Annotated in this window: 37 protein-coding genes and 1 tRNA gene; 21 read left to right on the top strand and 17 right to left on the bottom strand. The window is 71.8% G+C overall.

Annotated elements, in window-relative coordinates; all coding sequences use genetic code 11:
• From ABZ215_RS29860 to folP, 3 genes are all read left to right on the top strand, one after another.
• Window positions 1-557, top strand: a 557-nt coding sequence (locus ABZ215_RS29860; protein WP_354953327.1) for a cyclodeaminase/cyclohydrolase family protein, incomplete at its 5' end; no start/stop codon positions are given.
• Window positions 554-1,393 carry a bifunctional 5,10-methylenetetrahydrofolate dehydrogenase/5,10-methenyltetrahydrofolate cyclohydrolase gene (locus ABZ215_RS29855; protein ID WP_354953325.1) on the top strand — a complete coding sequence of 280 codons (840 nt, stop codon included), beginning with the start codon at window positions 554-556 and terminating at the stop codon, window positions 1,391-1,393. The genes ABZ215_RS29860 and ABZ215_RS29855, both read left to right, overlap by 4 nt.
• A 7-nt stretch (window positions 1,394-1,400) precedes the next feature.
• Window positions 1,401-2,240 carry a dihydropteroate synthase gene (folP, locus tag ABZ215_RS29850; RefSeq protein ID WP_354953323.1) on the top strand — a complete coding sequence of 280 codons (840 nt, stop codon included), beginning with the start codon at window positions 1,401-1,403 and terminating at the stop codon, window positions 2,238-2,240.
• A gap of 5 nt (window positions 2,241-2,245) precedes the next feature.
• Here the strand turns inward: folP and ABZ215_RS29845 are convergent, their stop codons facing one another.
• Window positions 2,246-2,920 carry a GntR family transcriptional regulator gene (locus ABZ215_RS29845; RefSeq protein ID WP_027935247.1) on the bottom strand — a complete coding sequence of 225 codons (675 nt, stop codon included), beginning with the start codon at window positions 2,918-2,920 and terminating at the stop codon, window positions 2,246-2,248.
• A gap of 61 nt (window positions 2,921-2,981) precedes the next feature.
• Here ABZ215_RS29845 and ABZ215_RS29840 point away from each other — a divergent pair, with 61 nt between their 5' ends.
• Together ABZ215_RS29840 and purU are read left to right on the top strand one after the other, a co-directional pair.
• Window positions 2,982-4,355 (top strand): L-serine ammonia-lyase, encoded by a 1,374-nt coding sequence (locus ABZ215_RS29840; RefSeq protein WP_354953321.1) that lies wholly within the window; start codon window positions 2,982-2,984, stop codon window positions 4,353-4,355.
• Window positions 4,356-4,365: 10 nt separating this feature from the next.
• Window positions 4,366-5,214, top strand: a complete 849-nt coding sequence (gene purU, locus ABZ215_RS29835; RefSeq protein ID WP_237336930.1) for a formyltetrahydrofolate deformylase — start codon at window positions 4,366-4,368, stop codon at window positions 5,212-5,214.
• Window positions 5,215-5,577: 363 nt separating this feature from the next.
• On the opposite strand, the gene ABZ215_RS29830 is transcribed toward purU, so the two are convergent.
• Window positions 5,578-6,366, bottom strand: coding sequence for an IclR family transcriptional regulator (locus ABZ215_RS29830; protein ID WP_237336929.1), 789 nt, complete (start codon window positions 6,364-6,366; stop codon window positions 5,578-5,580).
• A 120-nt stretch (window positions 6,367-6,486) separates the two neighbouring features.
• Here ABZ215_RS29830 and ABZ215_RS29825 point away from each other — a divergent pair, with 120 nt between their 5' ends.
• Window positions 6,487-6,807: a bifunctional 3-phenylpropionate/cinnamic acid dioxygenase ferredoxin subunit gene (locus ABZ215_RS29825; RefSeq protein WP_020419952.1), complete on the top strand. Its 321-nt coding sequence runs from the start codon at window positions 6,487-6,489 to the stop codon at window positions 6,805-6,807.
• A complete protein-coding gene (locus tag ABZ215_RS29820) occupies window positions 6,807-7,970 on the top strand; it encodes an FAD-dependent oxidoreductase (protein ID WP_354953319.1) in 1,164 nt (387 codons plus the stop codon). Before ABZ215_RS29825 ends, ABZ215_RS29820 begins: the two co-directional genes overlap by 1 nt.
• 621 nt (window positions 7,971-8,591) lie before the next feature.
• Here ABZ215_RS29820 and ABZ215_RS29815 read toward each other — a convergent pair.
• Window positions 8,592-9,170: a TetR family transcriptional regulator gene (locus ABZ215_RS29815; protein ID WP_354953317.1), complete on the bottom strand. Its 579-nt coding sequence runs from the start codon at window positions 9,168-9,170 to the stop codon at window positions 8,592-8,594.
• Between the two features lie 158 nt (window positions 9,171-9,328).
• On the opposite strand from ABZ215_RS29815, the gene ABZ215_RS29810 reads away from it, so the two are divergent.
• Genes ABZ215_RS29810 through betA form a run of 3 tightly spaced genes read left to right on the top strand, consistent with a single transcriptional unit; the run spans window position 9,329 to window position 14,034 of the window.
• The gene (locus ABZ215_RS29810; RefSeq protein WP_354953315.1) at window positions 9,329-10,798 is read left to right on the top strand and encodes an aldehyde dehydrogenase family protein; all 1,470 of its coding nucleotides are present in this window, start codon (window positions 9,329-9,331) and stop codon (window positions 10,796-10,798) included.
• Window positions 10,799-10,843: 45 nt separating this feature from the next.
• Window positions 10,844-12,364, top strand: a complete 1,521-nt coding sequence (locus ABZ215_RS29805; protein ID WP_020419958.1) for an amino acid permease — start codon at window positions 10,844-10,846, stop codon at window positions 12,362-12,364.
• An 11-nt stretch (window positions 12,365-12,375) separates the two neighbouring features.
• On the top strand, window positions 12,376-14,034 hold the full coding sequence (gene betA, locus ABZ215_RS29800; RefSeq protein ID WP_354953313.1) for a choline dehydrogenase: 1,659 nt from the start codon (window positions 12,376-12,378) through the stop codon (window positions 14,032-14,034).
• Here the strand turns inward: betA and ABZ215_RS29795 are convergent.
• The gene (locus ABZ215_RS29795) at window positions 14,013-15,032 is read right to left on the bottom strand and encodes a saccharopine dehydrogenase NADP-binding domain-containing protein (protein ID WP_354953311.1); all 1,020 of its coding nucleotides are present in this window, start codon (window positions 15,030-15,032) and stop codon (window positions 14,013-14,015) included. The two genes, betA and ABZ215_RS29795, sit on opposite strands and share 22 nt — an antisense overlap.
• Before the next feature lie 102 nt (window positions 15,033-15,134).
• Between ABZ215_RS29795 and ABZ215_RS29790 the strand changes: the two genes are divergently transcribed.
• A complete protein-coding gene (locus tag ABZ215_RS29790) occupies window positions 15,135-16,070 on the top strand; it encodes a helix-turn-helix domain-containing protein (protein WP_354709950.1) in 936 nt (311 codons plus the stop codon).
• Here ABZ215_RS29790 and ABZ215_RS29785 read toward each other — a convergent pair.
• The gene (locus ABZ215_RS29785; RefSeq protein ID WP_354953309.1) at window positions 16,046-17,431 is read right to left on the bottom strand and encodes an MFS transporter; all 1,386 of its coding nucleotides are present in this window, start codon (window positions 17,429-17,431) and stop codon (window positions 16,046-16,048) included. The two genes, ABZ215_RS29790 and ABZ215_RS29785, sit on opposite strands and share 25 nt — an antisense overlap.
• Before the next feature lie 39 nt (window positions 17,432-17,470).
• Here ABZ215_RS29785 and ABZ215_RS29780 point away from each other — a divergent pair, with 39 nt between their 5' ends.
• On the top strand, window positions 17,471-17,821 hold the full coding sequence (locus ABZ215_RS29780) for a helix-turn-helix transcriptional regulator (RefSeq protein WP_020419963.1): 351 nt from the start codon (window positions 17,471-17,473) through the stop codon (window positions 17,819-17,821).
• Here the strand turns inward: ABZ215_RS29780 and ABZ215_RS29775 are convergent.
• On the bottom strand, window positions 17,803-18,453 hold the full coding sequence (locus ABZ215_RS29775; protein ID WP_354709952.1) for a TetR/AcrR family transcriptional regulator: 651 nt from the start codon (window positions 18,451-18,453) through the stop codon (window positions 17,803-17,805). The two genes, ABZ215_RS29780 and ABZ215_RS29775, sit on opposite strands and share 19 nt — an antisense overlap.
• Window positions 18,454-18,520: 67 nt before the next feature.
• Here ABZ215_RS29775 and ABZ215_RS29770 point away from each other — a divergent pair, with 67 nt between their 5' ends.
• Window positions 18,521-19,591, top strand: a complete 1,071-nt coding sequence (locus ABZ215_RS29770) for a pyridoxamine 5'-phosphate oxidase family protein (RefSeq protein ID WP_354953307.1) — start codon at window positions 18,521-18,523, stop codon at window positions 19,589-19,591.
• A 6-nt stretch (window positions 19,592-19,597) separates the two neighbouring features.
• Here the strand turns inward: ABZ215_RS29770 and ABZ215_RS29765 are convergent, their stop codons facing one another.
• Window positions 19,598-20,761, bottom strand: coding sequence for a phospholipase D-like domain-containing protein (locus ABZ215_RS29765; RefSeq protein WP_354953305.1), 1,164 nt, complete (start codon window positions 20,759-20,761; stop codon window positions 19,598-19,600).
• Between the two features lie 226 nt (window positions 20,762-20,987).
• On the opposite strand from ABZ215_RS29765, the gene ABZ215_RS29760 reads away from it, so the two are divergent.
• The 5 genes from ABZ215_RS29760 (at window position 20,988) to ABZ215_RS29740 (ending at window position 29,926) form a co-directional block, all read left to right on the top strand.
• Window positions 20,988-22,520: a TIGR02677 family protein gene (locus tag ABZ215_RS29760; RefSeq protein ID WP_354953303.1), complete on the top strand. Its 1,533-nt coding sequence runs from the start codon at window positions 20,988-20,990 to the stop codon at window positions 22,518-22,520.
• Entirely contained in the window at window positions 22,517-23,743 is a 1,227-nt protein-coding gene (locus ABZ215_RS29755) for a TIGR02678 family protein (RefSeq protein ID WP_354953301.1), read from the top strand. Before ABZ215_RS29760 ends, ABZ215_RS29755 begins: the two co-directional genes overlap by 4 nt.
• The gene (locus tag ABZ215_RS29750; protein WP_354953299.1) at window positions 23,740-27,765 is read left to right on the top strand and encodes a TIGR02680 family protein; all 4,026 of its coding nucleotides are present in this window, start codon (window positions 23,740-23,742) and stop codon (window positions 27,763-27,765) included. Before ABZ215_RS29755 ends, ABZ215_RS29750 begins: the two co-directional genes overlap by 4 nt.
• The gene (locus tag ABZ215_RS29745) at window positions 27,762-28,979 is read left to right on the top strand and encodes a TIGR02679 family protein (protein ID WP_354953297.1); all 1,218 of its coding nucleotides are present in this window, start codon (window positions 27,762-27,764) and stop codon (window positions 28,977-28,979) included. Before ABZ215_RS29750 ends, ABZ215_RS29745 begins: the two co-directional genes overlap by 4 nt.
• A 470-nt stretch (window positions 28,980-29,449) precedes the next feature.
• Window positions 29,450-29,926 (top strand): tyrosine-type recombinase/integrase, encoded by a 477-nt coding sequence (locus tag ABZ215_RS29740; protein ID WP_354953295.1) that lies wholly within the window; start codon window positions 29,450-29,452, stop codon window positions 29,924-29,926.
• Window positions 29,927-30,041: 115 nt separating this feature from the next.
• Here the strand turns inward: ABZ215_RS29740 and ABZ215_RS29735 are convergent.
• Together ABZ215_RS29735 and ABZ215_RS29730 are read right to left on the bottom strand one after the other, a co-directional pair.
• A tRNA-Pro gene (locus ABZ215_RS29735) sits at window positions 30,042-30,115 on the bottom strand.
• Window positions 30,116-30,472: 357 nt separating this feature from the next.
• Window positions 30,473-31,165 (bottom strand): DJ-1/PfpI family protein, encoded by a 693-nt coding sequence (locus tag ABZ215_RS29730; protein ID WP_354953293.1) that lies wholly within the window; start codon window positions 31,163-31,165, stop codon window positions 30,473-30,475.
• A gap of 90 nt (window positions 31,166-31,255) precedes the next feature.
• Here ABZ215_RS29730 and ABZ215_RS29725 point away from each other — a divergent pair, with 90 nt between their 5' ends.
• On the top strand, window positions 31,256-32,221 hold the full coding sequence (locus ABZ215_RS29725) for a helix-turn-helix domain-containing protein (protein WP_354953291.1): 966 nt from the start codon (window positions 31,256-31,258) through the stop codon (window positions 32,219-32,221).
• Between the two features lie 275 nt (window positions 32,222-32,496).
• Here the strand turns inward: ABZ215_RS29725 and ABZ215_RS29720 are convergent, their stop codons facing one another.
• A complete protein-coding gene (locus tag ABZ215_RS29720; protein WP_354953289.1) occupies window positions 32,497-32,799 on the bottom strand; it encodes an NAD(P)-binding protein in 303 nt (100 codons plus the stop codon).
• 7 nt (window positions 32,800-32,806) lie between these two features.
• Complete coding sequence (locus ABZ215_RS29715; RefSeq protein WP_354953287.1) at window positions 32,807-32,953, bottom strand: hypothetical protein; 147 nt, start codon at window positions 32,951-32,953, stop codon at window positions 32,807-32,809.
• A gap of 74 nt (window positions 32,954-33,027) precedes the next feature.
• On the opposite strand from ABZ215_RS29715, the gene ABZ215_RS29710 reads away from it, so the two are divergent.
• Window positions 33,028-33,981, top strand: coding sequence for a zinc-binding dehydrogenase (locus tag ABZ215_RS29710; protein ID WP_354953285.1), 954 nt, complete (start codon window positions 33,028-33,030; stop codon window positions 33,979-33,981).
• A gap of 71 nt (window positions 33,982-34,052) precedes the next feature.
• Window positions 34,053-35,288, top strand: coding sequence for a glycosyltransferase family 87 protein (locus tag ABZ215_RS29705; protein WP_354953282.1), 1,236 nt, complete (start codon window positions 34,053-34,055; stop codon window positions 35,286-35,288).
• On the opposite strand, the gene ABZ215_RS29700 is transcribed toward ABZ215_RS29705, so the two are convergent.
• The 6 genes from ABZ215_RS29700 to ABZ215_RS29675 all read right to left on the bottom strand — a co-directional run.
• Window positions 35,248-36,510, bottom strand: coding sequence for a glutamine synthetase (locus ABZ215_RS29700; RefSeq protein WP_354953329.1), 1,263 nt, complete (start codon window positions 36,508-36,510; stop codon window positions 35,248-35,250). The genes ABZ215_RS29705 and ABZ215_RS29700 overlap by 41 nt on opposite strands.
• 59 nt (window positions 36,511-36,569) lie before the next feature.
• The gene (locus ABZ215_RS29695; protein ID WP_354953280.1) at window positions 36,570-38,330 is read right to left on the bottom strand and encodes an IucA/IucC family protein; all 1,761 of its coding nucleotides are present in this window, start codon (window positions 38,328-38,330) and stop codon (window positions 36,570-36,572) included.
• Window positions 38,327-39,607 (bottom strand): SidA/IucD/PvdA family monooxygenase, encoded by a 1,281-nt coding sequence (locus ABZ215_RS29690; protein WP_354953278.1) that lies wholly within the window; start codon window positions 39,605-39,607, stop codon window positions 38,327-38,329. Before ABZ215_RS29690 ends, ABZ215_RS29695 begins: the two co-directional genes overlap by 4 nt.
• Window positions 39,604-41,022 carry an aminotransferase class V-fold PLP-dependent enzyme gene (locus tag ABZ215_RS29685; protein ID WP_354953276.1) on the bottom strand — a complete coding sequence of 473 codons (1,419 nt, stop codon included), beginning with the start codon at window positions 41,020-41,022 and terminating at the stop codon, window positions 39,604-39,606. Before ABZ215_RS29685 ends, ABZ215_RS29690 begins: the two co-directional genes overlap by 4 nt.
• 147 nt (window positions 41,023-41,169) lie before the next feature.
• Complete coding sequence (locus ABZ215_RS29680) at window positions 41,170-42,120, bottom strand: LLM class F420-dependent oxidoreductase (RefSeq protein ID WP_020419977.1); 951 nt, start codon at window positions 42,118-42,120, stop codon at window positions 41,170-41,172.
• A partial coding sequence (locus tag ABZ215_RS29675) for a S9 family peptidase (RefSeq protein ID WP_354953274.1) occupies window positions 42,117-42,784 on the bottom strand: 668 nt, incomplete at its 5' end. The genes ABZ215_RS29675 and ABZ215_RS29680, both read right to left, overlap by 4 nt.

Genomic DNA, 42,784 nt, shown 5'->3' with positions numbered 1-42,784 from the left:
GCGGCGCCACCGCCGCGCTGCACGCCGCCCAGGGCGCGGCGCTGGTCGCGATGGTGGCCCGGTACAGCGACGGCGAGAAGTACCGGCAGGACGCCGACGCGATCACGCAGATCCGGGCCAACGCCGACGACCTGCGCACCCTCGCGCTGGCGCTGGCCGAGAAGGACGCCGCCGCGTTCCAGGCCGTCACCCGCGCCTACGCCCTCCCGAAATCCACCGAGCGCGAGAAGGTGGCCCGGTCGCGGGCGATCGGCGCGGCACTGGTGGAGGCCGGCCGGGTCCCGGCCCGCGTCATCGCGGTCGCCAAGCAGATCGTCAACCTCACCGAACGGCTGCAGCCGATCGGCAACCGCAACGTGATCAGCGACGTCGCCGCGGCGGCCGACGCGGCGCGGGCGGCGCTGTCCACGGCCAGGGTGAACGTCGAGATCAACCTGTCCGGCATCGGCGAGGGCCCGGCCCGCGACGAGCTGACCGCGGCGATCGCCACCGTGGACCAGGCGATCGCCCGCGCCGACGACGTGACCACCGCCGTGCGGAAGCAGATCACGCGATGACCGCCGTCCTCAGTGGAACCGAGCTGGGCAGGCAGATCCGGGACGGGGTCTCGGCTGACGCCGCGGCCCTGTCCGAGCGGGGCGTGCACCCCCGCCTGGCCGTCGTGGTCGCCACCGACGACGAGTCCAGCGCCTGGTACGTGCGCTCGATCGCGAAGACCGCGGCCCGCAGCGGTGTGCAGTGCGACGTCGTGGACCTCGGCGCGGCCGCCACCCCGGCCGGCATCACCGCCGAGCTGGAGCGGCTGAGCGCCGATCCGGCGGTGCACGGGATCATCCTGCAGACCCCGCTGCCCGGCGGCGCCCGGCTGGAGGAGCTGGCCACCGCGATCGACCCGGCCAAGGACGTGGACGGCGCCAACCCGCTGTCGCTCGGCCGTCTCACCGCCGGCCTGCCCGCGCACCCGCCGGCGACGGCCGCGGCGGTGCTGGCGCTGCTCGACCACTACGAGGTGCCCCTGGCCGGGCGCCGCGCCGTGGTGGTCGGGCGCTCCACCGTGGTCGGCAAGCCCGCGGCGCAGCTGCTGCTGGCCAGGGACGCGACCGTGACGATCTGCCACCGCCACACCGCGGACCTCGCCGCGTCCACCCGGGAGGCCGACGTCCTCGTGGTGGCCGTCGGCCGGGCCGGGCTGATCACCGCCGAGCACGCCGCCCCGCACGCGGTGGTCGTCGACGTGGGCACCAACCCCACCCCGGACGGCGGCCTCGCCGGTGACGCCGACGCGCGGTCGCTGTCCGGGCGGGTCGCGGCGCTGACACCCGTGCCGGGCGGGGTCGGCCCGGTGACCACCGCGCTGCTGCTCCGGCACACCATCACCGCCGCGTCCCGTTAGGACAGTCATGACCGGGAACCCCCTCGCCGTCCGGACACCGGTGCCGGAGCTGCTGACCGAGCCACGCACCCTGGTCTGCGGCATCGTGAACGTGACGCCGGATTCGTTCTCCGACGGCGGTCTCTTCCACTCCCACGCGGCCGCGGTCGAGCACGGGGAACGGCTGGCGGCCGAGGGAGCCGACCTGCTCGACGTGGGCGGCGAGTCCACCCGGCCCGGCGCCCGTCCGCCCACCCTGGACGAGGAGCTGGACCGGGTGGTGCCGGTGATCGCCCGGCTGGCCCGCGTGGTGGACGTGCCGATCTCGGTCGACACGTCCCGCCCCGAGGTGATGCGTGCCGCGGTGGACGCCGGGGCCGCGATGATCAACGACGTGCGCGCGCTGCGGCACCCCGGCGCCCTGCGGGCCGCGGCCGGGCTCGGGGTGCCGGTGTGCCTGACCCACATGCTCCGGCCCCCGCACCTGATGCAGCGCGATCCGCGCTACACCGACGTGGTCGCCGAGGTGCGGGACTTCCTGCGCGCCCGCATCAAGACCTGCCTGGCGGCCGGCATCCCGGCGGAGCACCTGATCGCCGATCCGGGGTTCGGCTTCGGCAAGACGCTGGAGCACAACCTGGCCCTGCTCGGCGCGCTGCCGGAGTTCCGCGCGCTCGGGGTGCCGCTCATGGTGGGACTGTCCCGCAAGGCGATGCTCGGCCGGCTCACCGGCCGTCCGGTCGGGCAGCGCACGGTCGCGTCGGTGACCGCCGCGGTCCTGGCCGCGCAGCGCGGCGCGAAGATCGTGCGGGTGCACGACGTCGCCGCCACGCGCGACGGCCTCGCGGTCCTGGAGGCGCTGCCGTGAACCGGTCAGATGATCGCGCGGATCGCCTTCTCGAAGCCGGTGACGTGCACGAGGGCCAGCTCGGCCGCGGTGTCCGCGTCACCGTCGGCGATCGCGCGCAGCAGGGCGGTGTGCTCGCCGACGTGCCGGTCGAAGTGCGGCATCCGGTCCAGGAACAGGCAGAAGATGCGGGTCGCCAGGTTGTCGTAGCGGACCAGCGTGTCCTCCAGGTGCGGGTTGCCCGCCGCACGGTAGATCGCGCGGTGCACCCGCAGGTCGCAGCGCATCAGCTCGGTGCGTTCGAGCGCCCGCACGTCCAGGTCGGCGACCTCGTCGGCGAGTTCGGCGAGCTCGGACTTCACGCCCGGTCCGGCGGTCTCGGCGGCGCGCCGGGCGGCGAGGGGTTCCAGCTGGACGCGGATCTCCGAGATGTAGGCCAGGTCGGTGATGTCGACGCCGGTGGCGAACGTGCCGCGCCGCGGGTAGGACACGACCAGCCGGTCGACCTCCAGGCGTTTGAGCGCCTCCCGCACCGGCGTGCGGCCGAGCCCGAGCGACGCGGACAGCGCGGTGTCGTCGATCGGCGCCATCGGCGGGATGTCCAGCATGATCAGCCGGTCCTGGATGGCCGTGTAGGCGCGCTCGGCCAGGGAGACCGGCGGCCCCTCGAGTTCCTGCTGTCGAACGGTCACGAACGCCATCCTCTCCACTGAAAACCACGATCCGCCACTCTGGTATATCAACCCTACATCAGGAGGGACCATGACGGTCTCCGTCTTCGACCTCTTCAAGGTCGGCATCGGTCCGTCCAGTTCGCACACGGTCGGCCCGATGCGGGCCGCGTGCCTGTTCGCCTCCCGCCTGGCGGACACCGGGCTCCTGCCGCGCACGGCGGGGCTGCGCTGCGAGCTGTTCGGCTCGCTCGGCGCGACCGGGCACGGGCACGGCAGCGTCAAGGCCGTCGTGCTGGGGCTGACCGGGGAGCAGCCGCACCTGGTCGACCCGGTCGCCGCCGAGCCCGCGGTGACCGCGGCCCGGGCGGACGGCGCGATCTCGCTGCTCGGCAAGCACCGGATCGCCTTCGCCGTCGACGAGGACATCGTGCTGCACCGCCGGAAGCGGCTGGACTTCCACAGCAATGGCATGGTGTTCACCGCCTTCGACGACGACGGCGAAGTGCTCGACCGGCGCGAGTACTACTCGGTCGGCGGCGGGTTCGTGCTCGACCAGGACGAAACCGGCCGCCGGGCGCTCGTGCCCGATCCCACCCCGGTGCGCTACCCGTTCACCACCGCCGACGGGCTGCTCGCCCACACGCGCGAAACGGGCCTGCGCATCAGCGACCTGATGCTGGCCAACGAATTGTCCTGGCGCGGCGAGGCGGAGATCCGCGCCGGGCTGCTGCGGATCTGGTCGGTGATGCGCGAGTGCGTGCACCGCGGCACGCACACCGGCGGCGTGCTGCCGGGCGGGCTGAAGGTGCGCCGGCGCGCCAACGACCTGCGGGAACGGCTGGAACGCGACTCGGGTGAGCCGGACGCGCTGCACGCCATGGAGTGGGTCACGCTGTTCGCGCTCGCGGTGAACGAGGAGAACGCTGCGGGCGGGCGGGTGGTCACCGCGCCGACCAACGGCGCGGCCGGGATCGTGCCCGCGGTGCTGCACTACGCGGAGAAGTTCCTGCCCGCCTTCGACGACGACGCGGCCGTGCGGTTCCTGCTCACCGCCGGGGCGATCGGGTCGCTGTTCAAGGAGAACGCCTCGATCTCCGGCGCCGAGGTCGGCTGCCAGGGCGAGGTCGGGTCCGCGTGCTCGATGGCCGCGGCCGGGCTGGCGGAGATCATCGGCGGGACCCCGGAGCAGGTGGAGAACGCGGCCGAGATCGGCATCGAGCACAACCTCGGCCTGACCTGCGATCCGGTCGGCGGGCTCGTGCAGATCCCGTGCATCGAGCGCAACGCGATCGCCTCGGTCAAGGCGATCACCGCCGCCCGGATGGCGGTACGCGGCGACGGCCGCCACCACGTGTCGCTGGACAAGGCCATCAAGACGATGCGCGAGACCGGCGCCGACATGAAGGACAAGTACAAGGAGACCGCCCGCGGCGGGCTGGCTCTCAACATCGTGGAATGCTGAGGAGACACCGATGACGCGCTCGTTCACGCTCACCCTGGACTGCCCGAACCGGACCGGGATCGTCCACGCCGTCAGCGCCTACCTCGTCGAGCACGGCGGCAACATCGAGGAGTACCAGCAGTTCGACGACCCGGTGCGCAAGCGGCTGTTCCTGCGCACCAAGGTCACCACCGACGCGGACGTGGACCTCGGCGAGCTGTCCCGCGGTTTCGAACCGGTCGCCGCGGACTTCGCCATGTCGTACGCGTTCCACCCGGACCGCAACGCGCGTGTCCTGGTCATGGTGTCCAAGCAGGGCCACTGCCTCAACGACCTGATCTTCCGCTGGCGAGCGGGCAGTCTGGGCGCCGACATCGTCGCGGTGGTGTCCAATCACGACGATCTGCGCCCGATGGCGGAGGCAGCCGGGCTGCCGTTCCTGCACATCCCGGTGACCCCGGAGACCAAGCCCCAGGCCGAGGCGCGGCTGCTGGAGGTGGTGGAGGAGTACGAGGCGGAGCTGGTCGTGCTCGCCCGGTACATGCAGGTGCTGTCCGACCAGCTGTGCAAGGCGCTGCACGGCCGGGCGATCAACATCCACCACTCGTTCCTGCCCGGGTTCAAGGGCGCGAAGCCCTACCACCAGGCCTACGACCGGGGAGTGAAGCTCGTCGGCGCGACGGCGCACTACGTGACGCCCGACCTGGACGAGGGGCCGATCATCGAGCAGGAGGTCATCCGCATCGACCACACCTATGATCCGCGCGCACTGCAAACGGTAGGCCGCGACGCGGAGGCGCTGGCGCTCTCCCGGGCGGTCCGCTGGCACTGCGAACGCCGCGTCCTGCTCAACGGCAACAGCACCGTGGTCTTCCCCTGACCCGCGGTGCCTGTGGACCCCTCCGTGCAGTGTGGACGCACCGTACTGCTCAACGGCAACAGCATCCCCTGCCGCGCGCCCGCGGCCCGGCTGCTCCGTGCGGAGTGGACACCTGGCCCACGGCGCCGCACACGCGGAACCGCGGCGCCGGGCCACACGTTGCCCCGAACACTCCGCCGACGCATGGTCAACCCCGGCGCCCGCGGACCGACCGGGCCGTGCGTTGTGGGCGCCGCTCTTGTCGCGAACAGCCGCCCGCGTCGCCGAGGCGCCGGCGCTGTCCCGAGCGGTCCGCGGGCACGTGGTCATCCCCCGCCGCCGGCTGCACCGCGCTCACCGCTTCCTGCCGCGGCGGACCAACCGTCAGCGCGGGCCGAGGTAGCCGACGCGGAAGCTGATCTCCTCGGCGCCCGCGACGATCTTCTCGGCGATGTCCGGATAGGACGACGGCTCCATCCGGTACGCCGGCCCGGAGACCGACAGCGCCGCGATCACGTCCCCGTTCGCAGCGCGGATCGGGGCGGCCACCGCGTTCAGCCCGACCTCCAGCTCCTCCACGGTGCACGCCCAGCCGCGCTCGCGGACCTGCTCCAGCTCCTCGGCGAGCTTGGTCCGGTCGGTGCGCGTGTTCGGCGTGAACGCGGGCAGCTCGGCCAGCGCGGACTCCCGGTCGTCGTCGCCGGCCCAGGCCAGCAGGACCTTCCCGCTGGAGGTGGCGTGCAGCGGGGTGCGCTGGCCGATCCAGTTCCGCGCGGTCACCGCCGCCGAGCCGTAGACCTGCATGATGTTGGTCGCCTGCCCCTGGTCCACGACGGCGACGTTCACAGTCTCGTCGAGTTCCGCGGCGAGCCGCTCGCACACCGCGCGGCTCTCCCGGGACAGGTCCAGCCGGGCCGTGGTGGCGCCGGCCAGGCGCACGATGCCGAACCCGAGGCGGTACTTGCCGCGCTCGCTGACCTGTTCCACCAGCTGCCACGCCTCGAGCGCGCCGACGAGGCGGAACGCGGTGGATTTGTGCACGTCCAGTTCCTGGGCGATCTCGGTGACCCCGGCCTCGCCGCGTCTGGCGAGGATGTCCAGGATGGCGATCGCCCGGTCCACCGACTGGACCTGACTCGCGGACCCGTTCGTAGAGCGCTCGTTGTTCCGCATACCGCAACTCTACTCACATGACACAATTTCCCACTTCCGGGCCTTGACCGCTCCCCCCACGCTGCCGCACTCTGTTGCGGATAGCACGTGTAGTTGTGCATTACACAACGGAGCCGCCTCATGATTCCCGTCTGCGCTCTCCAGGACCTCCCCGTCGGCGAAGCCGTCCGCATCGAAGCCGAAGTGCCGATCGCGGTGTTCAACGTCGACGGCACGCTGTACGCGATCGACGACACCTGCACCCACCAGGACGCCTCACTGGCCGACGGCTGGCTGGACGGCTGCGCGGTGGAGTGCCCCCTGCACGCCGCCTGCTTCGACCTGCGCACCGGCATGCCGAGCGGGCCCCCGGCCAAGAAGCCGGTGCGCACGCACGAGGTCGTCGTGGTCGACGGGCAGATCTACGTCAACGTCAACGCGCCGCAGCGGATGGGGGTCTGATGCGCGTGATCGCCATCGCCGGCGCGTCGCTGGCCGGCCTGTCCACGGCGCGCGCGCTGCGGGAGGCCGGCTTCGACGGGCGGGTGGTCGTCGTCGGCGACGAGCCGCACCGGCCCTACGACCGGCCGCCGCTGTCGAAGGAGTTCCTCGCCGGCACGATGTCCGCCGCCGACCTGGCGCTGGAGAGCGACGACGAGGACCTGGACGTGGACTGGCGCCTGGGCGCGCGGGCCGTGGCACTGGACCCGGCACTGCGGACCATCGTGCTCGGCTCGGACGAGCGGATCACCTGCGACGGCGTGGTCCTGGCGACCGGCGCGCGGGCCCGCCGCCTGCCGGGCGAGCCCCTCGCCGGTGTGCACACGCTGCGCACCCTGGACGACGCGATCGCGCTGCGAGCCGAACTGGTCCCCGGCGCACGGCTGGTGGTGATCGGCGCCGGGTTCATCGGGGCCGAGGTCGCCTCGACCGCCCGCGGGCTCGGCCTGGCGGTCACGGTGGTCGAGCAGCAGGCCGTGCCGCTCGCCGGACCGCTCGGCGTCGAGCTGGGCGGCGTGTGCGCGGCGCTGCACGGCGAGCACGGGGTCGAGCTGATCACCGGCGTCGGCGTGGCGGGGCTGACCGGCGCGGAACGGGTGCGGTCGGTGCACCTGACCGACGGCCGCGAGCTGCCTGCCGACGTCGTGGTGGTGGGGGTCGGCGCGGTGCCGAACACCGAGTGGCTGGCCGGGTCCGGCCTGGACGCGGAGCGGGGCGTGCGCACGGACGCCCGGTGCGCGACCGGCATCCCGTCGGTGGTGGCGGTCGGCGACTGCGCGGTGTCGCACAACCCGTTCGCCGGCGCCGAGATCCGGCTCGAACACTGGACCAACGCGCTCGAGCAGCCGGCCACCGCCGCGGCGACCCTGCTCGGGCACGAGCAGCTGCCCAGCCCACGCGCGCCCTACTTCTGGTCCGATCAGTACGGGGCGCGCCTGCAGTTCGCGGGCCACCGCCGCGACGGCGACCGGATGGAGATCGTCGACGGCGACCCGGCAGCGCACCGGTTCACGGCGGTGTTCCGGCGGGGCGACCGCCCGGTGGCGGTGTTCGCGATGAACCAGCCGAAGGTGTTCGGCCGCTGGCGCCGCGAGCTGCGCGCCACCGCTCCCGAACCGGTATGAGCGGGCCGTTCATGCCGCGATGACGGGGCTGTGGTGGGTGGATGAACGGTCCGTTCATGCCTTGGCGGGTGGGTGGGCCGGTGGCGCTTCGGGGCGGCTGGGCATCTCGCGCCCCGATGAACGGTCCGTTCACACGTTCGCGGGTGGGCCAGTCGCGGGTCGATGAATGACCCGTTCATGCCCTCCCGAGTGGGTGGGCCGGTGGCTCCGCGATGAACGGTCCATTCATCCCTTGGGCGTGGGTCAACATGTCCTTGCTTGACGAATGGGCCGTTCATGCCGCCGCGGAGTCTGTGGTGGGTGGATGAACGGTCCGTTCATGCCTTCGGGGCGGCTGGGCATCTCGCGCCCCGATGAACGGTCCGTTCACACGTTCGCGAGTGGGCCAGTCGTGCGTCGATGAATGGACCGTTCATGCCTTCGCGAGCCAGTGGACCGACGGTGCCGCGATGAACGGTCTATTCATCCCTTGGGAGCGAGCCAGCATGGCCTGATGAATGGTCCGTTCATGCCCCGAACGACTGGGCATGTCGCGCCCCGATAAATGGCCCGTTCATCGAGGCGCAGGTGGACCAGTTGCGCATCGATGAACCACCCGTTCATCGCGCGGCCGCTAACCGCTCAGGAAGCAGGACCGCCGATCGCGCGACGAAACAGCGCCTCGATGTCCGAAATAGACGGTGTGCCGTCCGCGATCGCCAACTGCATCAGCAAACCGCAGAACAATCCGGCCAGCAGGCGCCCGGTCAGGGCGTCCGTCCGGGAGCCGAACAGCTCGATCAGCGCGTCGTCCCACGCCGCGCTCACCGGGCGCAACCGGGGGCGGTGCATGGCCGCCACGTAGAGGTCGTACTCGACCACCGTGTGCGGGCCCTCGTCACGCACGTACCGCATCACCAGCTCCGCCAGCGCGGCCGCGAAGTCCGCGTCCGGCGGCACGCTGCGCTCCCACTCCCGCAGGCGGCGGACGTTGTCCTCGGCCGCCTGGCTCAGCGCGACCTCGAGCAGGTCGTCCAGAGTGCGGAAGTGGTACGTGGTCGACCCCAGCGGCACCCCCGCCGCCGCGGCGACCGCCCGGTGGGTCAGCCCGTCGATCCCCCGCTCGGCCACCACGTCGATCGCCGCCCGCGCGATCTTCGTGCGCCGCCCGGGATCGTTGGGACGCTGCCGGCGCGATCCGGCCGCCTGCCCTGACACCACCGCGCACACCCCTCACCTGCGAAGACACCCGGTTAACACGATCGTAGCCGACGAGTATGGACATCCGTACGCACTCTCATGTACAAATGTACGCACTGAAGTGCCGCGCATCACATCTCCCGCGCCGGCGTTGCCCGCTACCGCATCGGAAAGGGCTCATGAAGGACCTGTACATCGACGGGAACTGGACCGAGGGGCGCGACGGGTCCCGCACCGACGTCCGCAACCCCTACGACGCCTCCGTCATCCAGACGGTCGCCCTCGCCGGCCCGGAGGACGTGGACCGGGCCGTCAAAGCCGCACGAGCGGCGTTCCGCCCCGGCTCGCCGTGGCGCCGCACCACCGCGGCCGACCGCGCCGAACTGCTCGGCCGCATCGCCGACCTGCTGATCCGCGACCGCGAGGACATCGCCCGCACCGAAAGCCTCGACACCGGCAAGACCCTCGCCGAAGGGCGCATCGACGTCGACGACGTGGTCGCGGTGTTCCGCTACTACGCCGCGGCGATCGCGCAGGAGGCCGGGCGCGTGGTGGACACCGGGAACCCGGCCGCGATCAGCCGGATCGTGCACGAGCCGGTGGGCGTCTGCGCGCTGATCGCCCCGTGGAACTACCCGCTGCTGCAGATCTCCTGGAAGATCGCCCCCGCGCTGGCGGCGGGCAACACGATGGTGCTCAAGCCGAGCGAGCTCACCCCGCTGACCACCATCCGGCTCGTCGCGCTCGCCGAGGAGGCCGGTGTGCCGCCGGGCGTGGTGAACCTGCTGCTCGGCCCTGGCGCGGTCGGCGCCGCGATGGTCGAGCACCCCGGGGTCGACCTGGTGTCGTTCACCGGCGGGCTCGCGACCGGCGAGAAGATCATGGCCGCCGCGGCGCGCGGCGTCCGCCGGGTGGCGCTGGAACTCGGCGGCAAGAACCCCAACGTGGTCTTCGACGACGCCGATTTCGACACCGCAGTCGACCTCGCCCTCAACGCCGCGTTCGTCCACTCCGGACAGGTCTGCTCGGCGGGCGCCCGGCTGATCGTGCAGAACGGGATCCATGACCGCTTCGTCGGCGAGCTCGCCCGGCGCGCCGAGCGGATCCGGCTCGGCAACGGGCTCGACCCGGACACCGAGTGCGGTCCGCTGATTTCCGAGCAGCACCGTGCGAAGGTGGAGGGCTACATCGCCGGGGCGATCGCCGACGGCGCCACCCTGCGCGCGGGCGGCACGAGGCCCGAGGATCCCGCGCTGCGCAACGGTTTCTTCCTCCGGCCGACGGTGTTCAGCGACTGCACCCGCGACATGGCCGTGGTGCGCGAGGAGGTGTTCGGCCCGGTGGTCACGGTGGAACGGTTCGCCACCGAGGAGGAAGCCGTCGAGCTGGCCAACGACACCGACTACGGCCTCGCCGGCGCCGTGTGGACCTCCGACGCCGGCCGCGCCCAGCGGGTGGCCGGGGCGCTGCGCCACGGCACGGTCTGGATCAATGACTACCACCCGTACCTGCCGCAGGCGGAGTGGGGCGGCTTCGGCAAGTCCGGCGTCGGCCGCGAACTGGGCCCGTCCGGCCTGCACGAGTACCGCGAGACCAAGCACATCTACCACAACATCGATCCCCGGCCGCAGCACTGGTTCAAGGGCTGACCGGGACTCCCCTCTCCACGCCGCAGTACTGAAGAGGAGGCGCGCGTGAGCACCAGCAACGACCACGGACTGTCCGAGTTCGGGTACCGGCAGTCCCTCGACCGCAGCATCGGCAAGTTCGCGAGTTTCGCCGCCGGGGTCAGCTACATCTCCATCCTCACCGGCACGTTCCAGCTGTTCTACTTCGGGTTCGGCACCGGCGGGCCGGCCTACTGGTGGTCCTGGCCGATGGTCTTCGTCGGGCAGATCGCGGTGGCCCTGTGCTTCGCCGAGCTGGCCGCCCGCTACCCGGTCGCCGGTTCGGTCTACAACTGGTCCAAGAGACTCGCCGGGCCCACCACGTCGTGGCTGGCAGGCTGGATGATGTTCACCGCCTCCGTGGTCACCCTGGCCAGCGTGGTGCTGGCCTACCAGGTCACGCTGCCGCAGCTGTGGTCCGGCTTCCAGCTGGTCGGCGACGGCAGCGGCGCCCACGACTTCGGGATCTCCGCGGTGATCTGGGGCGCGGTGCTGATCCTGTTCACCACGCTGGTGAACGCCTTCGGCGTGAAGCTGATGGCGCGCATCAACAGCATCGGCGTGTTCATCGAGCTGATCGCGGCGGTCCTGCTGGTCGTCATCCTCGCGGTGAACGTGGTGCGCGGCCCCGGTGTCTTCGTCGACACGCACGGGCTCGGCGAGGGGCACGTGGGTGGCTACGCCGGCGTGTTCCTGGTGGCCGCGATCGCCTCGGCCTACGTCATGTACGGCTTCGACACGGCGAGCTCACTCGGCGAGGAGACCGTCAACCCGCGGCGCACCGCGCCGGTGGCGATCCTGCGCGCGGTCATCGCGTCGTTCGTGATCGGCGGGCTGATCCTGCTGTTCGCCATCATGGCCGCGCCCGACCTGTCCGATCCGCGGCTGGGCACGTCGTCGGGCGGGCTGCAGCTGATCGTGCTGCAGGTGCTCGGCGGGCCGCTGGGCAAGGTGTTCCTGGGCTGCATCGTCGTCGCCATCACGGTGTGCGCGCTGGCCGTGCACACCGCCGGGATCCGGCTGATGTTCGCGATGGCCCGCGACAACGCCCTGCCGTTCGGGGTGCGGCTGGCGCGGATTAACGCCAAGACCGGCACCCCGGTGGTCCCGGCGATCCTCATCGGCGCGGTCGCGGTGGCGATCCTGCTGGTCAACATCGGGACACCGCAGATCTTCACCGCGGTCACCAGCGTCGCGGTGGTCATGATCTACCTGGCCTACCTGCTGGTGACGGTGCCGATGCTGGTCAAGCGGCTGCGTGGCGGGTGGTCGGGCCGCGACGCCGGCGGCCACTTCTCGCTCGGGCGGCTCGGCCTGCCGGTCAACGTCGTCGCCGTGCTGTGGGGCGCCGGGATGGCCGTGAACCTGGCGTGGCCGCGCGAGCAGATCTACGGCGGCGGGGCGCTGCGCTGGATGGCCCTGATCTTCATCGGGATCGTCGCCGCGATCGGCCTGGCGTGGTTCCGGCTCCGCGGCCGCCACCGCCTTGGCACGCTCCCCGAACACCAGGCCGACCGCGGCGACCGGCTCGTCGACGAGCTTTCCTGAGGAGGACGAACGTGAGCACCGAGAACTACGACTTCATCATCGTCGGCGGCGGCTCGGCCGGGTGCGTGCTGGCCAACCGGCTGTCGGCCGATCCGAAGGTGAAGGTGCTGGTGCTGGAGGCGGGCCGGTCGGACGCCAAGTGGGACGTGTTCGTGCACATGCCCGCCGCGCTGACCTTCCCGATCGGCAGCCGCTTCTACGACTGGGGCTACCGCAGCGAGCCGGAGCCGTTCATGAACCGGCGGCGCATCTACCACGCGCGCGGCAAGATCCTCGGCGGGTCGAGCAGCATCAACGGCATGATCTTCCAGCGGGGCAACCCGATGGACTACGAACGCTGGGCAGCCGACCCCGGCATGTCCGGCTGGGACTACGCGCACTGCCTGCCCTACTTCCAGCGCATGGAGAACTGCCTCGCCGACCCGCCGGACGGGCGCTGGCGCGGGCACGACGGCCCGCTGGAACTGGAGCGCGGACCGGCGTCGAACCCGTTGTTCCAGGCGTTCTTCGAGGCCGCGGAACAGGCCGGGTACCCGCGCACGGACGACGTGAACGGCTACCGGCAGGAGGGGTTCGCGCCCTTCGACCGGAACGTGCGCCGCGGCCGCAGGCTCTCCGCCGCCCGCGCCTACCTGCACCCGGTGCGGCACCGGAAGAACCTGACCGTGCAGACCCGCGCGTTCGTGTCGCAGGTCCTGTTCCGCGGCAACCGCGCCGTCGGGGTGGAGTACTCGACCGGGCGGAGCGCGCCGCGCGAGGTGTACGGCAAGGAGGTCGTGCTGTGCGGCGGGGCGATCAACACGCCGCAACTGCTGCAGCTGTCGGGCGTGGGCAACGCGGCCGAGCTGCGCCGGCTCGGCATCGACGTGGTCCACGACCTGCCCGGTGTGGGTGAGAACCTGCAGGACCACCTCGAGGTGTACATCCAGTACGACTGCAAGGAGCCGGTGTCGATGCAGCCGCACCTGGCGACGTGGAAGCGCCCACTGATCGGCGCGCAGTGGCTGTTCCTGCGGTCCGGTCCGGGTGCCACGAACCACTTCGAGGGCGGCGGTTTCGTGCGCAGCAACGACACCGTGGCCTACCCGAACCTGATGTTCCACTTCCTGCCGATCGCGATCCGCTACGACGGCTCGGTGCCCGCCGGAGGACACGGCTACCAGGTCCACGTGGGACCGATGTACGCCGACACCCGCGGCAGCGTGAAGATCACGTCGACGGACCCGCGGCGGCACCCGGCGCTGCGGTTCAACTACCTGTCCACGGAGAACGACCGGCGCGAGTGGGTGGAGGCCGTGCGGGTGGCCCGCAAGATCCTCAACCAGCCCGCGCTGGACCGCTACAACGGCGGCGAGATCTCCCCCGGCCCCGGCGTCGAGACCGACGAGCAGATCCTGGACTGGGTGGCGAAGGACGCGGAGACCGCACTGCACCCGTCCTGCACGGCGAAGATGGGCGTCGACGAGATGTCCGTTGTGGACCCCGGGTCGATGCGGGTGCACGGCACGGAGGGCCTGCGGGTGGTGGACGCGTCGGTGATGCCCTACATCACCAACGGCAACATCTACGCGCCGGTGATCATGACCGCGGAGAAGGCGGCGGACCTGATCCTCGGCAACACCCCGCTGGCGCCGATCAAGGAGCCGTTCTACCGGCACAACGCCGGCTGAGACACCGACAGGTGCGGCGCCAGCGCGCGCAGGAAGTCCGGCGCGTCGAACGCCGCACCTGCGGACACCACGCCCGTCGCCCGGGTCCGTCCACTCAGGATCCGGGCGACGGCCTCCACCGCGAGCGGCGCGCTGATCGCGTAGATGTCCTGCCCGGCGGCGGAGATCCGGCGCTCCTCGGCGCCGCGGCGGACCACGACGTCGACGACGAAGGTCTGTGCCGAGCGGCCCCGCTCGTCGACGGCGGCCGGGGCCGCGGCGCCGGGCGCGGCCAGGTCCGCCGCCGCCTTGGCCGTCATGTAGGTGCGCACCTCGGGCACGTCCAGGTGGGTGGGGACGGTGACGATGTCGGCCATGCTGAACTCCCCGATGACGTCCTGCGACCCGAGCGGCGCGGGGAACTCCCACTCCAGCGTCGGCAGGGCGTCGTCGTGGTACTCCAGCCGTCCGCCGGTGTAGCGGACGCGCCGGTCGTCCCGCCGCTGCCGCGACACCGCCCCCGCCGCGAGCGTCCCGGCGGTGGGGTGCCAGCTGCTCAGGCCGTAGGCGAGGTGCACCTCGTCGGCCGCCGTCCAGTCCCCCATGGCGGCGGTGACCAGCAGGTCGCCGAGGCCGCCGAAGAACGCCATCGCCGGGACGACCACGTTCTCCCCCGCCCGCTCCGCGAAGTGGGCGAAGGTGTCGGCGTTCGCCTCGATCTCGGCGGCCACGTCGACGTACGGGATGCCCGCCCGCAACGCCGCCTCGATCAGCGGGGCGGCGGTCGTCGCGAAGGGCCCGGCGCAGTTGATCACGGCGTCCGCCCCGGCGAGGGCGCGGTCCAGTGCGGCCGGGTCGTCGACGGCCGCCGGCCGCACTTCGAGGTCCGGCTGCGCCACCGCCAGGAGCTTCTCCCGGTCGCGGCCCAGCAACAGCGGGACGTGCCCGCGCTCGCGCAACTCCGCGACCACGAACCGCCCGGTGTGTCCGTACGCCCCGTACACCGCAACCCGTCCCATGCCTGCTCCCAGGTGCTCGAAGTGATCCGCTGCGGGTAATCCTGTCCGGCCGGGCCCCTGCTGCCCAGTGTCCGGAATGACACGACCCGTACACTTTCGGACATGAACTCTGTCGCCGTCGCCACCACCGACGGCATGCTGCACTTCGAACTGGCGCTGGCCTGCGAGGTCTTCGGCTCGCCGCCGGACGCCGTGCGCGTCCCCTGGTACGACCTCAGCGTGTGCGGCGCGCGCCCGGTGCGGGCCGGCCGGTTCCGGGTCGAGCCGGACGGCGGTTTCGACCGGCTGGCCGAGGCGGACACCGTGATCGTCCCCGCGCTGGCCGACGTCGACGAGGACCCGCCCGCCGACCTGGTCGACGCGGTGCGCGCGGCTCACGAGTCGGGCGCGCGGGTGGTGTCGCTGTGCACCGGCGCGTTCGTGCTCGCGGCCGCGGGCCTGCTGGACGGGCTGCGCGCGACCACCCACTGGGCGCACACGGACGAACTCGCCGCGCGCTACCCGCGGGTGACCGTGGACCCGGACGTCCTCTACGTGGACAACGGCCGCGTCCTCACGTCCGCGGGCAAGGCGGCGGCGATGGACCTGTGCCTGCACCTGGTGCGTCTCGACCACGGCTCGGCGATCGCGAACGTGGTCGCCCGCCGCCTGGTCGTGCCGCCGCACCGGGAAGGCGGGCAGGCGCAGTTCGTCAGCACGCCGGTGCCGGAGGACGACGGCCATCCGCTGGCCGAGCTGCTGCCGTGGGTGATGCGGCGGCTGGACCAGCCGTTGACGGTGGAGGACCTGGCGCGCCAGGCGAACCTGAGCTCACGGCACCTGGCCCGGCACTTCCGCGCCGTCACCGGCACCACCCCGCTGCGGTGGCTGCTGGCGCAACGGATCCGCCGCGCGCAGGAGCTGCTGGAGAGCACGGACGACAGCATCGACGCGATCGCCGCCGCCGCGGGTATGGGCACCGCGACGACGCTGCGGCGTCACTTCCACCGCGCGGTCGGGGTGCCGCCGGACACCTACCGCCGCACGTTCCGCGCCTGAAGCTCCGACCTGGCGATCAGCCACCACGCACCGGCCGCGCCCGCGAGGTAGGCGACGCCGAGGAGCAGGAAGGACAGGCCGGCGCCGCGGCCCCAGTCCGTGACGGCGCCGAGCACGACACTCATCGCCGCGACGCCCACCAGCGTGCCGATCTGGCGGTTGGCGTTGAGCACGGCGCCGGCCACGTTCGCGTGCGCGACTCCGGCGAACTCGACCAGCGCGGCGGTCATCCCGGGCGAGATGATGCCCGCGCCGACGTTGGCCACCGCGACGGCGACGGCCAGGACCCAGTACGGCGTCTCGGTCGACATGCCGACCATGGCGAGCGACGCGATGCCGGCGACGAGCAGGAAGACCGTCAGCAGCACCCCGTTCGGGATCCGGCCCGCGATGCGCGAGTAGACCAGGTTGCCCAGCGGGAACCAGATCGTCATCGGCAACAGCTCCAGCCCGGCGAGGAGCGGACCGGCGTCGCGGGCGTGCTGGAAGTACAGGCTGAGCATGAACATGCCGCCGTAGACGGCGAAGTTGAACAGGAACCCGACCAGGTTCGCGCCGGTGAAACCCGCGCCGCGGAACAGGTTCCACGGCATGACCAGGTTCTCGGCCCGCCGTTCGCGGGCGACGAGCGCGGCGGCGGCGAGGCCCAGCACCACGTACGCGGCCAGCACCGGGCGCGCCAGCCAGCCCAGCCGCGGACCTTCGATGAGCGCGAAGCTCAGCGCGGCGAGCGCCGCGATCCACAGGGCGTGCCCGGGCACGCCCAACCGGACGCGGCGCCCGTCGACCGCTGGTATGCAGCGCCGGGTCAGCAGGATGCCGGCGACGCCGATGGGCAGGTTGAGCAGGAAGATGCTGGGCCAGCTGAAAGCGCTTACCAAGAGCCCGCCGAGGGTCGGCCCGAGCGCGGCCGAGGTGGCGACGATCGCCGACCACAGCCCGAGCATGCGGGTGCGCCGGCGCTTGTCGGGGAACGAGAACACCAGCAGGGACAAGGAACTCGGCATGAACAACGCGGCGCCCAGGCCCTGGACGAGCCGTGCGGCGATGAGCACCCCGGCCGTGGGCGCGAGCGCGCAGGCAAGCGAGGCGGCGAAGAAGACCGCCATGCCGGCCAGGTAGACGGCCCGCGCGCCGAACCGGTTCGCCAGGCCACCCGCGAGCATCAGCAGCGAGGCGAACACCAGCACGTAGCCGTCGACGATCCAGGTGAGTTCGGAAAGCGAGGCGCCGAGCTGCTGCTGGATCGCGGTGCCGGCGACGTTGACGACGGTCACGTCGAGCGAGGCCATGACGAAGCCGGTGGCGAGCGCGGCGAGTTTCATGCCGGACGAGTCACGCACGGTAAGTACGATAGTCATCAAACTTCATGGTGGTCAAACTTCGACGATCATCGTAATATGGGTGCCGTGACGGACCGGATCAACGACCACCCCGCCGCGGAGGACATCACGCTGCAGGGCGTGCTCGACGCGCTGACCGACCCGGTGCGGCGCAGCATCGTGCGGCAACTCGCCGATTCGGGCGAGGACATGGCGTGCGGCACGTTCGACATCAACGTCACCCGGTCGACCAGCACGCACCACTTCAAGGTCCTGCGGCAGGCCGGGATCATCCGGCAGCACTACCAGGGCACGGTGAAGCTGAACGAGCTCCGCCGGGCCGACCTGGAGCGCGCCTTTCCCGGCCTGCTGGACACGATCATCGAGTCCGCCCGCCGGGAGGCGGGCCGTCAGCGCGCGTCCGCGTGACCGCCCTGCGCGGGGCGGTCCCCGCGCAGGTACCGGGTCACCATGGCGACCAGCTCGTTCTCCAGCGCCGCGGTCCCGATGGTCCGCGGATCGGCCATCGCCCGGTGGGTGTTCGTCTCCACGGTGAACACGATCAGCTCCGCCGCGGTGTCCAGGTCCCGCACACCCACATCGGGGTGCCGGGCGAGCAGGTCGCGCACCTGACCGACGCGCATCTTCCCGTGCCGGTCGATCGTGTCGAGGAGCTCCCGCGAAACCGGCGCCTGCTCGATCATGATCCGCAGCAGCTGGGGATCGTCGCGGTGGTTGTCGATCGCGTCCCGCACCAGGGCCCGGACCAGCTCCTCCAGGCTGCCCGGTGACAGGTCGAGCTGGTCGGCGGGCGTCCACCGGCCGCGGTCGATGTGCCGCACCAGCAGCTCCGCGAGGATGGCGTCCTTGTTCGGGAAGTACTGGTACAGCGAGCCGATCGAGATGGCGGCGCGCTCGGCGATGCGGTTGGTGGTGCCGGCGGCGTAGCCGTGCTCGGCGAAAACGTGAGCAGCGGCGGTGAGGATGCGCTCGCGGGTGAGCTCCGCGCGCACCTGCCGGGGCTTGCGACGTGCTTGAAGGCGACGGTCGTCCGACGGCATCGCACATCCTCCTCGTGGCGCGGAAAGCGAGTAGCCAAAAAGCTGAGCTATTGCTCACAATAGTGGCATGACCTGCGCTAACGCACCACACCAGCTCACCACTGTGGACGAGGTCGAGTCCATCGTCGGGCGCCCGGCGCCGATGATCACGCTCAAGCAGATCTCCGTCCTCGACGAGGGCTGCCGGGCCGTCCTGGCCCGCTCGCCGATCGCGGCCGTCGGCTACCGGGACGCCGGCGGCGCGAGCCGGACGACGTTCCTCGGCGGCGCGCCGGGGTTCGTCCGCGTCCACTCGGCCACCCGGTTCTCGTTCACCCTGGACGACGACGTGCGGGGTGCGGTCTCGTTCTTCTTCCTCCTGCCGGGTGTCGGGGAAGTGTTGCGCGTCAACGGTTCCGTGGCCAAGCGGAAGGGCGAGCGGGTTTTCGCCGACGTCACGGAGGCCTACGTCCACTGCGCGCAGGCCATCCTCCGGTCCCGGCTGTGGCAGCCCCGCGATCCGGCCGGGCAGGCCGCCGCACCCGGAGGTGACGGTCCACTGTGCCAGACCGGAATCGCCGAGTTCCTCTCCGCGGCCCCGTTCCTCGCGCTGTCCACTTGGGACTCCTCCGGCGGGAGCGACACGAGCCCGCGCGGGGACCGGGAGGCGGTGGCGCGGATCGTGGACGGCCGCACGCTCGTCATCCCGGACCGGAAGGGCAACAAGCGCGCCGACACGCTGCACAACCTGCTGCAGGACGACCGGCTGTCGTTCGCCGCGCTCGTCCCGGGCCGGGACGAGGTGCTGCACGTCCGCGGGCGGGGCGCGATCACCGTCGACCCGGCACATCTGGAGCCTTTGGCGCTGCGCGGGAAGCCGCCGCACGCGGCGCTGCTCATCACCGTCGAGGACGCGGAGATCGCCGTCAACGACGCCGTGGTGAATTCGCAGCCGTGGAATCCCGGCGCCGACCGTGACCCGGTGCCGGATCTCCTTGCCGTGGCGGGAAAACACGTAGCCGCGAACTCGGCGACGGCCGCGGGCGGCGCCTTCCTGCTCAAGGCGGTCCCGGGCGCGAACCGGCTGCTGCGTCGGGTGATGGACCGCACCTACCGCTCGGGCCTGCGGAAAGAGGGCTACGAAGAGCCGCCCCGCTGAGCCGGGTTACGGAGCGTCGGCGGCCGCGTTCCACATCGTCGCAAAGTTGGCCTCGTACTGGTCGTACAGAGAGCCGACGTTCGTCTTGATCATCGCTTCGTCGTTGCGACGCAGGGAGGTCTGGTTGAAGTTCGGGCTGCCGGTCAGCACCCAGCGGGCGTGCCGGTCGGCGCCGTAGTCGCCCTCCAGCAGCAGGTACTTCGAGTGGATGCGGCCCGCCGCGCCGCCGTCGAGAGCGCGCAGCGTGATGTTCGGCTGCGACTCCAGCACCGCGCGGACCTCGTCGTCGAGCAGGCCGTGCACGATGTCGACCCGGCAGCCCCGGCCGGCCAGTTCCGCGAGCCGCTCGGCGATCCCGATCCGGTAGACGTCCCATTCGGACATCCCAATGCGGATGGTCGTCGGCGTGCGGCACCCAGCCACGGCGAGGAACTCGACGATCGGGTCGCGCTCGGCGAAGGGGTGGAAGTAGGCCGTCACCGAGCCGCCCCGCATCCCCGTCCGCGTCACGTGCGCGTAGTCGCCGGTGGCGCGCTCGGCGGCGAGGTCCTCGAAGTAGGCGTTGTAGGACCGGTAGAGCCTGGTGTTGCCGGCGAACGTGGCCGCGTTGTTCCAGTAGCTGACGGAGTTGAGGTCGGTGAAGTTGGCCGAGGACTGCACGACCACCTCGGACTGCCCGCCGGTGCGCGAGAACAGGTAGAACTTGTTGTGGTTGCCCTTGGTGCCGATGCAGGCCGCGGTGTTGCCCTCCGGCGAGAGCCGGCTGCACACGTGCAACCACGACGGCCGTGACTCGTCCGTGCCCAGCGCCTCCCGCAGCGACTGCACGGCCGGATTGGCGACCTGCCACCCGTCGAGGACCACCTGGACGTCCACCCCGCGGCGGTGGGCGGCGACCAGTTCGGTGGCGAAGTCCAGCCCGGCCTGGCCGGAGATCACGAAGTGGGCGATCCGGATGCGGGACCCGCGGGGCGCCTGCTTGACCAGGCTGCAGATCTGCCGCACCACCGCGGTCGGATCCCCGCCGGCCGGATCGTTGAACACCGCGCCGGTGGCCACCCTTGCCGCGGGCGCGCCGGCGCACGGACGCTCGTCGGCCGCGGCGGTGGCGGCCCCGGGCACCAGGGTGACCGCGAGCACGGCGGCGACGAGCACGGACTTCAATCGCATCGTCCACTTCCTTCCGTTCGATGCGACCCTCTCCCGGACGGACGAACAGGACACCAACGGCCGGTGACGATCATATGGACCTTTCACCCGGGCCCTCGGCCGTCAGATGGCCACGGCACCCCTCTCGGGAGCAGGTCAGGAGGCGGCTCTCAGGCAACGAGGACGCTTTTTGTCGGTCCCGGACGTTAGCCTGAGACCAGCCGCCTGAGCCGGGGGGAAGTGAGCGATGGAGCGCGTACCGCCGCAACTGTTCAACTTCAGCGTCGGAGACAATTCGGAGCTCTACACCGCGATCCTGCACGCCTTCGCCGAAGCCAACGAGCGGCTGGAGACGTCGCTGAGCCTGGACGGTCTGCGCGAGCGGCTGCGGACGGTCGGCTGGTTCGGCGCTCTTGACGACGCCGACCTCACACGAGCTCTCGGAAGCCTGCGGGATTGGCGGTTGGTCGACGTCATCCAGAGTCAGACCGAGAACTACCGCACTGCGGCCGAGTACGAGCGGCGCAACCTCCAGTACTCCCTCACGAAGCGCGGTGAAGCCGCCTTCGCCGGGGTGCAGCACGCTCTCACCGTGCTGGCCTCCAGCGGCGCACTCCAGACAGCGGTGCTGGACGCGATCTCCGACCGGCTCGACGAGCTGGATCGCCTGTTGTCGGGTCCACCGGTGAGCGACCGCAAGATCTACACCACCTTGACCGAGCTGGAGGCGCACCTCGACGCGCTACGCACCAACACCAAACAGTTCAACGGCGAACTGCAGCGCCTGCTCCGCGCCGACAGCGCGGACCACTCGACGTTCCACGAGGTCAAGTCCGCCACCGTGGCCTACCTCGAGGAGTTCCTGACCAACCTCGATCACCGCACCGAGGCGATCGCTCTCGGCATCACGCGCGTCGAAGCTCACGGCACCGCTCATCTGCAGGAGCGTGCGCTCGCTGGGGCCGAATTGCCGCCATCCACCGGAGACGACGCGAAAGCGGACTGGCTCACGCACCGCCGCAGCCGGTGGGCCGGGCTGCGAGCGTGGTTCCTCCCCGCGGACGGCACGCAACCACGGGCGACCGACCTCCACCGGGTGGCCCGACGCGCGATCGTCACGTTGCTGCAGGTGCTGGACCGGATCTCCGAGTCACGAAGACGGGCCACGAGCGCCGTCGCCGACTTCCGGGAACTGGCGCGCTGGTTCGCCTCGGCCCCGGGCGACGACGACCTGCACCGGTTGTATTCGGCCGCGTTCGGCCTGGGCTCGGCGCGGCACGCGCACCTCGCCCATCCTGACCCCGAAGTCATCAGCTCGTCGACCGCTTGGGACGAGGCGCCGCCGGTCCCGGTTTCTCCCCTGCTCCGCACCGCGGGCAGGACGGAGAAGATCTCCCGAACCGGCCAGGTGCGCGACGTCGCCGCGATCAGGCGCGAGCGAGCCGCACGGGCCCGAGTGCAGCGGGCGGAGTTGCAGCGAGCGTGGCAAGAGCTCGACACGGCCGGCACGGTCCGGCTGTCCGCGTTCACCGAGCTCGACTACGCGACGTTCGAACGACTCCTCGACCTGCTCGGCCGGGCACTCGCGACCACGCCAGAGGCATCCGGAGCACGCCGGGTCACGACGAGCGACGGCAAGGTGGAGATGGTCCTGCGAATGCCGCCGGATCAGGAGACCGCCACGTTGCGCACCCCGCGTGGTGTCTTCCACGGCCCCGACTACGTCGTCGCGATCACCGCACCCGGTGCTGCGGACGCGCGGGAGGTGGAGACGGCATGAGCAACCTGGCCAATCAGCTCGTGCTCGCCGAACGGCAGGATGTCGCCAAGGGGATACGCCTCCTGTTGGCCACGCCGCTCATCACGGAACGGTTGGCGCCTGAGGCGTTCGATCTCGTCCGCCGTCGTCAGGTGCCGCTGGCGAAGTGGTTCGAGTACCACTGCGGCTGGCGGCTGATGGTCGAGCCCCGGCTCGGCTACGCCCGGCTCGCCAAGGTGAAACACGAGCCGGACCACACCCGGCCGGCACGACGAGCGCGCTCCGGACACGCGCCTTTCGACCGGAGACGGTACGTGCTGTTGTGCGTGGTCGCCGCAGAACTGCTGTCCGGACCGGTCACCACCATCGGCCTGCTCGCCGACCGGGTCCGGCAGGCGACGGCCGCGGACCCGCTGCTGGACCCGTTCGACACGTCGTCCAGGGCAGAGCGGATGGCCTACGTGGACGCGTTGCGTTTCCTGGAGTCCCGCGGGGCGCTCGACACGGTGGACGGGACCACCGACGCGTTCGTCGAGTCTCGCGAGGCGAAGGTGCTCTACCGGGTGGACACCACACTGCTCGTGCGCCTGGTCTCCGCGCCCAACGGTCCGTCGCAGATCCAGACCGGTCCGGAGATCACGGGGGAACGGTTCCCGGAGGTGCTGGCTCAGCTCCTCCGGGAACCCCGCTACGGCGACGGCGAGACGTCCGCCTCGGACATCCAGCGCAACCTCTGGCTCCGTCATTCCATCTGCCGCAGGCTGTTCGACGAGCCCGTCCTCTACCGCGCCGACCTCAACGAAGAGCAACGAGCGTACGTCACTTCACTCACGGGGCGCCAAGTCCTGCACCGCGCGGCCGAACAAGCCGGTTTCCTGCTCGAAGAACGCGCCGAAGGGTACCTCCTCGTCGACCCGGACGGCATAGCGACCGACCGCAAGTTCCCCGACGACACGAGCACTGCCGGCGTCGCGGCGCTACTGCTCCTGGACGCCCTGAACGCCGCGCCCCTCGGTCTCACCATCGAGCAACTGCACACCGAGACACGCGAGCTGCTGACCCGTTTCCCCCGCTGGGCCAGGACCTACCGCGGTGACGATGGCGCCGGCCTTCTCGTCACCGGTGCTCTGGAGCTGCTCACGGCTTTCCGGCTGGTGACACGCACAGGCGGACGGGTCCGCACTCTGCCCGCCGCCAGCCGCTACGCACTGACGGAAGTCCGCACGACCGAGGAGGCGCTGTGACGATCGCCGAGCTCCCCCACCGGGCCGGAACCAGCGCGCTCTCCGCTCCGGCGCGCTGGCAACCGACCCGCGCGGGCATCCTCAACGTCTGGCGGTACTACGACGAGGTCTTCGAATTCCACCACGGCCGCCTTCTCCTGCGGGGGCCGAACGGAACGGGGAAGTCCAAGGCCCTGGAGCTGCTGTTGCCGTTCCTGTTCGATGCGAGCCTGCGACCGCACCGGTTGTCCACCTTCGGCACCGGCGAGCGGACGATGCACTGGAACCTCATGGGCGAGGGCGCGACCGGCGCGACCCGGGTCGGCTACGTCTGGCTGGAGTTCAGGAGCGCGGGTGGCGAGTTCTTCACGTGCGGGGCCCGCCTCCAGGCCACGACACGAACCGCCGGCGTGACCCCGGACTACTTCACGACGTCACTGCGCGTCGGCACGGGCTTCGCGCTCACGAACTCCACGAAGCAGCCACTGACCAGGGCGGCACTCACCGAGACATTGGGCAGGGACGGCACTGTCCACCCCAGTCCGTCCGATTACCGCGCCGCGGTGCGGCATACGCTCTTCCCGGGCATGTCCGAGCAGCGCTACGAAGCCCTGATCACCGCGTTGCTCCAGCTGCGCACACCCAAGCTCTCGCAACGGCTCGATCCCGGTCTCCTGTCCGGCCTGTTGTCCCGGGCACTGCCGCCGCTGGACGAGGAAGACATCGCCGAACTCGCCGAGGGCTTCGAACGCCTTGACCAGCAACGCGAACGGCTGACCAAGCTCGATCGGGAGGTCGATGCGGCCAAGAAGGTTGCCGCACGGCAACGGACCTACGCGCAACGGGCGCTGCGCAAGGGCGCGGCCGACCTGATCTCCGCCACCACACGAATGGACGATCTGACGCGGGCCGCACGTCGCTCGGCCGACGAGCACGATTCCGCCTCGAAAGACCTGGAAGTTACCGAGATCACACTCGATGAAGTGGTCCGTCGCCTCGGCGCCGCCCAGAAGGCCGTCGAGGGGATCGTCGCCAGCGAAGCCTACCGCGGGGGAAGCCAGCTCGACGAGTTGCGCGATCGTGTCCGCGCGGCCCGGCACCTCGCGAACGATCAGGCCGGGAAGGCCGCCGGAAAGACCGCCACAGCTCAGGACGACCGCGAGCAGGCCGAGAGCGCGCAGCGCGACGTCGAGGAACGATCCGAGCGAGTTCGCGCGGCAGCCGAAGACGCGGCTCGCCGGGCGAGCAGGGCCGGCCTCGAAGGCACTCACCGCGAGCTCGCCGGTTCACAGGGCACGGCGGAAGATCACAGCGAACAGCTCCTGCAAGCGGCGGTGAGCAGCCGCCTGGAGACGATCAGCGAAGTCCGCCGGATCCTCGAGGCGCACGAGAGGGCCATCGACGCGCGCAAGGCTGCCGAGACGCTCCTGGAGGAAGCGCGGGAGAAGCTCTCGGCGGCCAACGACGTCAGAGCCACGCGGGCCGGCCAGTACAGGGATGCCGTGCAGTCCCACGAGAACGCTCTGCTCGACTGGGCGGCGGCATGCCGGGAGCTGGACTTCGGCGATCCCACCGAACTCGCCGCGCGAGCGGAGTCCGCCGCCGATGTGCTCGCCTACGTCCACGAGGCGGTCGAGCGGTCCGGTGGCGCCATCGCCGCCGAAGTCGCGCGGCTCACCGCCCACCGCGGCGACGTCGAGAAGCGGCGTGACGAGCTGACAGCGGAGCGACAGCGCATACGGGACAAAGTGGATCTTCCACCGGATGCTCCGCTGTACCGCACCGCCAATCGGGAAGCGATGCCGGGCGCCCCTCTGTGGCGCCTTGTCGACTTCACCGGCGACTTCCCGATGGCACAGCGAGCCAGTGTCGAAGCCGCCCTCCAATCCAGCGGTCTGCTCGACGCGTGGGTGACGCCGGACGGCTCCATCACGGTCGAGGGTCACGACTCCCTCGCCGAGGGCGATCTCGTCGCGCCGGCGCCCGGACGGTCTCTCCGCGACGTGCTCCGTCCGGAACCCGGGGCACCGGTTCCGGTCGGCCGGATCAACCGTCTGCTGTCCGCCGTCGCCTTCGGTGACGTCCTTCCGGACGCGCATCCGGCAGCCTGCGGCGCGGACGGCCGGTGGCGCCTGGGCGCACTGACCGGCAGCTGGGCCAAAGAGGAAGTCTCGTTCCTGGGCGCGGCCGCACGCGAGCGCGCGCGAGGTCAGCGCATCGCCAAGCTGACCGCTCAGATCGACGAAGCGGCACGCGAAGCCGCCGAGCTCACCGACCGCCTCGCGCTGCTCGATTCGCGCCGGCGGGCGTTGGCCGCAGAACGCGACCGGTTGCCCCCGCACACGCTCGTCTCGGACGCACAGCGGGCGCTCGACCGCGCTTCCGACCAGGTGACCGACGCCGACCGCGCGGTGCACGACGCGCACGAGAAGCTCGCCGCCCGGGAAGAAGAGGCAAGCCGCGCTCAACACGAACTCCACCTGGCCGCCATCGAAAACAGGGTGCCCACGAGCCGCGCCGGCCTGGACGACGTGACGGTGGCCGTGGGGCTGTTCCGCGACGCCGCGCGCACCTGGCTCGCCCGCAGCGCAGAACTCGCCTTGGCGGCACGCGCGGCGGGAGCGCTCCGCGCGGCCGCAGACCGGTCGGCCGCGGACGCGAGCGAGCTCATGGAAGCGGCCGAAGCGGCCGCGGCAGAAGCCGAGGCGCTCGCCGAGAAGCTCCGTGCGGTGGAGCGCACCGTGAACATCGAGGACTACCAGGAGATCCTGGACGAGCTCCGGACCCAACGCGAACTGCAGGTCCGGCTGCACGAGGAGGAGTCCACCGCCCGCGAGAAGCAGCAACAGCTCCAGTTCCGGATCGGGCAACTCGGCGAACGCCGCCGGCGAGACGCGGAGGAGCGCGACAACGCGGTCGCCGCTCGTGACGCCGCCGCCGAGCGCTTCCGCACGCTCGCCACCAGCACACTCGCGGACGACGCGGGCGCGGAACTGGACCTGTCCGCGGAAGACGGTGTCACTGCCACACTCCGTGCGGCCCAGCACGTCCGGGAGAAGTGGCCGACGATTCCGCACGAGCAGAAGAACGTCGAAGACGCGCTGCACAGGTTGAACGAGGTCGTGTACGAAACCCGGGACGTGCTCGGGGCGCGCGCGGAACTCGAACTCAGTGATGACGAAACTCGCGTGCTCACGGCGGTCCTCGATGGCGTCCGGGTAAGCGCGCACGCGTTGCTGGACGCGCTCAGGTCAGAAGCCGACAGCAGCCGGAACGACATCACCGAACGGGAACGTGACCTGTTCGACCGGACCCTGACCGGGGACACGCGACGCCAGCTGGCCGAACGGATTCGCCAGGCCGGCGAGCTCGTCGACGCGATGAACTCGCGCCTGGAGCGGGTGCGCACGGCCTCCCGCGTTGCCGTGCACCTGGTGTGGCAGGTCGACCCGGATCTGCCAGCCGGCACGAAGGAGGCGAGGCAGCTCCTGCTGAAGGACCCCGCGCGCTTGTCCGACGCCGACCGGGAATCGCTGCACCGGTTCTTCCGGGAACGCGTCGACCAGGCCAAGGAGGACAACACCGCCGCCAGCTGGCAGGAACAGCTGGCGCAGGTGTTCGACTACACGTCGTGGCACAGGTTCGTGGTGCGGCTTGACCGGTCGGACGGGAAGGGCTGGCAGCCGCTGACCAAGAAACTCCACGGGGCGCTCTCCGGTGGCGAGAAGGCGATCGCGTTGCACCTGCCCCTGTTCGCAGCGGTGGCGGCCCACTACCAGGCGGTGCCGGACGCGCCGCGGCTGATCCTGCTCGACGAGGTGTTCGTCGGTGTCGATTCGAGCAACCGCGGCCAGGTGTTCGAGTTGCTGACGTCGCTGGACCTGGACCTCATGCTGACCTCGGATCACGAATGGTGCACCTATCGCGAAATACCTGGAATCGCCGTCCACAACCTGTTGACCGGCGACGACGGCGATGACGCTGTGACAACGGCCCGCTTCGTCTGGACGGGAACAGGCTGGGCGGGCGAGGACATCGGATGACCGTGCCCGAGACGCTGCGCCGGCCCGCGCTGCGACCGCTGTGGCAGGCGGTTCACGACCGCCTTTCTTCGGGGCGCGCTGTCAGCAGGGTCCGTGTCGGTCCACTCGACGACGCGCAACGGTCGGCGATCGCCGACCTGCTCGGCCTGGACCGCCTGCCGGACACGGTTTTCGCCGTGAGCCTGTCCAAGCTGGACGCCGCGTTGACCGAAGCGGGGACAGATCTGCCGACCGTGCTCGCCGCGGTCATCGGCCCGATCGGCGATCGCGCGGCCGAACGCGAACGAGCCAAGGCCGAGCGCGCCGCCTTGTGGTCCTGGCTGGAGAACCACCCCGAAGTTCAGCGCCAGCCTGCGTTGCGCACGTGGGCTCAGCACGTCCGGCAGGCTGGTCTGGTTCAGGCGTCGGTGGAGCGGACGCGTGAGGTGCTGTCCGCTGCGTTGACGGTGCTGAACCGGCTGCCCGCCGAGGGCCAACCGCTACCCGCGCTGGCCGGCGAAGCTGTGGGCGACCCGCATGCGCTGGACGACGGTACCCGTCTCGGCAACCTGGTGCTGCGCGCTCTAGCGGAGATCTTCGCCGCGGAACTGCCTGTGACAGCTCTCGACAAACGGATGTTGTGGGAACGCGCCGGGATCGCCGCGGACGAGCTGTCGAGCGTGGTGCTGGCGACCGGGCTGAGGCTGTGTGGGAAGGGCGTGGCCTGCGAGGTCGCTTGGATGTGCGCCGACGCCGGCCAGGCCGCCGCGCTGACATTGGCACAGCTGCGCGCGACTGCTTGGACAGCAGCGCCCGTACGGGTCCGGGTCGTGGAGAACCCCAGCATCCTGGCAATGGCCCTGCGGCGCTTCGGCGCCGCATGCCCACCTCTCGTCTGCACGTCCGGCTGGCCGAACACCGCCGTGATGACGCTCCTGCGCCGTCTGAGCGACCTCGGCGCAGAGCTGCTCTACCACGGCGATTTCGACGGCGAAGGGTTGCGCATCGCCGCGTACGTCATGGACAAGACAGGCGCACGCCCGTGGCGGATGAGCACAACCGATTATCGGCGCGGTCTGCGCATGGACATCTCCGGACCCGCACCAGGTCGGCTGACCGAGGCGCCGTGGGACACCGATCTGGCGAGGACGATCAGCGAGCACGGCCAGTCACTGGTCGAGGAGCACGTGGCCGAAGACCTGCTCGGCGACCTGCAGGAAGCAACTTCGAACTGATCAGCAGCGCCCGGAGCGGGGACGAGTTCGCCGCACGGAAAACTCCGCTGGTCGCGAGTCGCGCCACGGCCGGATCCACTCTGGCCGCCCGGCCTCATCGGCAAGTGGCGCACCGCGACCCTGGCCCACCACTGCTTCGACCGTCGGCGGACAGGATTTGATCTCGCGCCCCTTGACCTCATTCGGGTCCTCAGCGGCCAGCAGCCGAACGACGACAAGGACTCTGCTGCAGTGGGAGCCCTGGCCGATCAAAATCCGTCCGACGTGCTTTGCGAGCGCCGTGTTGCTCGAACGCGGTACGGGAAGCGGAGGCAGTGGTGGGCGAAACCGGGCGACAACAATCCACGCACTGATCGCCGACAGTCTGTTGGGCTTCTTCGAGATTCACCTCAAGCCGGTGTCACGCTACCTCAGTAGTCGCTGCCGCTTGGTGGTCATCCCGTCGCCCATGGCGTCTCGATCACGCCGCGGTGGAGCTGCGACGCAATGACCACCGAGCGCCCACCCTGCCAGCGCAACTGAGCCTGCACTTTCCTGGTCATCCTGGAGCCCACCTCCCCGGTGAGGTGCTTTTCAGCGTTGCGCTGGCGCCCCTTGGGGAGACAGCCGCTGGCAGCTCGCGGAGGACCGGCCGCCAGGCGCATGCCTCCGCCGGGTTGCGGGCAAGGGCGCTGAAGTCAGCGGCCCCGGAGGGCCGCCTTGATGCCGCGGTGCAGGAGACCAAGCTCGGTGTCGAGGGCCTGACCCCGGACAAGCTCCGCCACACCGCGGCCTCGCTCGCGATCGCGGCCGGTGCGGACGTCAAGGTGCTCCAGCCGATGCTAGGGCACGCCGACACGGCCATGACGCTGAACATCTACGGGCACCTGTTCCCGGACCGGCTGGACGAGGTCGCCGACGTTCTAGACCTCCGGCGGACGGCTGCTCTGGACAAGCGGGCAGCCTGATAACGGCGAACAACGAGAACCGCCCCGTGTGGCATGGATGTGGCATGCCCCGGGGCGGTTCTCGCGTAGAAAGACAAAAGCGGCCCGTCTACCTGCGTAAACGGACCGCTGCCGGTCGGGCTGACAGGATTTGAACCTGCGACCCCTTGACCCCCAGTCAAGTGCGCTACCAAACTGCGCCACAGCCCGGCCATCGTCTCCCCGAGGGGCGGCGACGGGGGATAGCTTATTACGGACCGCACACAGCCCGGTAGCGGGGTGCCCTCAAGCCGCTGGCCTGCGAGGATCCGCGGGACCGCACCCCCAGGACGGTCCCGCGGATCCTCAGCCGAGGGCGGCCAGTGCCCCGAACCGTGGACGAACCCACGTCCCGGCCGCGCCCCAGGGGACAGTCCCACACCCCGAGAGCCACCCGGGCCGTGAGCGAGCCCGCGTCCCCACTCGTGCACGGCCGCACCCCACGACGTGTCCCACACCCCGAGGGCCGCCCCGGCCGGGGACGGCCCCGGGAGGACCCGCGGCCCCGCCCGCCGAAAAATCAGCGCCTCAGACGTGCGCGGCCAGCCGCTTCTGGAGATCCGGCGCCTCGGCCAGCGCCTCCTGCACCCAGGTCGCCGCCAGGCCCGTGAACAGCTCCCTCGGCGCGGCCGACCAGTCGAGCGGTCCAAAGGGCGGCTCGGGGTCGTACTCGACTCCGAACTGGAGGATCTTCGCGACGTCCTCGTTGCTGAAGCGCGCCGCCAGGTGCAGGGCCATGTCGATCCCCGCGGACACGCCCGCCGCGGTCAGTACCGCGCCCTCGTCGACCCAGCGGCGCTTCACGGGTGTCGCGCCGAACTCGCGCAGCGCCTCCAGGAACGACCAGTGCGTGGTGGCCTCCCGGCCCTCCAACAGGCCGGCCGCGCCCAGGATCAGCGCGCCCGTGCAGACCGACGCCGTCACGGTCGCCTGCGCACTCGCCGAGCGGACGTACTCCAGCAGCCGCTCGTTCGTCAGCGCCCGCAGCGTGCCGGCCTGCCCGCCGGGCACCACCAGGGCGTACGGCGCCGGCACGTCATCAAACGTGCGGTCCGCGCCCAGCGACACGACCGCGTCCGTGGCGACCGGTTCCAGCGTCTCGGCCACCACCGCGGTCTCGAACGACGGGTCGGCCTGCCGCAACGACGCCAGGACCTGGAGCGGGCCGATCAGGTCGAGGGGCGTGAGCCCGGGGTACAGCAGGAAAGCGATCGTCTTCATGCACCGCAGCCTGGCCTGCGCGACGGCCCGATCGGCCCCAGATGTCCGAAAACCTGGGATCGTCGTCGCACGGACGGCTACCCTTGCGCCATGCGCCGGATGGTCATCGTCGGGTACGAGGAAGCCGCCCTGCTGGACATCGCGTGCCCGGCGGACGTCCTCGACGCCGCCAACCGCTACGGCGCCACCCCGGCCTACGAGGTCACCCTGACCAGCCTCGACGGCCGCCCGATCCGCTGCCAGAACACCCTCACGCTGGCCGCCCAGGCCCGGCTCGACCGGCTCCGCGGCCCGGTCGACACCCTGATCGTCGCGGGCGGCACGGGGCACGCGAAAGCCGCCGCGGACGTCAAGCTGACCACCCACGTGCGCCGGGTCGCCGCGACGGCCCGACGGGTCGCGTCGGTCTGCACGGGGACCTCGGTGCTCGCCGCGGCGGGGCTGCTCAACGGGCGGCGCGCGACCACGCACTGGATGTGGGCCGGCATGCTCGCCCGGCAGTACCCGGACGTCACCATCGACCCGGCGCCGCTGTTCATCCAGGACGGCAACGTGCACACCGCCGCGGGCGTGACAAGCGGCCTGGACCTGACGCTGTCGTTCGTCGAGGCCGATCACGGGCCCAGCCTGGCGCGCGAGGTCGCGCGCGGGCTGGTGACGTACCTGCAGCGGCCGGGCAACCAGGCGCAGGTGAGCATGTTCCTCGCCGCGCCGCCGCCCGAGCACCGCCTGGTGGCCGACCTGGCGGCCCACATCACCGCGCACCCGGACGGCGATTTGTCGACCCGGACGCTGGCGGAGCGGGCGGGGTTGAGCGAACGGCAGCTGACGAGGCTGTTCCAGGAGCACCTCGGGACGCCACCAGGCCGGTTCGTCAGACGCGCCCGGACCGAGGCCGCGTCGCAGCTGCTGGCCACCACGGATCTGCCGCTGACCGCCGTCGCGCGGCGGTGCGGGTTCAGCTCGGCCGAGACGCTGCGGCAGGCGTTCGTGGAGCTGTGCGGGACACCGCCGTCGGCGTACCGGCGGGTGCACCGGCGGGCTGGAGTCGCCTGAGCCCCGCTACGTCAATTCCCCGGCCAGGGACGCTCGCCCAGCCGTTCCGCCTTCCGGTACGACTCGCGGACCTCCGCCCAGGCGTGTGCCGACACCCCACGCTGGTACGCAGGTTCGCGTCCCGCAGCGCTGCCAGCGTGCCACTGCCCGCGGGGAACATCGCGTGCGCGGCGTCGCCGAGCAAGGCCACCGGTCCGGCGGACCAGCAGCCGCGCGGAAGGGACGTCCGCAGGGGCAGGAAGACCAGCGACGGCACCGAGACGCCCGCGATGATCTCACCGAGCACCGGGTGCCAGTCCGGTTCTGCTCGCGCGCGACCGCCAGCAGGGCCTCGCCGTCCGCCCGGTCCGGGTCGTCGCGGAATTCGCGGGCCGCTGGGCAGTCCGCTGGTCTCCCGGTACAGGCGGGGGCAGGCAGTCCCGCAGCAGGTGGTCGGCCTCCGGATCGAGGTGGATCCGGTAGCCCTGACCGCGGGCGAACGGGCGCGGGTCGCGCTCGTACACGGCGACGCCGATGCCGGCGGCGTGCAGGCCCCGCGCGAGGGTCAGCCCGCCCAGCCCGGCGCCGACGATGATCACGAGGCAGCTACTCGTCGTCCAGGAGCACCGCGACCCGGCCCGTCACGCGTGCGGCGCGGAACTCCAGTCCCGCCAGCCGGTCCGGCGCCTCCAGCACGTAGCAGCAGGTGAGGGCCGCGGCGAACGCGTCCGCGCCGCGTGCGTCGGCCAGCACCCACCGGCGCTCCCGGATGGTGGAGTGAGCAACACGATGATCAACACCGATGCCGGCGGGCCTAGATTGGGCTCATGCGGGCCGTAGTGATCGACTCCCACGGAACCTTCCGACTGGAGCGGCGTCCGGAACCGGTCGCGGCGCCGGGGAGCGTGGTGGTCCGGGTGCGGGCCGCCGGCCTCAACGCCGCTGATCTGCAGCAGGCGCGGGGTGACTACCCGGCGCCGCCGGGATGGCCGGCCGACGTGCCCGGCCTGGAGGTCGCCGGCGAGGTCGAGCAGGTCGGGCCCGGCGTCTCGGACATCGCGCCAGGCGACCGCGTCATGGCGCTGGTCGGCGGCGGCGCCCACGCCGAGCGGATCGCGGTCCCCGCCGATCTGCTGCTGCCCGTGCCGGATGGCCTGCCCTGGGAGGAGGCCGCCGGATTCCCCGAGGCGTTCAGCACCGCTTGGGACGCCCTGGTCAGCCAGGCGCGGATCCGGGCAGGCGACCGGGTGCTGATCACCGGCGCGGCGGGCGGGGTGGGCACGGCCATGGTGCAGGTCGCCGCGGTCTCCGGCGCCCACACCGTCGCCAGCGTGCGCCGTCCGGAACTCCACCACCGCGTCCAGGCGCTCGCTCCGGACGGGCGGATCGACGTCGTGACCCCGGACCAGGAGTCCGCCCACGCGCCGTACGACGTGATCGTCGAACTGGTCGGCGGCGACGACTGCCTGCGGCGCATCGGCCTGCTCCGCAGCCGGGGCAAGGTTCTCGTCGTCGGGGTCCAGGCCGGGAGCACGGCGCCGCTGCGGATGTTCGACCTCATGCTCGCCCGCGCCCAGCTGATCGGCACCACCATCCGCGGGCGCTCACCCGCCGAGAAGGCGCTCCTCGCCGCCACCGTGCGAACGTCGGTGCTGCCCCTGCTGGCCGAGGGGCGCTTGCGGGTGCCCGTCGACGCGGCCTTCCCGCTCGGCCAGTTCGCCGACGCCTACACCCGCCTCGCCCAGCCGGGCAAGTTCGGCAAGATCATCCTGCTGCCCTGACGATCTCTCACCCGCCGGGAGCGGGCACCACGCCGCGAGCGGGCGTTACCGAATCTCTACAGTAGGGCCTGATGCGCAAATACCTGTGGCTGGTCCCGGTGCCCTGTGCGGTCTGGCTCTTCTTCGCGGTGCAGGGCATGATGCACTACCTGCCCACCCGCCCCCAGATCGACCTGCAGGTCTACCGCTACGGCGTGCAGGCCTGGTGGGACGGCCGCGACATGTACGGCACGCTGCCGGAGGTCGCCAACGGCGCGGAACTGCCGTTCGTCTACCCGCCGTTCGCCGCGCTGCTGCTGTCGCCGCTGGCGATGCTGCCGTGGGACGCCTCCGTGGTGACCCTGTACATCCTCAACGGCCTCAGCATGTTCGTCACCGTCTACCTGGTCGCCCGCGCGGTCCGGCCGCAGCTCGGGCGGGACGGGGGCGTCGCCGTCGCGTCGGTCGTCCTCCCGCTGACCGTCTTCCTCGAGCCGGTGAGCCAGACGTTCGGCTTCGGGCAGGTCAGCATCATCATGATGGCCCTGGTCACGATCGACTGCCTGGCCGGGCGCACCCTCTGGCCGCGCGGCTTCGGCATCGGGCTGGCGGCCGCCCTCAAACTCACCCCGGCCGCGTTCGTGTTGTTCTTCCTGATCCGCCGCGACTACCGGTCGGCCATCACCTCGGCGATCACGTTCGGCGTGGCCACCGTGATCGGGTTCGTCGCGGACTTCGGCGGCTCCATCCACTACTGGTTCCAGGGCGGCCTGAGCGGCGGCGGTGTCAGCGGCACCGCGTTCGCCACCAACCAGGCCATCGAAGCGGTCATCGTGCGCACCGGGCTGACCGGCGCGGCCGAGAAGGCCGTGTGGATCGTCCTGGTGCTCGGCCTGCTGGCGCTGGTCGCGAACGCGATGCGCCGCGCCGAGCCCGCGCTCGCGCTGATGGCCAACGCCGGCCTGGCCCTGCTCGTCTCCCCCACCTCGTGGTCGCACTACTACGTGTGGGTGGTCCCGGCGCTGGTGGTGGTGCTCGGTGTCACCGTGCGCCGCACGCTGGAACGCTCCTGGCTCGCCGTGGCCTGGTTCGCCTGGGGCGCGCTGACCGCGGTGTTCTTCGTCTGGGCGCCGTTCCACAACCTGCCGGAGACCGACTTCCCGGTCGTGCACCGCGACTGGACGTTCCCCGAGCAGCTCTCCGCCGCCACCTACGTCCTGGTGGGCGTCGCCCTGCTGCTGGCCTTCGCGATCCCTCGCCAGAAGGCCCGCGAGCTGTCGACGCCGGTCACGCCCGCAAGGCGCCCCGCCGGCGCTGCCAGCCGGTGACGGCGGAACAGCCGGCCGCCAGTTCGGCCCGCAGCAGCGCCTCCTGCTGAGCCGCGACCTCGTCACCCAGCAGCTTCGCGACCCGGTCCAGCCCGGACAGCGCCTGCCACGGCGCCTCCGGCAGCGTGCCCAGCACCTCTCCGGCGGGCGGCAGCGGCAGCGCCTCCTCGATGCCCGCCCGGCCCGCCGCGAGCAGCGCCGCGACCACCAGGTGCGGTTGCGCGTCGGCGCCGGCGAACCGGAACTCCAGCCGCAGCGACGCGTCCCGCCCGGCCACGCGCACCGACGCCGTCCGGTCGTCGACACCCCACCGCAGCTCCCGCGGCGAGAACGGCGCCGTCCGCAGCCGCACGTAGCTGTTCCAGGTCGGCGCCCACACCGGCGCGAGCGCCGCCGCGTCCCGTAACACCCCGGCGAGGAACGACGCCATCACCGGCGACAACGCGGTCCCGTCCCCCGACGCGGGCTCCCCCGACACCGTGGACAGCGACAGGTGCACGTGGCACGAACACCCCTGCCCCGGCTCCGGCGCCGCCAAGTAGGCCGCGGACACCCCGTGCTCCGCGGCCACCGACCGCACGATCAACTGCTGCAACAAGGCGTCGTCACAAGCGGCGAGCGCATCCCGGTGCCGCAGCACGATTTCGTACTGCCCGGGATGGCACTCGGCGCGCGCGGATTCCACGCCCAGCCCGGACCGCTCCAGCGCCACGCGCAGATCGCGCAGCAGCGGCCGCATCCGCTCGGTCCCGCCGACCGCGTAGTCCACTCCGTGCGCGCTCAGCGGCCCGTCCGCGTCGCTGAACACGACCTCGTGCTCGAGCCCCGCCGACGGCACGTACCCGAGCGATTCCAGCGCTGTCAGCTGCTCGGTCAGGACCCGGCGGGGCGCTGCCCGCGCCGGTTCGCCGTCCGGCCACTCGACGTCGCACACGATGCCGCACACCCCGTCCGGCAACGCGGTGATCGTCGCCAGATCGGGCCGCATCCGCAGGTCGCCGTAGCCGTCGACGTAGCGGGCCAGCGGGCTGTCCGCGTCGATCGGCAACGCCTCCCGCTCGACGTCCCAGGCGAAGACGTAGGTGCAGATCCCGTAGCCGCCGCTGAGCACCTCCTCGGTCACGAACCGCCCGGACAGCTCGACCGCGGCGAACCGGGCGTGCGGGTCGGGAACCAGCAGCAGCACCCGCGGCACGTCGCCCCGATCCAGGGCCGCGCGCATGCCCCGCGCGGCCGCCTCCCGCTCGGCGAGCGTGCGCGGCCCGACCGGGCGCGGCGCTCTCACCAGGCCCCCGCCGGGTCCGGGGCGTGCAGCGGGTTCGGCACGCGGCCCCACCGCACGTCGAACTCGTCGTCGCGGTCGACCTTGTCGAACCCCTGCCCGGCCAGGTGCTCCCGGTTCAGGGTGACCCGCTCGACGTCCGGCGCGAACAGCAGGCACCGGTCGAACCGCTCGGCCACGTCCGGGTTCTCCGCGCGGTAGCGGCCGACGACCTCGCGCACCAGCTCCCAGAACCGCGCCCGCGGGAAGGCCAGGTCGTCGAGCAGGATCTCGGCCCAGAACCGCAGCTGCCCGGAGAACACCGAGCTGAACAGCGACTGCGCGAGCAGGTGCGCCGGCCAGCGCAGCATCTCGTCGGCGGCCTCCGGCGCGAGCAGCCGGTAGCAGTCGAGGTCCTCGTCGAGCAGGTCGACGCCCTGCGCGAAGTCCTTGATCGCCACGCGCAGCGGCCGCCCGCGCTCGTCGACGATCAGGATCAGGTTCTGGCCGTGCGGACAGAACCCGACGCCGTAGCGCAGCAGCCACTGCAGCAGCGGGGTGAGCAGCAGGTCGAACACGGTGCCGAGCCAGCGTTCCGCGCCCCAGCCGGAGCGCTCGATCAGCCCCGTCACGACCGACGCGCCGTCCGGGTCGCGGTAGGGCAGCGCGGCGAACGAAATCGCCTGCTCCCCCTCGGCCAGCCGCGACAGCAGCGGTTCGCGCCACAGCGCGCCGAGCGTTTCGTGGAACCGGTACGGCAGCTCGTCGATGGCGCCGAACAGCGGGTGCTCGACCGACACGCTCGCGACCTCGCCGAGCAGCTCGAACCGGTACTTCTCGGTGAGCAGCGGATCGGCCGCGCCGACCCGCTTGAGCCAGCTCGTCACCGCGGGCCCGGCGAGCGTCGCGCCGGACGCGAGCCCGCGGTAGACGAGCGTGTTGCGCACCGAGACCGCGGTCTTGACGTCGTGCCGGTCCGGCCGGGACACGTTCGCCAGCGTCCGGACCGTCTGATGTGGACGGTAAGCGTCCCGCGACTCGCCCAGTTCGATCACGACCCCGATCGCGAGTTCACCGGCGTAGAGCGTGCCGAGGATCTCGTCCGCCTGCCACGGGTGCACGGGCACCCACACGTACTCCGCCGGATCGGCGATGCGGGTGAACTCGGCGCGCTGGTCGTCGTCCAGCTCCCCGGCGAACAACCGGTCGGCCGAAAGCTCTTCGACGCAGCGGAACCGCGCGTGGTCCCGGTGCACGGCGAACCACCGCAGCCGCACGTCGGCCCCGGCCTCCGGCGCGTACCGGGCGCGGTCGTCCGCGGAGAACCCGACCCGGCCCTTGTTGAGCACCAGCCGCGGATGCCCGGTCAGGTGCCCGTCGGCGAGGTTGTAGTCCATCGTGGACAGTTCCGCGGCGCTGGGCGCGCGGCGCAGGCGGGCGGCCTCGTTGGTCACCGTGGCCGTCAGCTCGGCCAGCACGTCCGCCAGCCGCAACCCGGACAGGCCCAGCTCCTTGCGGGCGTCCACCACCAGCACCCGGGGATCCGTCGCCGGTTCGCCGTCCCGCAACGCCGACCCGGACTCCACCGTCCACGATTCGAACGCGCCGCGCCGGGCCCGGAACTCGTAGGTCACCTCGGGCAGCTTCAGCCGCCACAGCCTGCGCTCCTCGTCGTCCGCGGGCTCCGGGCGGAACAGGCCCTCGTAGGACAGTTCGCCGAGCATCTTGTGCGCGACCAGCGTGCCGGCCGCGCGCCACGCCTGGGCAGTTTCCACACTCACTCCTCCAACCCGAACCGCGTGAACGCCGTGCGCGACGGCAACCGGTAGACGGTGCGGCCGCAGACCGCGTTGACGATCGAAGCGGCCCGCCACGCCGCCAGCCCGAGGTCCGGCGCACCGACCCCGTGCGTGTGTCGTTCCGCGTTCTGCACGAAGATCGCGCCGCCGATCTCCGGCGCGAGCCGCAGCCGGTAGTCGCGCTCGACGACCGGGCGGCCGCTGCCGTCCCGCGCGACCGCGTCCGCCAGCGGCCCGAGCACCCCGTCCAGCGGCCGCTCCCGGTAACCGGTGGCGGCGACGACCGCGTCGGTCACCCAAGTCGCGGTGCTGCCTTCCTGCCGGTGCCGCAGGCCCAGCGCGATCCGCTCGCCGTCGCGCCGCGCGGACACCACCTCCACGCCCGGCGTCAGCGTGACGCCCGGCCAGCCGCCGCCGACCGAGCGGCGGTACAGCTCGTCGTGGATGTCGGCGATGGTGTCGGCGTCGATCCCCTTGTACAGCTGCCACTGCGCGGGCAGCAGCCGGTCGCGCTCGGCCTCCGGCAGCCGGTGGAAGAAGCGCGTGTAGTCGGGCGTGAACTGCTCCAGCCCGAGCTTGGAGTACTCCATCGGCGCGAACGACACCGTCCGCGTCACCCACCGCAACCCGTCCGGTTGCTTGCGGTGCCGCAGCAGGTCCAGGAACACCTCCGCGCCGGACTGGCCCGAGCCGACGACCGTCACCGCGGGCAGCGCCAGCAGCCGTTCCCGCTCGGACAGGTACTCCGCGGAGTGGATCACGGGCACGCCCGGATCGCCGGCGAGCGCGCGCAACGGTTCCGGCACGCGGGGTTCGGTGCCGATGCCGAGCACGACGTTGCGCGCGCTGATCTCCCCGGCGGCCGAGCGCAGCCGGAACAGCCCATCGCGCCACTCGATCCCGATGATGTCGGTGCCGAACCGGCAGCTGTCCAGCCGCTGCGACACCCAGCGGCAGTAGTCGTCGTACTCCGCGCGCGGGATGTGGAAGCGTTCGGCGAAGTAGAACGGGAACAGCCGGTCCTTGGCGCGCAGGTAGTTCAGGAAGGACAGCGCGCTGGTCGGATCGGCCAGCGACACCAGGTCGGCCAGGAACGGCACCTGCAGGGTCACGCCGTCGAGCAGCAGGCCGGGGTGCCAGCGGAACTCCGGGCAGCGGTCGTACAACGCGACGGTTAGGCCCTCGACCGGCTCGGCGAGCGCGGCCAGCGACAGGTTGAACGGGCCGATCCCGACCCCGGCCAGATCGACCGGAGTCACCGCAGGACCACCTCGGCGGGCTGCGCCGCGGCGGCCGCGACCACCGACTCCAGCAGCGGCCGGTAGTCCTCGGCGCTCGCGTGCGGGTGCAGCAGGGTCAGCTTGAGCCACACGCCGTCGGACATCGTTGCCCTGCCGACGATCGCGGTGCCCGCCTCCAGCAAGGTGCGGCGCACCCGCGCGACCAGTTCGTCGTCGGCGTCCACCGGTTTGAACAGCACCGTGGACAACGTCGGCGCACCCCACAGCCGCAGGCCCGGGTGCCGCTCGATCATGGCCGCGACTTCGGCCGCGGTGGCGCAGCAGTGCTCGACGAGCGCGCCCACGCCGTCGATGCCGAGCGCCCGCAGGGTGACGGCCATCCGGAACGCGTCGGGGCGGCGGGAAGTGCGGATGGAGCCGCCGAGCAGGTCCGGCAGCCCGGCCTCGGTGTCGTCGTCCGCGTTGAGGTACTCGGCCTGCACCGACAACGCCGACAGGTCCGCGGCCTCGCGCACCGCGAGCAGGCCCGCGGAAATGGGCTGCCAGCCGAACTTGTGGGCGTCCAGCGCGACGGAGTCCGCTTCGCCGAGGCCGTCGAGCAGGGGCTTCAGCTTCGCGCTGCACAGGGCGAGTCCGCCGTAGGAGGCGTCGACGTGCAGGCGCGCGCCGTGCCGACGACACACCGCCGCCAGCTCGCGCAGCGGGTCGATCTCGCCGGTGTCGGTGGTGCCCGCGGTGGCGGCCACGACCGCGGGCGAGCCGAGTTCGCGCAGGGTCTCCTCCAGCGCGGCCGGGCGCATGCGTTCGCCGTCGCAGTCCACCAGGACCGGCGCGGGCAGGCCGAGCAGCCACGCGGCGCGGGCGACGCTGTGGTGCGCGTTGCGCCCGCACACCGGGCGGACGGCCGGCTCCGGCTCGCGCGCGAGCAGCAGCCCGAGCAGGTTCGACTCGGTGCCGCCGGTGGTGACGACGGCGTCCGGCGCGGGGGCGTCCGGGTAGCAGAGCCGCGCGATCAGGGTGACCAGCTCGCGTTCGATCTCGCTCGCGACCGGGGCCTGGTCCCACGAGTCCATCGACGGGTTGAGCGCGCTCGCCACGACGTCGGCGGCCACGGCGACGGCGAGCGGCGGACAGTGCAGGTGCGCCGCGCACGCCGGGTCGGCGGGGTCGACCGAGCCCGCGGCCAGCAGCCGGGACATCTCGGAAAGCGCTTGCGCGGCTCCGACACCGGTGGCCCCGGCCAGCGGTTCCGCGCCGGTCAGGGCCGCCACCCCGGCCGCGACGGCAGCCGGCCCGCCCGCCGGGCCCGGTCCGCCGCGTTCCGCCGCTCCCGCGCCCATCGCGTCGAGGACCAGCGGGATCAGCTCGGCCAGCCGCCGGTGTCCCGCGCGGCCACCGGCCAGCCCGGCGCTCTCCGGTATCGATTCGCCCACTCACCGCTCCTTAGGTATGCCTACGCTAAGCCACGATACGGACACCGTGCGCCGCGGGCACACCCCCGGCGGGCACGTTCCTCCCAAAGTGCCCGCCCGGGGAGCGTTAGTCATGCCGCCAAAGGGGTCACGGCGGCGTGTGCCGGGTCACCGGGGCGCGAGCGCCTCCACCTGCCGCACCGGGTCGTCGCCAGTGGGCAGCAGGGCGATCACCGGCGTGGTCAGCCCGTTGTCCACATAGGACTGCACCTTCTCCCGGCACTCCTCAGGGCTGCCGTGCACGACCAGGTCGTCGACCACCTCGTCCGGAATCAGCTCGTTCGCCCGCTTCCGGTCGCCCGCGCGCCACGCCTCGTGCATCGGCGCGAGCGCCTCGCCGCGGCCGAGCCAGTCGTGGAACGCCGCGTACACCGGCACGGTGAGGTAGCTGCTGATCAGCATCCGGCCCAGGCCACGCGCGGCTTCGCGGTCGGTGGTCGGGCAGACGAAGATCCGCGCCGCCAGCTCGGTGTCCGGCCCGATCTCGGCGCGCACCTGGCGGACGTCGGCAGGCGAGAGCCAGTTCGTGATCGCGCCGTCGGCCTCCTTCGCGGCCAGCTTCAGCATGCCCGGCCGCAACGCGGCGAGCATGATCGGCGGCGCCGGCTCCGGCGCGCGCTCGAGCCGGAACTTGCTCACCGAGAACGTTTCGTACTCCGCCGTCACCTTCTCCCCCGCCAGCGCGGCACGCAGGAACCGCAGCGTGTCCCTGGTGCGGGCGAACGGTTTGGCGAACTCGGCGGCGTTCCAGCCCTGCACGATCACCGGCGAGGACGCGCCGATGCCGAGCACGAACCGGCCGGGCGCGGCCTCCGCCAGTGTCGCCGCGGACATCGCCAGCAGACCGGGGCCGCGGGTGTAGACCGGCACGATCGCGGTGCCCAGCCGCAGCTCCGGCGCCCACTGCGAAGCCAGCAGCAGCGGCGAGAACGCGTCCGTTCCCGCGGTTTCGGCCGACCACGCGTCGGTGTAACCGAGCGCGGGCAGCCGCTCGATCAGCTCACGGTGCGCGGTCAGCGGCACCCCGGTCAGCGGAATCGTGATTCCCCAGCGCTTCATCGCGCAGCAGCCTCCAGCTCTCGTTTGATCCAGTCCACCTGGACCTTCATCAGGTTCTCCGCGACCTCTTCGGCCTGCGGCGTCATGTGGGTCGCGCCGACCAGCGGCAGGAACACGTGCGGGCGGCCCGCGGCCAGCAGCGCCGAGGACAGGCGCAGCGCGTGCGCGACGAACACGTTGTCGTCGGCGAGGCCGTGCACGATCAGCAACGCGCGCCGCAGCTCCGGCGCACTGGCGATCAGCGAGTTGCGCTCGTAGGACTCCGGTTCCTCGTCCGGCACGCCGAGGTAGCGCTCGGTGTAGTGGGTGTCGTAGAGGGACCAGTCGGTGACCGGCGCGCCCGCGACCGCCGCGTGGAAGACGTCCGGGCGGCGCAGCACGGCCAGCGCGGACAGGTACCCGCCGTAGGACCAGCCGCGGATCGCGACCCGGGACAGGTCGAGCTCCGGGTGGTCGGCGGCGACCGCGTGCAGCGCGTCCACCTGGTCGGTGAGCGTCACCTCGGCCAGCTCGCGCACGATCTCCTTCTCCCACGCCGGCCCCCGGCCCGGGGTGCCGCGGCCGTCCGCGACGAGGACCGCGAAGCCCTGGTCGGCCAGCCACTGCGAGGTGAGGAACGCGTTGCGGCTCTGCAGGACGCGCTGCGCATGCGGGCCGCCGTAGG

Origin of the sequence: Amycolatopsis sp. NPDC006131 (assembly GCF_040614175.1) — a bacterium.
Lineage (GTDB): Bacteria > Actinomycetota > Actinomycetes > Mycobacteriales > Pseudonocardiaceae > Amycolatopsis_E > Amycolatopsis_E tucumanensis.
Note: the sequence above shows the minus strand (reverse complement) of the source record. Positions and strands in the feature narration are given on the sequence as shown.

Bases quoted from the DNA above. Each gene is read 5' to 3' on its own strand.
- ABZ215_RS29755 (WP_354953301.1), top strand. From the start codon at position 22,517: ATGAGCAACCTGGCCAATCAGCTCGTGCTCGCCGAACGGCAGGATGTC.
- ABZ215_RS29810 (WP_354953315.1), top strand. From the start codon at position 9,329: ATGAAGGACCTGTACATCGACGGGAACTGGACCGAGGGGCGCGACGGG.
- ABZ215_RS29780 (WP_020419963.1), top strand. From the start codon at position 17,471: ATGGGTGCCGTGACGGACCGGATCAACGACCACCCCGCCGCGGAGGAC.
- ABZ215_RS29760 (WP_354953303.1), top strand. From the start codon at position 20,988: ATGGAGCGCGTACCGCCGCAACTGTTCAACTTCAGCGTCGGAGACAAT.
- ABZ215_RS29765 (WP_354953305.1), bottom strand. From the start codon at position 20,761: ATGCGATTGAAGTCCGTGCTCGTCGCCGCCGTGCTCGCGGTCACCCTG.
- purU (WP_237336930.1), top strand. From the start codon at position 4,366: ATGACGCGCTCGTTCACGCTCACCCTGGACTGCCCGAACCGGACCGGG.
- ABZ215_RS29725 (WP_354953291.1), top strand. From the start codon at position 31,256: ATGCGCCGGATGGTCATCGTCGGGTACGAGGAAGCCGCCCTGCTGGAC.
- ABZ215_RS29795 (WP_354953311.1), bottom strand. From the start codon at position 15,032: ATGGGACGGGTTGCGGTGTACGGGGCGTACGGACACACCGGGCGGTTC.
- ABZ215_RS29855 (WP_354953325.1), top strand. From the start codon at position 554: ATGACCGCCGTCCTCAGTGGAACCGAGCTGGGCAGGCAGATCCGGGAC.
- ABZ215_RS29840 (WP_354953321.1), top strand. From the start codon at position 2,982: ATGACGGTCTCCGTCTTCGACCTCTTCAAGGTCGGCATCGGTCCGTCC.
- ABZ215_RS29790 (WP_354709950.1), top strand. From the start codon at position 15,135: ATGAACTCTGTCGCCGTCGCCACCACCGACGGCATGCTGCACTTCGAA.
- ABZ215_RS29785 (WP_354953309.1), bottom strand. From the start codon at position 17,431: ATGACTATCGTACTTACCGTGCGTGACTCGTCCGGCATGAAACTCGCC.
- ABZ215_RS29700 (WP_354953329.1), bottom strand. From the start codon at position 36,510: ATGCGCGCGGCCCTGGATCGGGGCGACGTGCCGCGGGTGCTGCTGCTG.
- ABZ215_RS29770 (WP_354953307.1), top strand. From the start codon at position 18,521: ATGACCTGCGCTAACGCACCACACCAGCTCACCACTGTGGACGAGGTC.
- ABZ215_RS29730 (WP_354953293.1), bottom strand. From the start codon at position 31,165: ATGAAGACGATCGCTTTCCTGCTGTACCCCGGGCTCACGCCCCTCGAC.
- ABZ215_RS29830 (WP_237336929.1), bottom strand. From the start codon at position 6,366: ATGCGGAACAACGAGCGCTCTACGAACGGGTCCGCGAGTCAGGTCCAG.
- ABZ215_RS29820 (WP_354953319.1), top strand. From the start codon at position 6,807: ATGCGCGTGATCGCCATCGCCGGCGCGTCGCTGGCCGGCCTGTCCACG.
- ABZ215_RS29680 (WP_020419977.1), bottom strand. From the start codon at position 42,120: ATGAAGCGCTGGGGAATCACGATTCCGCTGACCGGGGTGCCGCTGACC.
- ABZ215_RS29825 (WP_020419952.1), top strand. From the start codon at position 6,487: ATGATTCCCGTCTGCGCTCTCCAGGACCTCCCCGTCGGCGAAGCCGTC.
- ABZ215_RS29710 (WP_354953285.1), top strand. From the start codon at position 33,028: ATGCGGGCCGTAGTGATCGACTCCCACGGAACCTTCCGACTGGAGCGG.
- folP (WP_354953323.1), top strand. From the start codon at position 1,401: ATGACCGGGAACCCCCTCGCCGTCCGGACACCGGTGCCGGAGCTGCTG.
- ABZ215_RS29705 (WP_354953282.1), top strand. From the start codon at position 34,053: ATGCGCAAATACCTGTGGCTGGTCCCGGTGCCCTGTGCGGTCTGGCTC.
- ABZ215_RS29775 (WP_354709952.1), bottom strand. From the start codon at position 18,453: ATGCCGTCGGACGACCGTCGCCTTCAAGCACGTCGCAAGCCCCGGCAG.
- ABZ215_RS29845 (WP_027935247.1), bottom strand. From the start codon at position 2,920: ATGGCGTTCGTGACCGTTCGACAGCAGGAACTCGAGGGGCCGCCGGTC.
- ABZ215_RS29745 (WP_354953297.1), top strand. From the start codon at position 27,762: ATGACCGTGCCCGAGACGCTGCGCCGGCCCGCGCTGCGACCGCTGTGG.